Below are 42,420 nucleotides of genomic sequence, written 5' to 3' on the forward strand. Positions count from 1 at the left end.
CGCCCCCGAGGCCGCACCGGAAGGGTCCGGTGCGGCCTCGGGGGCGTGATCGGGTGCCTCAGGCGGTCTCGCCGGTACCGGAGCCGGCTCCCTCCGCCTTCTTGATGCCCTTGGTGATGTCGTCCAGGACCGAGAGTTCGGGAGCCTCGGCGTTGATGTCGAAGCCGGAACGGACAACCACCAGCATGTCCTTGGCGTTGGGGGAGGGGAACGCGAGCGACTCGACGTATCCGTCGTCGCCGTCCTTCGTCACCACCTTCCAGCGCACCAGGTAGCCCTTCTGCCCGGCGACCGTCACCGCCTCGGACTTGAGCTCCTCGTGCGACGTGATGCCGCCGTAGACCTTCTCGCCGTACGACTCCTCGGCGTTCGTCCTGATGTCGGCCTCCGCGGCGGCCCTCGCCGTGGTCGCCTCGATCTCCAGGGCCTGAGCCGGTGCGGAGGACACTCCTGCGCGCACACACTTCTCGGCCTCGTCGCCCGGGCAGGCGTGCTCGCCGGTCGACACCCCGGCGCCGATCGGCCCGGACTGACCGGTCCAGCCGTCGGGTACGGGGATGCTGATCCCGCTGGCCAGGTCGGTGGCGTAGCCCTCCTCCGTCTGCGGCATCTGCTGTTCGGGGCTCCGGCTCCCGCCGCCGTCCTGCCCGCCGCCGTCCGGCGCGCCGGGGAGCCGAGGGCTTTCTGAGGGTGCGGGCGCCGAGGCCGCGGAGTCGGCGCCGTCGCCCGAACTGTCGCCCAGCATGTACGCGCCGCCACCGACGGCAGCGAGTGCGACGACGCCGGCGGCGATGCCCGCGCCGATGCGTACGCGACGGCGCCGGACCGTCGCGGGAGGTATCCGGAGCTGGTCGGTCCAGCGGCTCCCGTCCCACCAGCGTTCCTGGAGGGGGCCGATTCCTGTGTGCCCGGGGTCTGGATGCCAGCCGGGCGGGGTCGTCTGGGTCACAGGAGCACCGTAGGCGCACCGGGTGAGAATCGTATAAACGCACTGCGTGGTCGTAGTCGCGTCCCCGGGAGGCCGTGGCCGCAGCGGTCATTCGCATGTCCTCGGGCGCAACTCCATGCGCTGCCGGACGTGTTCCGTGCCCGCGACTTCCGGCGGCCGGCACGCTCCGTCGCACCGACCTCGCGGCGGGGCGGCGGTCGCGGTCCTCCTACGGCTCGATCAGCCCGGCCCGGATCGCGTAGCGGGTGAGTTCCAAGCGGTCGCGGAGCCCCAGTTTCTGCAGCAGATTGGCCCGGTGACGCTCGACCGTCTTGACGCTGATCACGAGCATGCCCGCGATCTCCTTCGACGAGTGGCCCTCGGCGACCAGCTTGAGGATCTCCTCCTCGCGCTCGGTGATCGCCCGGTCAGGGACGTCGCCGCCGTCCTTCACCCGGTCCAGGTAGTTCCGGATGAGGGCTGTGACGGCGCCCGGGTAGAGGAACGGTTCGTCCCGCATGGCCGCACGGCACGCCTCGACGAGATCCCGGTCGGCGACGGACTTCAGGACGAAGCCCGAGGCGCCGGCCTTCAGCGCCTCGAAGAAGTACTGCTCGTTGTCGTACATGGTGAGCATCAGGATGCGCAGCTCCGGCATGACCCGGGAAAGCTCGCGGGCCGCCTGAAGGCCCGTCAGGCGCGGCATCGCGATGTCGAGGACGGCAAGGTCGGGCCGCTCGGCGCGCGCCATCTCGATGGCCTCGGCGCCGTCGCCCGCCTCGGCGACGACCTGGAGGTCCGGTTCGCCGTCGAGGATCAGCCGTACGCCCCGGCGGACCAGGGCGTGGTCATCGGCGAGCAGGATGCGGGTCTTCCCCGGTGCGTAGGGCGAGTGAGGCATGGTCAGGAGCTTCCGTTCCGTACGGGCACGTCGAGGCGTACGTCGGTGCCGCCCGTCGCACCGCTACCGAGAGTGAGCGTGGCGCCGATGAGGAGGGCGCGTTCACGCATGCCGCGCAGACCCGCGCCCTCGGTGGCGTCCCCGAGGCCCCGGCCGTCGTCACGGATACGCAGCTCCACCCCGTCGGGGCTGCCGCGCAGGGAGAGTTCGAGCAGGGTGGCCCGGGCGTGGCGGACGGTGTTCGTGACCGCTTCCTGGGCGATGCGGTAGACGACGAGCTCGGCCTCCTCGCCGAGCGGCGGCAGGTCCTTCTCCATCCGGCGTCTGATCGTCAGCCCCTTCGGTGTCGGTGTCTCGGTGGTCAGCGCGGTCAGGGCGCTGACCAGCCCCAGCTCCTCCAGCACCCCGGGACGCAGCCGGCGCGCGATGCGGCGGATCTCGTCGAGACTGCCGCGGGTGATCTCCTGGACCTGGGCGAGCTCCTCGCGCAGGGGCTCCGGGGCGTGACCGGTGACCCGCTTCAGCTCCAGCAGGACCGCGGTCAGGGTCTGGCCCACCTCGTCGTGCAACTCCTGTGCCACCCTGCGCCGTTCGGCCTCCTGGGCACCGAGAGCCCGGGCGCTGCTGGTCGCGCGTTCGGCCTCCAGCCGGTCGAGCATGCTGTTGAACGTCTCGATCAGGGCCGCGACCTCCCCCTCACCGGAGACCTCCAGGCGCGGCCGCGGACTCAGCAGGTCTGTGGTCGTCATCGCGCGGGTGACCCGTTGCAGCGGTGCGAGGCCCAGGCGCAGGAGCAGCGCGTTCGCACCGAGCATCAGGGCCATGCCGCCGGCCAGGATCAGGGCCTCGGTCAGTACCACCGGGGCGGACACGGTGATCGGGCCGAGCAGGAGCAGGGCCCCGGCGGCGACCAGCACCGCGGCGTTGAGCAGGAAGATGCGCCAGAACAGGGACAAGACCGCACGGCCTCCTTGGGACGGGTACGACTGTCTCCACTATCGCCGGTCAGGGCACCGCGCGTCGTCGCTCCCGGTCCGCGGCCCCGTCTGCATGGCGGACCCCCTGGAAAATGGGTGTCAGCCCCGATGTCCGGCGACCCCCGCCCCCGCCGACCATGGAGTCGGACCGAAAGAGTTCCGATTCGGGAGGGAGCCACCATGCCCCACTACGACGAGCGGCTGCGCGGCATCGAGGACCGGCTCGGCGATGACCGCTCCGAACGCGCCGACGACCCGGACCGGGGCGCTCCGCGTGAACACCGCCCCGGCCCGGCATGGCTGTGTCTCACCGTCGGAGTGGTCGGCCTGGTGACCGGCATCGTCATCGGTCACGGTCTCCTCATCGCCGCCGGGCTGGTCGTGGCCGGGATGGCGGGACAGCTCCTCGACCCGCAGCGGAGCAGGCGACGGGGCGGCGTGCCGCGTCCCCGCTGAGCCACCCCGGGCTTTGGTCCGACCACATGTCCTGTGTGACATAGTCGGGTCATGTGTATCGCCCGGAACAGGGAGTAGCGGATGCCCGTCGAGTGGCAACCCGTACGGCAGTCCCGCACCCACGAGCTCGTGCTCCAGACCATCGAGGAGCGGGTCTTCGCCGGAGAGCTCAAGGCAGGCGACCGCCTGCCGCCCGAGCGGGAGCTCGCACCGGTGCTCGGCGTCAGCCGGTCGGCCCTGCGCGAGGCGCTGAGGGTGCTGGAGACCATCGGTGTCCTGGTCGCCCAGCCAGGCAGGGGCCCTGATTCCGGGGCGCGCATCGTGCGCAACCCGGACGACGCGCTCGGGCGTCTGCTGCGCCTGCACTTCGCGCTCGGCAGTTACAGCCTGCACGACGTGCTCGAGGCGCGTGTCGTCCTGGAGAGGTCCAGCTGGGAGGCCGCCGCGCGGCATGCCCGGGCCGAGGACCTCGACGCGGCGGGGGAGCTCGTCCGGCGCATGGGGGAGCCGGATGTGGGTGTTGCCGAATTCAACGACCTCGACACACGCTTCCACGTCCTGATCGCCGGAAGCTCGGGCAACGCGCTGACCTCGACGCTCACGTCAGCGGTACGCGAATCCGTCCGCCCGCTCATCCTGCGCGCACTGGAAGAGACCGACGACTGGCCGGCGACGGCGGGCGCGCTCAACGCCCAGCACGCGCGGCTGCTGGAGCTGGTGCGCGAGGGGCGGGGCGGCGAGGCGGCGGACCTGGTCGAGGAACACATCCGTGGTCTGCACGGCACGCTGGTCGACGGGAACGACGCCCCGTAGGGGCGGAACGCCTGCCGCGGAACGGGAAGCGGACGGACAGGGACGAAGACGGAACGGCAGCGGGGGCGGTGCACGTGCACCGCCCCCGCTGCCGTTCCGTCTTCGTCCACCGGGCGTGGCGTGCCCGGAGGCTTCCCCACTCGGACTGAGGCTAGTATGGTCGGACCATAAATTTCCCGAGGAGGCCCCATGCGTATCGGACTCTTCGCCACCTGTCTGGGAGACACACTCTTCCCGGAGGTGGTGAAATCCACCGCGGTGCTGCTCGCCCGCCTCGGCCACGACGTGGTCTTCCCGCCGGACCAGACCTGCTGCGGCCAGATGCACGTCAACACCGGCTACCAGCGTGAACCAGTCCCGCTGGTGCGTAACTTCGCCGAACAGTTCGGGGACTCCTCGATCGACGCGGTCGTCATGCCGTCCGGATCGTGCGTCGGCTCGGTCCGCCATCAGCACGAGATCGTCGCCGAGCGCTACGGCGACGCCGCGCTGCGCGCCGGGGTCGCCACCGTCAAGGCCAAGACGTACGAGCTCTCCGAGCTCCTCGTGGACGTCCTCGGCGTCACCCGGGTCGGCGCGTACTTCCCGCACCGTGTCACCTACCACCCCACCTGCCACTCCCTCCGCATGCTCCGGGTCGGCGACAAGCCGCTGAAGCTCCTGCGCGCCGTCGAGGACATCGACCTGGTCGAGCTGCCCGAGGCCGACTCCTGCTGCGGCTTCGGCGGGACCTTCGCCGTCAAGAACGCCGAGACCTCCACCGCGATGCTCCAGGACAAGATGCGCAACATCTCCGGGACGAAGGCCGACGTGTGCTCCGCCGGGGACTCCTCCTGCCTGATGCACATCGGCGGCGGACTCTCCCGCATCAGGTCCGGCACGCGCACCCTGCACCTCGCCCAGATCCTCGGATCCACCCGCACCGCGCCGTACGCCCTGATGGAGGCCGCCCGATGAGCACGTTCCTCGGCATGCCCGCCGCCCCGCCCCGCTCCCCGTTCGGAACGGGAAACCTGCGAGGCGACCGGACGTTCCCCGAGGCGGCCCACGGCGAACTCCGCAACGACCAACTGCGCCACAACCTCGGCAGGGCCACGCGCACCATCCGGACCAAGCGCCTGAACGTCACCGGCGAACTCCCCGACTGGGAACGGCTGCGCGACGCCGGATCGGCCGTCAAGACCGACACCATGAACCGGCTGCCCGAACTGCTGGAACAGCTGGAGCAAAAGGTCACCGAGCGCGGAGGCACCGTCCACTGGGCGCGCGACGGCGTCGAGGCCAACGAGATCGTCACCCGGCTGATCAGGGCGACCGGCAGCAGCGATGTCATCAAGGTCAAGTCGATGGCCACCCAGGAGATCGGCCTCAACGAGCACCTCGAAGCGGCCGGCATCACCCCGTACGAGACCGACCTGGCCGAGCTCATCGTGCAGCTCGCCGACGACAAGCCCTCGCACATCCTGGTGCCTGCGATCCACCGCAACCGCGACGAGATCCGGCAGATCTTCCTCGACGAGATCCCCGGCGTCGACCCGGATCTCGACAATGTGCCCGCCCACCTCGCCGCAGCGGCCCGCGCCTATCTGCGCGAGAAGTTCATGACGGCCAGGGTGGCCGTCTCCGGGGCCAACTTCGGCATCGCCGAGACCGGCACCCTCGCCGTGGTCGAGTCGGAGGGCAACGGCAGGATGTGCCTGACCCTGCCCGACACGCTCATCACCGTGATGGGCATCGAGAAGGTCCTGCCGCGCTACCAGGACCTTGAAGTCTTCCTCCAGTTGCTGCCACGCTCCTCGACCGGCGAGCGGATGAACCCGTACACCTCGATGTGGACCGGTGTGACCCCCGGCGACGGACCGCAGGACTTCCATCTCATCCTGCTCGACAACGGCCGTACCGCCGCGCTCGCCGACACGATCGGCCGCGAGGCCCTCAACTGCATCCGCTGCTCGGCCTGCCTCAACGTCTGCCCGGTGTACGAACGCGCCGGCGGCCACGCGTACGGATCGACGTACCCCGGCCCGATCGGTGCGGTCCTCACCCCGCAGCTCGCCGGGATGCACGCGGCGAAGAACGATCCCAACAGCTCGCTGCCCTACGCCTCCAGCCTCTGCGGCGCCTGCTTCGACGCCTGCCCGGTGAAGATCGACATCCCCTCGATGCTCGTGGAACTGCGCCATCAGCACACCGAACAGTCCGGCACCACGGTGGAGAAGCTCGCCATGAAGGCCGCGGCCGGAGTGATGGGCAAGCCGAAGCTCTTCACCGCGGCGCAGAAGGCGGCGTCCCTCGGCAGGGTCGTCGGGGGACGAGACGGCACGATCTCGCGTCTGCCCGCCCCGCTCAGCGGCTGGAGCGACAGCCGCGACACCGCAGCCCCGCCCAAGCAGTCCTTCCGCTCCTGGCTGGCCTCGGCCGAAGGGGCGGAGACGATGCGGGCAGCGGCCGACGAGGGCGCCCGGCTCACGGCCGAGACCCCCGAGGAGGACCAGTGACCACCTCTCCCACCGCGCGCGACACGGTGCTCGGCCGGATCAGGGACGCCCTGGCCCTCGCACCCACCCCCGAGGTCACGGTCCCCCGCGCCTACCGCACCGGCCGCACCCTCCCGGACGGCGAACGCCTCGCGCTTCTGACCGACCGGCTCGTCGACTACAAGGCACAGGTCCACCCCTGCACCGGGGACGACACGGCCGAGGTGATCGCCGAGGTCCTGCGCGAGCGCGGAGCCCGGCGCATCGGCGTCCCGGACGGGCTGGACGAACAGTGGCTCACCGCCTACGACGGCGAGGTCCAGCGGGACTCGGCGGACATCCCCGCACCGAGCCTCGACGCGCTGGACGGCGTGGTGACGGCCTCCGCCGTCAGCTGTGCCGAGACCGGCACGATCTTCCTGGACGGATCACCGGACCAGGGCCGGCGCGCCCTGTCCCTCGTCCCCGACCTGCACGTCTGCGTCGTCGACCTGTCCTCGGTGGTGGCAGGTGTCCCGGAGGCGGTTGCCCGGCTGGTGCCCGAGAGGCCGACGACCCTGATCAGCGGACCGTCGGCCACGTCCGACATCGAACTGGAGCGGGTGGAAGGCGTCCACGGGCCCCGCGACCTCGTCGTGGTGATCCGGACCGATGCCTAGCCAGGACCTCGCGTTCGGATCATGCTGGGCTCGCGGGGCCTGCCCCCGCTCCCTGATCCAGCCTGATCCGAACGAAAGACCCTGGACGGGTGCCCGACCCTGGTGCCCGTGCCCCCCTCGCGGGCACCAGGGGCCGGCCGTGCGTCAGGCGCCGATGTCGTAGAGGGTGAACTCTTCCCAGGAACCGGTGATCTCGGTCGAACGGGCGCGCAGCGCGTACTGGAGCGATCCGCTATAGCCGTTCTCCATGGCGACGAAGAGCCCGTTCAGGGTGGACTGGAGCGCCCAGCGGTCGAGCTGCTCGTTGTAGTACAGGACGAACCGCTCCCAGCCGCCCGCACTCGTGGAACGGGCGCGCAGCACGTTCTGCGCCGTGCCCGTGTAGTTCTTCTCCACCGCCACGTAACGGTTGTTCGCCAGTGACTTCAAGGCGTACGTCTCGGAAGCCTCGTCCCACTCGAAGGCAAAGCCCTCCCAGGCGCCGCCCACTTCGGCGGAACGGGCCCGCAGGACACCGGTGTTCGGGGCGGCGTAGTTCACCTCGGTCGCGGTGAACCGGCCGTTGCGGGCCGACTGCAGGGCCAGGAGCTCGGGTTCCACGGCCGCGGTGGAGGCCTCGTCACCGGTGGCCGACGGAGCCTGACGGGCGCCCGCCTCCCCGGTGATGCGGGTCAGGCCGGTGCCGTCCACCGCCTCCCATCCGCTGGGTACGGCGGCCGGCCTGTCGGCCGCCGGTGCGGCCCCGGCCGCGGGCGAGGCCACCGCGGAAGCCGCAAGAACGGCACTCAGGGAAAGAAAAACTGACGTAATACGTCGCACAGGTATTCCTCACTCGTCGTCAAAAGAATTCCGGGGCCTGGGAAACGGGTCCACGACGGCTTTCGGTCGCCTCGTCAGGAGAATCGCCGAATGAACGGCGGGTCCCGACGGGTGACGTCTGCTGTCAACCGGTTCCCGCGCATGGCTAGGCCGTCTCCGAATTCTTCACACCCCCGAAGGCTGCGTTCCACGCCCCTCCCCGGGCGTTTCGGCAGTCGCTGCGCCAATGGGCGAAGCGGCCTCAGCGTATCTGTGTGAGCTGGGTTCCGGAAATGAATTGAGGAGATTCTGCGGGGTATTGGAAACGGTCTCACTGCATTACCGGTTCCGCAGTTCTCCGTTCATGCGGGTGACGCTCTCTGTTTCCGTGGCGAGCAGGCGTCCACCTTCCCGGCGCCTCGCGGTCCCTCGCACGAAAGCAGTCGGCGGCACCCTCGAAAGGCTGCCGCCGACTGCCGTCGAGCCGGGCTCAGGTCATCGGTGCCCGTGGGTGACCTCCAGAGGGGCGAATCCGATGCGGGTCGTCGAACCGTCGTCGGCCCAGGCGACCTCGATCGTGTCCCCGTCCACCTCCACCCCGCTCACGACCGTGGAGAGCGGTGCAGGGTCCGGCTCGGCCGTGAGTGACGCCAGCGCCACGAGCATTTCCGTGCCCTCCACCTCGGCACCCAGCCGGGGGAGCACCGCCCACCGGGTGAACGCCGTGCCCTGCGGGGCCCGCACGTCCTCCGGCTGGGCCCAGCCGTGCAGCCCGTGCAGCGCGGAACGCACCGCGCCTCCGGGGTCCGTCGCCCAGCCCGTCTGCTCGGCCAGTGTCCCGGCGGGGGCGCCCAGGATCCGGTGCACCCGTAGTTCGTACCGGCCCAGGACGACGGTGACGCTCTCCACCCGCAGGCCCGGCCAGGTCGGCGGGCCGTCCGGGAACACCGGGCAGTGCCAGGACGCGGCCCAGCCCCAGCCGTCGCCGTGGCCCGCGCCCAGCGGCTGGATCCGGACACGGCTGCTGCGGGAGCCCCCGACCCGCAGTGACAGATGGTTGTCCGCGGTGTTGGCGGACGACGTGGGCCCGGTGGCCGTCGAATACGCCAGGCGCGCGTAGAGCGGGTCCGACACGTCAGCCGTCTCGCCCTCGTGCGGACGGACGTGGTCGCTGCCGTGGTTGTGCAGCCGCACGATGCCGTCCGCCCGCGTCGACTGCACGAGCAGCCCCGGTGACGGCAGCGACAGCACCCGGTCAGGGCCCTCGCTCGGGGCGGGCTCCTCCTCCGCCGTCCACAGCGGGTGCTCCGCCGGGGCGAGCAGCGCGACGAAGGCCTTCGACGCCCAGTACGGCGACGACGGACCGGAGTAGACCTGGAGCGAAGCGTCGTGCGGGCCGTGCCAGCCCAGACTCAGCAGGCCGTCGTCCCCGGCCGATCCGCGCTCCAGGAAGTACCGCAGTGAGCCGCTCACCAGCCGGCGCGATACGCCCGGCGACAGGGGGGTGTGGCCGGACACCGCACCCATCCCGACCGCCGCGCCCGCCGCGAAGCGGTAGGTGAGGGAGCGGCCGAAGTGAACAGGGGCGCCGTCCGAGCCGAACATCAGCGAGAAGCTCTCCAGATGCTCGCTCAGACGTGCGCCGTAGTGCGCGGACAGCTCCGCGTCGCCCGACAGGTACGCGTCCAGCACCGGATACAGGTGCAGGGCCCAGCCGTTGTAGTGGTCGAAGGCGCGCCCGTCCCCGTCGGAGTACCAGCCCTCGCCGCGATACCAGACCTCCAGCAGGTCGAGCGCCCGCTGCCTGGCCCGGGCCGTCTCCGCGTCGCCCCGGCCGACCGATTCCAGGAACCCGGCGACGGAGAAGGGGAAGAGATACCAGTTGTTGGGCGCGGGAGTGTGACGCAGGGCGCCGCGCAGCCATTCCTCCGCCCGGTCCTGCGTGGCGGCGTCGAGCCGGTCCCACAGCCAGGGACGGGTCAGCCGCAGTCCGATCGCCACCGACGCCGACTCCACCATCGGCTGGCCGAACACCGTGTGGTCCAGGATCAGCGGCCAGGACTCGGCGTCGTCCCGCCCGGCCGTCCGCGTACCGGCGGTGAGCCCGTCGGCGTACCGCTCCAGCCAGTTGTGCGGGTCCTTGCCCTCCGCGCCGGCGACCCGGAACGCGGCGGTGAGGAACGTACGGGCGTAGCCCTCCAGGCCGTCGGACCTGACCCCGGAGCGGGAGGGGCGGCCCGGCAGGTCGAGGAGGGCCCGGCCAGGGGTCGCCCACTTCCAGACGGCGTCCAGCAGGCCGTCCGCCACCGCTTCCCAGTGGGCACGGGTGCAGCCGGTGTACGGGCTCGTCACACGGTCTTCGGAGGGGAGCCGAAAGGGGAGGGAGGTCATGCGAGGAATGCCAGCCTTTCGCGTTGTACGGGATGGGCGAAGCCGTCGCCGGCGGCCCAGCGGGCGACCTCGCCGACCGCCAGATCGGCCAGCCGACGCAGTTCGTTGCCCTGGGACCCCGCTAGATGGGGGGTGATGAACGCGTTGTCGCAGTCCCACAGCGGATGGCCCGCCGGCAGCGGGTCGGGGTCGGTGACGTCGAGCACCGCCCGGATCCGTTCCGCCCTGAGTACGTCGGTGAGGGCGTCCTGGTCGACGACCGCACCCCGGGAGGTGTTGATGAGAACGGCGTCGGGCCGCATCGAGGCGAGGAGACCGCGGCTGACCAGACCTGTGGTCGCGGGCAGCAGCGGTGTGTGGACACTGACCACGTCGCTCTCCGCGAAGAGCCCGGCCAGGGTCACGGGGCGGACGCCGAGCCCGGCGGCCTCGTCGTCCGACACGTACGGGTCGTGGAGCAGCACCCGCAGGTCGTAGGGGCGCAGCAGCTCGATCATGCGCCGGCCGATCAGCGAGGCCGACAGGATGCCCACCGTGCGGCGGTAGTTGCCCACATCGGGCGGGGTGGCGAGCCAGGCGTCGCGCACACGGGCGGACCGGTGGTCGCGGGCCCGCTCCAGGACCCTCTTGCCGGACAGCAGGATCATCGCGAGGGTGTACTCCGCGACCGGGAGCGCGTTGGCCGCCGCGGCCGACGACACCTCGATGCCCCTGTCCCAGCAGGCGTCGGTGACATGGCCGCGTACCGTGCCCGCCGTGTGCACGACGGCCCGCAGCGACGGCGCGGAGGCCAGGACACCCGCGTGGATCGGCGGACATCCCCATCCGGTGACCAGGACCTCGGTGTCCGCGAGTACGGCCCGGGCCGCCTCGGTCGCGAAGTCGTCGATCGCGGGCCCGGGGGCGAGGGTGCACACCCCGGCCAGCGCCGCCAGGGAGTCGGGGGAGAGGACCGCGGCTGCGGCGTCCGCTCCCATGGCGAGCGCGGCGCGTGGCCGGCGGTGTGCGGGGGGAGTGCTGGGCATGGTTCTCCTGTGCGGTGGTCCGGGCGGGGCGGCACGGCTACTTGACGGCGCCCGCCGTCAGTCCGGACCGCCAGAAACGCTGGAGCAGGGCGAAGGCGAGGATCAGGGGCACCACCGCGAGCAGCGAGCCCATGATGACGACGGGGTAGTACTCGGGCGACACGGACGCGGAGCTGTTCCATGAGTACAGGCCGAGGCTGACCGGATACAGATCCTGGTCGGAGAGCATCACCATGGGCAGGAAGAAGTTGTTCCAGATGGCCGTGAGCTGGAAGAGGAAGATGGTCACCAGCCCCGGTCCCAGCATGCGGAGCGCCACCCGGAAGTAGGCGGCCAGTTCGCCCGCGCCGTCCATCCGCGCGGCCTCCAGCACCTCGTCGGGCACATAGCCCTGGCTGAAGATCCGGCCGAGGTAGACCCCGAACGGATTGAACAGGACGGGGATGAAGACGGCCCAGAAGGTGTTCACGAGACCGGCGGACGAGGCCATCAGGTAGAGCGGGAGGGCGAGCACCGTCTGCGGCACCATGACGGCCGCCAGCACCAGACCGAACAGCTTCTCCTTGTGGGCGAAGCGGTACTTGTCGAAGGCGTAGCCGCACGCGATGCTGATCAGAGCGCCGAGCGCCGCGCCGAGCACCGCGTACAGCAGGCTGTTGCCGTACCAGCGGCCGTACAGTCCGCCGTCCATGGCGAACAGGTCCTTCATGTTCTGCACGAAGGAGAAGTCGGTCAGCGACAGGAAGTCGCTGCTGAACAGGGCGTCCCTGTTTTTGGCGGAGGCGAGCACCAGCCACAGCACCGGCAGCAGGGTGTACAGCACCGAGACGAAGACCACGAGGTTGACGACCGACCGGCCGAGGAGCCGGGGCCGCAGGGGTGAGGCGGGGCGGGACAGGGTCGACGCGCTCATCGGGCACCCTCCTCTGCGGCGTTGGCACGGTTGGTCCAGCGGGTGACGCCGTAGGAGAGGGCGATCGTGCACAGGAGCAGGATGACCGAGGCGGCGGCCGCGAGACCGTAGTTGTTGCGGGTGAAAGCGGCGTCGTAGATGTACATGCTCGGCGAGAAGCGTGAGTTGATCATCGGGGTCGACTGGCTCAGCAGCATCGGTTCGGTGAAGAGCTGGAGCGCGAAGATGAGGGTGAACATCGCGACCATCACGATCGAGGACCGCACCAGCGGGGCCTTGACCTGGAGGGCGGTTCGGACGGGGCCCGCGCCGTCCACGACCGACGCCTCGATCACCTCGCGGGGGACCGCCTGCAGCGCGGCGTAGAACACGACCATGTTGTAGCCGAGGTTGCTCCACAGCGCGATGTTCACGATGGACGGGAGCACCGTGTGCACCCCGAGGAAGTCGATGGTGATGTCGGCCCTGCCGAGCAGTTCGATGACCGGGCTGATGCCGGGCGTGTAGAGGTACAGCCAGATCAGGGCCGCGATGATCCCCGGCACGGCGTGCGGCAGGAACAGCGCGAGCTGGACGGTGCCCCGCAGGCGGACCACGCCCGAGTCCAGCAGCAGCGCCAGCACGAGGGCGCCGGTCACCATCAGCGGGATGTAGACCACGCAGTACAGGGCGACGACACCGAGACCGCCGAGGAAGGTCGGGTCGGCCAGTACGGCGGCGTAGTTGCGGAGCCCGGCGAAGACCGTCCGCTCGGGTCCGAAGCCGAGGCCGGGCTGGTCGTCGCTGAAGAAGCTCAGATGGACGGCGGTGGCGACCGGGATGAGGAAGACGGTCGCCAGAAGAGCGAAGAACGGCGTCATCAGGACGCCGCAGGCGCCGAGTTCACGCCGCCGGGCGGACCCGCTGGCCTTGGGTGCCCGCGGGGCGGCGGCCGGGCTCTGCGGTGACGGACGGGCGGTGGCGTCCGTCGGTACGGACACGGGGGTGGCGCTGGTCATGGGTGTCACCTGCCTCTCTGCTGCTGGGAACGGGATGCGGATCGCCGGTCAGGTGGAGCGCCGGGTGGTGGAGAGACCGAGTGCCTTGAGGTCAGGCATGGTGCCCTCCTGTGCCGCCCGGACCGCCCCGAGGATGGAACCCTGGCCTCCGCTCGCCCGTGCCAGCCCGTCCTTCATGAGCTTGCCGGTGGCTGTCATCCGGGGGCCCCATATCCAGCCCGCGCGGATCTTCCGGGCCTCCTGCTCGAAGAGGGTGTAGATGTCCTGGCCGCCGTAGTAGGCGCGGTCGAAGGCCTCGCGGCCCACGTCGACGAGCCCGGGCGCGGCGGGGTACTGGCTGCTCGCACCGCTGGAGAGCCGGGCACGCAGCGCGTCGGGATGGGACACCTGCCACTCGATGAACTCCATCGCGGCCTCCGGGTGCGCACTGTCCTTGGTGACCGCGAAGGTCGAGCCGCCGTGCGTCCCCACACCCGGGTCGGCCGGGTCCCACTGGGGGAGTGGCGCCAGTGCCCACCGGCCCTTCTGACCCGGGCGGGCCTTCATCTGCGCACCGGCGTCCCACGCGCCGCTGAGCCTGCTGAGCACCAGACCGTTGCCGATCTGGACATCGCTCTGCCGGCTCTCCACCGCGTTCATGAAGACCAGGTCCTGGTCGGTCAGCCTCTGCCAGAAGGCGGACACACGCCGGGTGGGCGCGTCGGCGAGCGAGACGTTCCAGGCGCCGCCCGAGGTGTCGAACCACTGGGCCCCCGCCTGCCACGCGAACGCGGCGAGATGGGTGTCACCGTCCGTCGGGAACAGCGCCATCCGACGGTCACCGCTCCTGCGGCGTACGGTCCTCGCCGCGTCCTCGAAGTCCTCCCAGGTCCGGGGGACGGCGAGGCCGTACCGCTCGAAGAGGTCGGTGCGGTAGTGCAGCACCATGGGTTCTATGTCGAGAGGGACGCTGAACACCCGCTTCTCGAAGGTGGTCAGCCCCAGCGCCTGCGGCAGCAGCTTGGCGCGCAGCCCTTCGCCGACCAGGTCCGTGATGTCGCGGCAGACCCCGTCGATGGCGAAGCCCGGGACCTGGGGGTACTCGATGGTGGCGACGTCCGGGGCGTTGCCGGCCCGGGCCGCGTTGCTGAGCTTGGCGTAACCGCCCTGGGCCCCCGATGGGACCTGCTGGTAGTCGACCTGAATGGTGTCGTGGCCGCGGTTGAAGGCGTCCACGACCTCCTGACTGCCCCGCAGGGCGGACCAGAAGGTGATCCGCGTCTTCCTGCCGGTCCTGCTGCTCACGCTTGTTCCGGTACTGCTCGTACCGCCCGACCGTGTGTCTCCGCCACCACCTCCGCAGGCGCTGAGCGCGCCTGTCAGAGGCAGTGCGGCGATCGTGGCGAGCACGGATCGACGGCTCTGTCGACCAGGCATGTGCGCCTCCCGCGGCTCCTGATTCGAGACACGGGGAATACTGATCGGCTGATCGATAGCGGTCAATAGATCGATCAAAAGAAGCTTGAAGTGTTCAAACGATCAGATTGCCGGGTGAGGCAACTCCTGGGTCGATCCGCGCACTTCGAGGCGGGGGAGCAGCTCCGTCCGGCGCACCGGGCCGGTGGCACCTGCCGGGTCCGCCAGCCGGTGCAGAAGCAGCTCGGCCGCCGCCCGGCCGATCTCGGCCCGCGGCGGCGCGACCGCGGTGAGAGCGGTGCTGCCCAGAGCCGCGACGACATCGTCGTACGCCACCACCGAGCAGTCCCGCGGTACCCGGATGCCGCTCTCCGCCAGCCGCTGCACCAGCATCAGGGCGTCCTCGTCGCCGTGCAGGACGGCACCTGTCACCCCGCGCTCCCGCAGCAGGGCGGTGAGATCCGGGACCGGCTCCCGTGCACCCGGCTCCCCGGGGCCCGCGTTCGGGGAGCTGAGCACCACCGACCAGTCCTCCACCTCGGGCCGGGCCGCGGCGATCTCGGCGAACGCCGCCCGTATGGAGCGCGCGGTCGGGCTGTCGTTCCTCGCGGCCAGCACGAGCCGGCGGTGGCCCAGCGAGACCAGGTGGTCCACGGCCAGGTGGATCCCGTACCAGTGGTCCGAGCAGACCGAGTCCAGGGCGTGCAGCGCGCTGCCGGGCCGGGGCCGCCGCTCCATCAGGACCGTCGGGACCCCCACCCCGGCGAGCCAGCCGTAGTCCGCCTCCTCGCCGGCGGCGCTGCGCCACCGGGGGGCGATCAGCAGCCCGCGCACGCCGGCGGCCAGGGCCCGTTCCACCTGGGGACGTTCGGCCCCGGCCGCCTGCGGGGCGATGTACAGGGTGATCCGGGTCCCGGCCTCCTCCAGGGCGGTCCTGGCACCGTGCAGGGTCTCGTAGAGATACGAATGCCGCTCCGGGACGACGAGGGCGACCGCGCCTTTGTCCGCATCCGGTTCACGGCCTCGGGCGGCAGGCACCGCGGCCGTGTGCCCGGCCTCCCCCACGGGGCGGACCACGCCGTGACCACGCCGCAGCATCCCCGTCCTGGCCAGCTCCTCGACGTCCCGCCGGAGCGTGACCGGCGAGACGTCCAGCTCCTCGGCGAGCGAGCTCACCTTGACCGCGCCGCGCGCGTGCACCACCGCGAGGATGCGCTTCCGCCTCAGCTCGACCGGCTCCCGCATGCTGGCCCCCTTGCCTACCGCCGTGCGGTGTTCGTTTGAACGTTTCCGTGAGCGATCGCAGCATAGCGAGACGCCCTCGCTCCCCGCGGTCACAGGACGGACGTTCATCCGCCGAAAGGAAGTTGTGTCTACCATCTGATCCGGTATGGACACCATCACACTCTGGCAACTGGCCGCGCTCGCGGCGGCATCCACCCTCGTCGGCTTCTCCAAGACGGCGGTCAGCGGTGCCAACACGATCAGCCTCGCGGTCTTCGCTGCCGTCCTCCCGGCCCGCGAATCGACCGGGGTGCTGCTCCCGATCCTGATCGCGGGCGACATCCTCGCCGTGCTCGTCTACCGCCGTCACGCCCACTGGCCGACCCTGCTGCGGCTCTTTCCCGCCGTCGCCGCGGGCGTGGTGGCGGGTACGGTCTTCATGGTGTGGGCCGACGACGCCGCCGTACGCACCTCGATCGGCGCGATCCTGCTCTTCATGGCGGGCGTCACGGTCTGGCGCCGTCGTGCCCGGCCCGAGCCGGCGTCCGAACAACAGGACGAGGACCGTCCGACGCGCGGAGGGCGACTCAAGGCACGCTCGTACGGGGTGCTCGGCGGATTCACCACCATGGTCGCCAACGCGGGCGGCCCCGTGATGTCGCTCTATCTGCTGTCGGCGGGCTTCCGGAAGCTGGGCTTCCTGGGGACGTCGGCGTGGTTCTTCCTGATCGTCAACACCTCGAAGGTGCCCTTCAGCGTGGGACTCGGTCTCATCGACGCGCGGTCGCTGCTGCTGGACGCCGCCCTGGTGCTGTTCGTCATCCCGGGTGCGTACCTCGGCCGGGTCTGCGTCGGCCGGATCGACCAGAGGCTCTTCGACCGGATCGTGATCGGAGCCACCGTCCTGGGCGGCCTCCAGCTGCTGCTGAGCTGAAGACCGTCCGGGGAGGGGCTGTCAGACGATGCCCTCGGCGATCTCCGCCTGCTCACGCGCGTTGCCGTACGCGGCCGGAGTGCTGTACGAACGGCGCGCTACGAACCACCACACCGTGGCCAGGACCAGCACGGCGACCAGGGCGATCGACGCGTAGTTCATCGAGTCGATGGTCACGGGCGAGGACTGAGGCAGCAGGAACAGCACGCTCACCAGGGCGACCCACACCACGGCGATCCAGCCGATCGGCTTCGACCAGCGGCCGAGGTGCCAGGGGCCGCGCTCGAACCGGTCACCGGCTCGCAGCTTCAGGTAGATCGGGATGGCGTAAGCGGGCGTGATTCCGATGACGTTGATCGCGGTGACGGCCCCGTACGCGGTCGCGGAGTACAGCGACGGAACCGCCAGCAGCGCGGCGACACCGACCGACAGCCACACGGCGGGCACCGGGGTCTGGGTGCGTGCGCTCACCTTGCGCCACAGCGCGGAGCCCGGCAGCGCGTTGTCACGGCTGAAGGCGAACACCATCCGGCTGGCGGCGGCGACCTCGGCGTTGCCGCAGAACAGCTGGGCCGCGATCACGATCAGCAGCATGGCGGTGGCGCCCGCCGTGCCCAGCGCGTCGATCAGGATCTGGGCGGGCGGGACCCCGGTGGCGCTGTTCTGGGCGCCCGCGTAGTCCTGGATGGCGAAGGTCAGTCCGGCCAGCAGGACGAAACCGGCGATCCACGAGACCCAGATCGCCCGGACGATGCCCTTGGCCGCCGTCACCGACGCGTTGGACGTCTCCTCGGACAGGTGCGCGGAGGCGTCGTAACCGCAGAAGGTGTACTGCGCCAGGAGCAGACCGATCGCCGCCACGTAGATCGGGTTCTCCCAGCCGGTTCCGTTGACGAACTCCGTGAAGACGAAGGACGGCGACTGGTGGTTGGAGGGCACGATGGCCAGCACCGTCACGATCACGGCCACACCGCCCAGATGCCACCAGACACTGATGGAGTTGAGCACACTGACCAGGCGCACGCCGAAGAGGTTCAGCACCGCGTGCAGCAGGAGGATGCACAGGAAGATCAGCATCGTGGAACCGGGGGTGGGATCGAACCCCCACTGCAGATTCAGCAGGGCGCCCGTGAACAGCGCCGCCCCGTAGTCGATGCCGGCGATCGCGCCCAGCAGACCGAGCAGGTTCAGCCACCCGGTGTACCAGCCCCATTTGCGGCCACCGAGCCGGTCCGCCATGTAGTAGAGGGCCCCCGACGTCGGGTACGCGCTCGTGACCTCGGCCAGGGCCATGCCCACACAGAGCACGAACAGGCCGACACCGGCCCAGCCCCAGAGCATCACGGCCGGGCCACCGGTCGACATGCCGAAGCCGTACAGCGTCATGCAGCCGGAGAGGATCGAGATGACGGAGAAGCTGATCGCGAAGTTCCCGAAGCCGCCCATGCGACGGGCCAGCACCGGCTGGTAGCCGAGTTCGCGCAGCCGCTGCTCTTCGTCCCTCTGCGGTGCGGGCTCCGTGCTCGACGGGGCCGAGGCGGATATGGACATGGGGATGACCTCCGGGTGTGGGATGGGGGGACGGGAAAAGTACGTGGGGCGGGTGCCGGCCGGTCAGCCGTGCGGGGGTTCTCTCCGCGGCTCCTGCTCGGCGGTCAGGCAGCGGCTCCGGGCCCGGAGGAACACGTCCTCGGCACCGGCCGGATCCTGCGGGGTGCGCGTGCGGTGGGCCCAGGGCACCGACGTGTAGTACGGGCCCATGGCCCGGAACACCGGTGCGGCGTCCGCGAACCGGAGCGAACCCCACAGCGCGTGGGCCAGATGGTTGAGATCGAGCAGCGGCCGGGCGGCCGGGTCGGCGGCCGCGAACCAGATCTCCAGGGCGCGCCGGGCATCCCGCTCGCCGTCCTCGGTGACCCAGTGCAGGTCCAGCGCCCGCTCGTTGCCGTTTTCGCGGCGGTAGCGCTCCACCCGGACATAGAGCGGCAGCACATGGAGCGGCGAGCCCTCAGGAGCCGAAGAGGCCGCCCACTGTACGAAGTTGACCGCCTCGGAGAGCGTGCCGTTCGCCTGCCTCGCGTAGACGAACTGCAACATCCGGTGATAGGCCTCGCGATTGAACGGATCACGCTTGTCCGCCTCCGCCAGCAGCCCCCACGGCCCGGGAAACAGCATCGGGCCCGGAGGCAGCAGCCGGTGCTCCTCCAGGCGCTGCCCCTCGTCGAGCTGGGAGAGCGCGAGCAGGCAGACCCAGGGCACCGGGTCGGCGGGCGAGGCGTGCGCGGCGGAGCGGCACCCCTCCCACGCCTCCTGCCACAGCTCCTGCGCTCTCGGATGCTTCTCCCGGTGGGCGCGGACGGCCCGCTCCACGGTCACCCGGGCCAGCATCACCGTCGCCGCCACACTCCGCGGCTCCTCGGCGAGCCAGGTGTGCACCGTGTCGGAGCCCGCAGCCACGGCCGCGAGGACCTGGGTCCGCTGGGTCCACAGCGTCCAGTCCGGTGTGCCCTCCAGCAGATCCCGCATGGCCAGCCAGCGGCCGGTACGCAGATCCTGTAACGCGATCCGCAACGCCTGATCGTGTCCTGCGGGGTGGTAGACCGGCCGGAAATCACCGGTAGCCATGTGTGCGCCCCGACCCTGAACGCGCGGTGGGAGCAGGGCGGCAGGCCGGGCGCGGCGGCACGGCGACGGTTCTTCTGGTCATGAATCCTCATGGAGCGTGGGGGGTTGGGCCGTTCGGTGATGAACTGCCGGTGGTCATCATCCGGTTGTTCACCCGGCGGTGAGTGTAGAGCCCCGCACGCCCGCCTTTCGGCGACTCTGCGGATCTTACTCAAGTCGGCCACATACACCGGACGTTGATCTCTCGCCGAGGCGCCGGACAGGATGTTCCGGCGAGGGTTGACGCAAGGCGTGGTCTGCACGACTGTGGGGCCCAAGGACCAGATGATCACGATTCCGCCCGGGTCCGGGCGGTCCGCACGGCTGGAGCGTCGATTGACAGAGCCGGTACTCGCCATCGACCAGGGGACGTCCGGGACCAAGGCGCTGGTGATCTGTCCCGAGCGTGGGGTGATCGGTTCCGGTTCAGCGCCCGTGCGCCCGAGGTACGGCGCCGGTGGCCTCGTGGAGGCCGATCCCGCCGAGCTGATCGGATCGGTCCTCGACGCCGGCCGCCAGGCGCTCGCGGACGCGGCCGAGCCCGTGGCGGCCGTCGGTCTGGCCAACCAGGGCGAGACGGTGCTGGCCTGGGATCCCGCGACCGGCCGGCCGCTCACCGACGCCGTCGTCTGGCAGGACCGGCGCGCGGAAGGCATCTGCGGCGAGCTCACCGCACACGGGGACGAGCTGAAGCGGCTCACCGGGCTGCCGCTCGATCCGTACTTCGCCGCCCCGAAGATGGCGTGGATACGCCGTGAGCTGACCCGGGAGGGTGTCGTGACCACCAGCGACTCCTGGCTGGTCCACCAGCTGACCGGAGCCTTCGTCACCGATGCCGCCACCGCTGGGCGCACCCAGCTGCTCGGACTCCGCGACGTCGACTGGTCGCCGGCCGCCCTGGAGGTCTTCGGCCTGTCCGACGAGCGGCTCCCCGACGTCGTCGACTGCGCCGGACCGGTGGGCACCACCACCGCGTTCGGCGCTGAGGTCCCCCTGACCGGCCTCCTCGTCGACCAGCAGGCCGCCCTGCTGGCGCAGAACGCCCTGGAACCCGGCCAGGCCAAATGCACGTACGGCACCGGGGCGTTCCTCCTCGCCCAGACCGGCCGCAGGCCCAGCACCGGCTCCAGCGGCCTGGTCAGCTGTGTCGCCTGGCGCCTCGGCGGGCGGACGGACTACTGTCTCGACGGCCAGGTCTACACGGCTGCCTCGGCCGTGCGCTGGCTGACCGACCTCGGTGTCATCTCCGGCGCAGCGGACCTCGATCCGGTGGGCGCCTCGGTCAGCGACACCGGCGGAGTCACCTTCGTCCCCGCGCTCGCCGGCCTCGCCGCACCCTGGTGGCGCAGCGACCTGCGCGGCTCCCTGACCGGCCTCGGCCTCGACACGACCGCCGGCCACCTGGTCAGGGCCCTCTGCGAGGGCATCGCCGCGCAGGTCGTCGCCCTGGCCGACGCCGCCGCGTCCGACCTCGGCTCCCCGCTGACCGCACTGCGGGTCGACGGCGGCCTGACCCGCTCCTCGCTGCTCATGCAGACCCAGGCGGACCTGCTGCAACGTCCGGTCGAGGTCTCGGCGCTGCCCGATGTGACCGCGCTCGGAGCCGGAGTGGTGGCACGGCTCGGGCTGGACCCCCGGCTGCCGCCGAGCAGTGCGACACCCGAGTGGCGGCCCTCCGCCGTGTACGAACCGCGGATCGGGCCCGAGGAGGCGTCGGAGCGCCTCGCGGGATTCCGTGCGGCGGTGGACGGCCTGCGGGAGCGCGCGTGACCGTCACCCTCACCACGTCCGGCCCCCTGCCTCCGGAGAAGGGCGCGGAGCACACGTACGACGTCACCGTCATCGGCGCGGGCGTCGTGGGAGCGGCCATCGCCCGGGAGCTGTCCCGCTACCAACTGCGCACCGCCCTGATCGACGCAGCGGACGACATCGGCAACGGCACGTCGAAGGCCAACACCGCGATCCTGCACACGGGCTTCGACGCCGTACCCGGATCGCTGGAAGCCCGCCTCGTACGCGAAGGGCGGGACCTGCTCGCCGACTACGCCGCGGACACCGGCATCCCGGTCGAGCGGGTCGGCGCCCTCCTCGTGGCCTGGGACGAGGACCAGCTCGCAGCCCTGCCCCTGCTGCGCGACAAGGCCGTACGCAACGGCTACCACGCGTCCCGCATCATCGACGCCGACGAGCTGCGGGCCCGCGAACCGCATCTGGGACCCGGCGCGCTCGGCGCGCTCGACGTACCCGACGAGAGCATCATCTGCCCCTGGACCACCCCGCTCGCCTTCGCGACCCAGGCGGTCCGGGCGGGCGTCCACCTGCACCTGAACTGCCGGCTGCGGGACGTCCGCAGCGACGCCGGGGGCCATACGCTCACCACCTCGCGCGGCCCGCTGCGCACCCGCTACCTGGTCAACGCCGCCGGGCTGTACGCCGACGAGATCGACCGGCTTCTCGGCCACGACGTGTTCACCGTGACCCCGCGCCGCGGGCAGCTCATCGTCTTCGACAAGCTCGCCCGCGACCTCGTCGGCCACATCCTCCTCCCCGTGCCCGGCCCGGCCGGCAAGGGCGTACTGATCGCACCGACCGTGTTCGGCAACGTCCTCCTCGGCCCCACCGCCGAGGAGCTCGACGACAAGACCGCCACCGGGTCCACCGCCGAAGGCCTGCACCTGCTCCGCGAGAAGGGCCGCCGGATCGTGCCCGGGCTCCTCGACGAGGAGGTCACCGCCGTCTACGCGGGCCTGCGCGCCGCCACCGGACAGGAGGACTACCGCATCCAGGAGTACCCCGCCCTCCGGTATGTCGCCGTCGGCGGCATCCGCTCCACCGGCCTCACCGCGTCCATGGCGATCGGCCGCCACGTCATGGAACTCCTCGCGGCGACCGGCCTGGACCACGGCGAGCCCCACCCCCTCCCGCCGCTGACGATGCCCGGCCTCGGAGACGCCTCCCCCCGGCCCTACCTGAGCGCCCGCCTGATCGCCGGGGATCCGGCGTACGGCACGCTCGTCTGCCACTGCGAGCAGGTCACCCTCGGCGAGATCCGGGACGCTCTCGCCTCGACGATCCCGCCGAACTCCCTGGACGGTCTGCGGCGCCGTACCCGTGCCCGGGGCGGCCGGTGCCAGGGTTTCTACTGCGGCGCCGCCGTACGCGCCCTGTTCGAGGAGGCACGGCCATGACCAGGAACGCACGCGAGGTCGACGTCCTGATCGTCGGCGGGGGGCCCGCTGGTCTCGCGGCCGGAGCCGAACTCGCCGCCGCGAGAGCGGGCCGGGTGGAGATCCTGGAACGCGAGCGGGAGGCCGGCGGGATTCCCCGCCACTGCCACCACGGCGGATTCGGCGGACGCCTGGACCGGTCCGCGTACGCCTGGGCATCGGCGGCGGGGTCCGCGTACGCACGGAAGGGGACGAGCGGGCCCGTCTACGCCCGGCGGAGCGTGGCCGCCGCCCTGGACGCGGGAGCGGCCCTGCGCACCGGAGTCACCGTCACCGGCTGGGCGGGACCCCGCACCGTCGAGACCAGCGGGCCGGCCGGACTCGAGAGGATCACCGCCCGCGCCGTCGTCCTCGCGACCGGCGCCCGCGAACGGCCGCGCAGCGCACGGCTGATCCCCGGTACCCGGCCGCCCGGCGTCTACACCACCGGCGAACTCCAGCAGGCCGTTCATCTGTACGGCCAGCGGATCGGAACCAGGGCGGTCGTCGTCGGTGACGAGCCCGTCGGTCACGCCGCCGCGGCCACCCTGCGCGCCGCCGGAGTCGAGATCGTGGCCATGGTCACCGGCCGGCCGTCCCCGCCGTTCCGGCTGCGGAGCCCGCGCACCCCTCTGCTCACCGGGGCCACCGTCACAGGACTCACCGGCAGGACCCGGCTGTCCGGGGTGGAGCTGCGCCACGACGACGGCCGTGCCACCACACTGCGCTGCGACACCGTCGTCCTGACCGGCGACTTCGTCCCCGACCACGAACTGGCAAGGCGCGGCGGGCTCGTTCTCGACCCGGGCACCCGGGGGCCCGCCTACGACGCCGCGTACCGGACCTCGCGGCCCGGTGTCTTCGCCGCCGGGAACCTGCTGCACGCCGTCGAGCGCGCGGGGTTCGCGGCGGGGGAGGGCCGGGCCGTGGCGGTACCCGTACTGCACCGCCTCGCCGGAACCGATCACCCCGCGGGAGGCGGACGGCCTCTGGTCGTCGACGCGCCCCTGCGGTGGATCGCCCCCAACATGACGGGGCCGGACGGGGAACGCCCGCACGGGGGCCGCTTCGTACTGTGCACCGCGTGGCGGCTGCCCCGGCCGCTGCTCCTCGTCTCGCAGGACGGGCGCGAACTCCACCGGGAGCGGCAGCTGCTGACCGCCGGCCCCGGCAGACCGCTGACCCTGGGGGCCGACTGGGTGGACCGGGTCGACCCGGACGGCGCAGCCGTGCGGATCACCGTGCTGTGACGGGCGGGCGGGAGCGGCTCAGGGAATCAGCAGCCAGTCCGCGCCGACGGCCGCCACCAGCCCGGCCCCCAGCAGCCAGCTGCCGAGCCGGGTCCTGCCGTTCCTGCTGAGCTCGATCACCACACCGCAGAGGATGAGCGCGAGCCCGTAGACCCCGACGACCAGGACCGAGGAACGGCTCGCTATCCGCAGGGCCAGGACGACGGCCGTCGCCGCCATTCCCGCCGAGGAGAGGAAGATCCGCAGCCGCCGCGCCTGACGTGGAGTGAGTCTCTGCTCCTGCGCGGCGGCCCCGGAAATCTCCGCAGGGCTCTCGCCCGCCTCGTGGTCCTGCTGCTGGTCCCGGTCCTGGTCAGAAGTGCTCATGACGCCGGATCGTAATGGGCTGCGCACCGGGATGTTCGCGGGACGGGGGATCACGCCCGTGACCGGAGGGGCGGAATCAGGCGATCGACGCCGCCACGATGGCCGAGACTGCCAGGTTGCAGGCAGCCGTCACCCACACCGCCGGGTGCGGCTCCCGCTCCACCAGGGTGGCACCCAGCTTTCCGGGCGTGACCAGGTCCACGACGAGGAAGGCCACGGCCATCATGATCAGGCCGAGCAGCCCGAACGCGGCTGTCGAGGCCAGCCCCTTGCCGAAGTCCTCGTACGTCGTCCAGATCGACGTGAACACGATGCCGCCGATGCCCAGCAGGGCCGAACTCAGGACCAACGCCGCGTTGCGGTTGCGCTCCTCCCATATCTGGCGGCCGAGCTTGCCCGGTGTCAGGGCGTCGATCAGAAATATGCCGAGAACGAGCAGTACGACGCCGAGGGCCCCGTATGCGGTGGCACGGCCGAGGCCGTTGATGATGTCGGTCATCGGGGCGTCCGTCTCCAGAGCGAGTGGTCGAAGAATGGAACATGAATGTGACGGGCGTGATCGACACGCCGTCAAGAGGGAGCAAAACCTATCGCATTCAGCTACTCACTCCGCGTCCCGGTCCCCCTGCCGCAAGCGGGGTGCCTCCGCGGCCGCGTCCACGACCGGAGCGCCCGGGGCCTCGCGTCGCGGGCCCCCGGTGTCATGGGCCGCGTCCCGTCCGTCGTGTGACGGGTCCCCGGTATCCCTCCGCGCGCCCGCGGGGGCCGCGGAGTCCAGGCGGCCGGCCAGCTCCCGCGCCCAGTTGACCAACGCGTCCACACCGATGCCGTGCGGATCCGACGTACGGAATCCCTCGACGACGGCGGAGCCCCGCCGCAACAGCCGTGCCCCGCCTGCCGTGTTGCCCCGGGCAGCGTGCGTGAGCCCCACCGACATCTGCGCGAGGCCCCGCCACAGATCGCGCTCCGCGTCCGGCCCCGACTTCCAGGCGTCCTCGAACACCTCGTGGGCATGGAAGGGCATGCCCGCGTCCAGCAGCCGCTGGGCCTCGCGCACCGTGTCGTCGGGGGAACGGACCACCCCTTCGGGCTGCCGCTCCACCCCCGGAGTCCCGTACGGCAGGGGGCGCCCCAGCCCGTCCCGGGGGCGCGCATTGCGCGCCCGCCCTTCCTCATCGCGGTCCCTGCGAGATTCGTCCACCCGGCGATTGTGCCCCGCACCTGCGAAGAACCACGGGAACCCTGTCCCTGGGCACCCGCGCGCGACTAGGCTCGGTGCTCTCCGCAACCATCCTGGGAAGGGGAGGGCATGAAGCCGTCCCGGCCGTTGTACGAGCGCGAACCGGAACTCGCCGCCGCCGCGAAGGCGTTGGACGCCCTCTGCGGTGGTCAAGCAGTCGGCGGGCTGCTGGTCTTCAGCGGCGAAGCCGGCATCGGCAAGACCGCGCTGCTCGGCGAGATCCAGGCCATGGCCGCCGACCGGTGCACCATCTGGTCCGCACGCGGCGGCGAGACGGTCACCTCGGTGCCCTTCCACGTCGTACGTCAACTGCTCCAGCCCGCGCTCGACCGGTTCCCCGCCGACGAGACCCGCGCCCTGTTCGGCGACTGGTTCGAGATCGCAGCGCCCGCTCTGGGCCTCGCCGATCCCAGCGGCCCGCAGCCCGACCCGCAAGGTGTCAGGGACGGCCTCGACTTCGTCGTGTCCCGGCTCGCTTCCCGCCTCAGCCACCGGCCGCTGCTCCTCATAGTGGACGACGCGCACTGGGCGGACGGTGAGTCCCTGGCCTGGCTCTCAGGCTTCACCGCGCGGCTGTCGGAGCTGCCCGTGCTGGTCCTCCAGGCGCACCGCCCCCAGGAGTTCGCCGACCGGGACGCCGACTGGGCCATCGCCCGCACCCCTCGGAGCGGCGGCACCGAGGGCCACCCGGCACTGACCCGGGTGGCGTTGCGCGCGCTCACCCCCGATGCCACGGCCGACCTGGTCCGCGCCGGCCTGGGGGACCACGCGGACGATCCGTTCTGCCGCGAAGTCTGGGCCGTCACCGGAGGCAATCCGTACGAGGCCGTCGAGCTCGTCGCCAAGGCGCAGGACCGCGAGCTGGCCCCCGTCGAGGAGTCCGCCGGGCTCCTGCGCGAGCTCGGCGCGTCGGCCCGTGGCAGCGGACTCGTCGCCCGCCTCGAACGCCTCGGCACCAACGCGAACCGCTTCGCGTGGGCGGCGGCCGTGCTCGGCACCGAGATCTCCCAGGAACTCGCCGCCACCCTGGCCGGAATGAGCTCGGCCGAGGCCGCGGACTGCACGGCGCGGCTGCGCGACGCCCGTATCGTCAGCGGCTTCGACCCGCTGGAATTCGTCCACCCGCTCATCGCCAGCGCCGTCTACCGCTCCATCCCGCCGGCGACCCGCACCGCCATGCACGGACGGGCCGCCTGGGCGATCACCCAGGCCGGACTCGGTGCCGCGGCGGCCTCCCGCCATCTGCTCGAAGTCCACCCGGACGACGATCAGGAGCTGGTCGCGCAGCTCCGCGAAGCAGCCCGGCAGCACCTCGCGGTCGGCGCCCCCGAGGCAGCCAGACGCTGCCTCGAACGCGCCATGGACGAGCCGCCGCGCCCCGGCGACCGCGCGGCGCTGCTGTACGAGCTCGGCTGTGCCACCCTGCTCTCCTCGCCGGCCACCACGGTGCAGCACCTGCGCGCAGCGCTCGACACGCCCGGGCTCGACGGGGCACTCCGGATCGACGCCACATTCCGGCTCGCCTCCGCCCTGTCCCACAACAACCAGCTGAAGGACGCGGCGCTCTCACTGGCGGCCGAGGCGGCGCGAACCGCTCCGGGCCCCGGCCTGATGCGTCTCCAGGCCGCGCACTTCCTGTGGGAGGGAATGCAGGCCGCCGAGGACGACGGCCCTGGGCGGTCGGCCCGTCTGGCGCGCAACGCGGACCACCTCAGGGGCCGCGACAACGCCGAGCGCGCCCTGCTCACCCTGAGAGCCTTCGACGCCATGCTCCGTGGCGAGAACGCACAACTCGTCGTGGACTTCTGCGAACGCGCGCTCGTCGACGGCAGGCCCGCTCGCGGGCTCGGCTGGACGGACTCCGAATGGGGCTTCGAGCTCCCAGCGATGGTGGGTATCACCTACGCGTTCACCGACCAGCTCGACCGGGCCGAAGCGCTCTTCGGCGAGGCCGTGCGGGCCTTCGAGATCTCCGGCTGGAGCGGCGCGCACCTCGCGTTCGCGCACACCCTCCTGGGTCTCGTGCACCGACGGCGCGGCCGTCTCGCCGAGGCCGAGGGCTTCCTGCGCGAAGGGCTGCGCCTCGCCGACCGGGCCGGCAGCGGACTGCCCGTCCACTGGGACGCCACCTGTCTCCTCGTCGACACCCTGCTCGCCCGCGGCCGGACGGCGGAGGCCCGGCTGGTCGCCGACCGGTACGACTTCGGCCCGCCGTACCCCAGCGCGATGGTCCTGCCGGACGCCCCGTGCGTACGCGGACGACTGCTGCTGGCCGAAGGGCGCACGGAGGAGGCCGTGGCCGAGCTGGAGTCGGCGGGAGCAGCGCTGGAGCCGCGGGGCCGCTTCAACGGGGTCTGGGCTCCCTGGGCCGGGGATCTCGCCCGCGCGCTGGCCGACACCGACCCGGTCCGGTCCGCCCAGCTGGCGACCAGGGCGCGTGTCCATGCGGAACGCTTCGGCACGGACACCGCGATCGGTGAGGCTCTGCGCTGCCTGGCCCTCTTCGTGCCGGCTGAGGAGGCCACGCTCCTGCTGGCCGAGTCCGTACGCCACCTCGAAACGTCCTCGTCCGCGTACGAGCACGCCCTGGCCCGTTTCGAGTACGGCATCGCGATCCGCTCCGAGCGGGAGGTCGCCCGTGCCGAGAAGCTCGCCACCGCATGCGGCGCGGAAGGGCTCGCGACCCGCGCCCAGCAGGTACGCGCGTCGATCCGGTCCTCCGAGTGAGGTAATGTTTGTCCTGCGCAGCCGCCCGGGAGCACCGGGAGGAAACGCATCGGGACGTAGCGCAGCTTGGTAGCGCACTTGACTGGGGGTCAAGGGGTCGCAGGTTCAAATCCTGTCGTCCCGACTCGTAAGAGTCGCAGATCAGGGCCGGTTTCGGAGAAATCCGAAACCGGCCCTTGATCATTTTTGGGGACCAGTTGGGGACCAGCGTCCTTGACCGGGTCAGCGGGTCCTGGCAAGAGGGCTCGGTAGCGAGCGCGGTGCGCGCAGCGCGCTGAAGTGGGCCGAGTCCGGGGTCCGGCCGCAGCCGGGGGCGGCCGTGCCGGCGAATGCGGCAGCCGTGCGGGAGGCCGTGGCCGGGGTGTTGCCGCTCTGGACGTGACGCAGTGCCGTGTCGCTCACGCGCGCGTCCACTTCTGGTTGGCCTGGCCGTTACAGGTCCACAGCACCAGCGGGGTTCCATTGGCGGTGCCGGACCCGCTGGCGTCGAGGGGCATCCAGCCCCGGGCAGTGAGAGGTCAGGCGCTGGCCCGGACGGTCAGGCGGGTGGGGAGAACCAGGGGAGTGGGGTCCTGCCCGTTGACGAGCGCGACGAGCATGCGCGCCATCTCCCGCCCGAGAGCCTCTACAGGCTGATGGACGGTGGTGAGCGGCGGATCGGCGACCTGGGCGACCGCCAGGTCGTCGAAGCCGACCACGGCGACGTCGGCGGGGACCCGTCGGCCGGTCTCCCGCACGATGCGCAGCGCTCCCGCCGCCATGTTGTCGTTGGCGGCGAACACTCCGTCCACGTCGGGGTGTTCCGCCAGCAGCGCGGCCATGGCTGCGGCCCCGCTGCGCTCCGTGAAGTCCCCCTCCGTCGGCGGGAACGGATCGAGACCGGCGCCCAGCATGGCGTCCCGGTAGCCGCGGTACCGGGCGCGCCCGGCCTCGGTGTCCAGACGCCCGCAGATCACGGCCACGCGCCTTCGGCCGAGTGAGACCAGATGCTCGGTCGCCTCACGCGCTCCGCCGACGTTGTCCACGTCCACGTACCACCGGGGAGCCGAACCGACGGGGCGCCCGCCGAACACGACGGGCATCTGCGCCTCGTCGGCCATCCGGGTCAGCGGATCGTCCTCGCGCAGCGCCATCAGCATCACACCGTCCGCGCCCCTGGACCGCAGGAGCTCCTCGACCCGTTTGCGGCCCCGGTCGGACGCGGCCAGGCACAGCATCAGATGCAGGTCCGCCGAGTCCAGGGCGGCCGACGCTCCCACGATCACCCGGGCGAAGAACGGATCGGCGAAGATCGACGGATCCTCCCCCGAGATGACCAGGGCGGCCGCTCCCGTCTGGCGGGTGGCCAGCGCGCGGGCGGTCGAATTGCGTGCGTAACCGAGTTGCCGCACGGCCCGTTCGACGGCCTCGCGTTTTGCGCGGCTCACGTGCGGTGCGTTGTTGAGGGCACGGGAGGCCACTGAGCGGGAAACGCCGGCGTGTTCGGCCACCTCGTCGAGCGTCGGATGCCGACGCGGCGCTGCTTCTGCCATGACTCGTGAGTCTTTCACAGGCGGGGAGGCTCAGGGACGCACATATTGGGACCGCTTCCGGTGCAGTGGCCTACAGGGGGCCTAGTCCCTCGGTGAGAATCGAATGCTGTGCCGAGTATTGACAGCCCAACCGCCCACCCGGACGATTGGGACCGCTTCCAGTGGGAGCGCTCCCAAAGCGCACGTCCTCTGAAATCGAGGTACTGTCTTGAGCCGCAAACTCCGCACCCTGATGGCAGCGCTCTGTGCTCTGCCGCTGGCGTTCGCCGCCGCACCCTCCGCCCACGCCGCCGACCCCACCACCATGACCAACGGGTTCTACGCGGATCCCGAATCGAGCGCGAGCCGGTGGGCGGCCGCCAACCCCGGCGACGGCCGGGCCGCCGCGATCAACGCCTCCATCGCCAACACACCCATGGCCCGCTGGTTCGGCTCCTGGAGCGGCGCCATCGGCACCGCGGCAGGCGCCTACGCCGGAGCGGCGGACGGCCGGGACAAGCTGCCCATCCTCGTCGCCTACAACATCTACAACCGTGACTACTGCGGCGGGCACTCCGCCGGTGGAGCCGCTTCGCCGTCCGCGTACGCCGACTGGATCGCTCGGTTCGCCGGAGGTATCGCGGCCCGCCCGGCCGTCGTCATCCTCGAACCGGACTCTCTCGGAGACTACGGCTGCATGACCCAGGCCCAGATCGACGAACGCGAGGCCATGCTCACCAACGCCCTCGTCGAGTTCAACCGCCAAGCTCCCAACACCTGGGTCTACATGGATGCCGGCAACCCGCGCTGGGCCGACGCGGCGACCATGGCCCGGCGTCTCCACGAAGCCGGCCTCCGACAGGCCCACGGCTTCTCGCTCAACGTCTCCAACTACATAACCACCGCCGAGAACACCGCCTACGGCAACGCCGTCAACAATGAACTGGCCGCTCGCTACGGCTACACCAAGCCGTTCGTCGTGGACACCAGCCGCAACGGCAACGGCTCCAACGGCGAGTGGTGCAACCCCTCCGGCCGCCGCATCGGCACGCCCACCCAGACGGGTGGAGGCGCCGAGATGCTCCTGTGGATCAAGACTCCGGGCGAGTCCGACGGCAATTGCGGTGTCGGATCCGGCTCCACGGCCGGCCAGTTCCTCCCCGAGGTCGCCTACAAGATGATCTACGGCTACTGATCCGGGGAGTCCCGCCGCCCGCACGGGCGACCGCAAACCGCCGGCGGGGCGGGCACTCCCCCGACCATCTCACCGGAGAGGGGCCGACGTGACCCCCTCTTGGAGAGCCTGGCCCCGCGATTTCGTGAAGCGGGCTGTCCGGCAGACGGGCAGGGGAGTAGAAAGCGCCTCTGAGCAGCAAGAATGATGATTGTCGAGGTCTTTGTTCCTGCCACCGTCGGAGGCACCTCCACGGTGATTACCCACTCGGGCGAACTGGCGGCCTGGCACCGGTCTGTGAGGAGCAGTGGTGCAGCAGTCGTTCCTGGCAATGGCAGGACACCGTCTGCGAGCTCAGCGCAAGGCTGCCAGGTCTCATGCCGTGACGGGGCCTGCGAGCAGGCCTCTTGACCCGGCGGCGACCCTTGGGCGTACGTGTCACGGACACGCCCCAGGGGGACCAGTTGGAGTCGCAGATCAGGGCCGGTTTCGGAGAAATCCGAAACCGGCCCTTGATCGTTTCTGGAAGCCGCTGGGGACCAGCTTTCTTGACCGGCGTCAACGGGTCATGACGATCGGGCTCGGCAGGGAGCGCGGAGCGCGCTGAGCTGTGCGGAGAGGACTGCTGGACGAACCCCAGCACCCGGCAGCAGCCGGAACATCATGCTCCCCGCCATTCGGAACCAGCCCGAGCACGTCAGGGAGTGAATGCACGGGAACACCCCGCGTCCTGACGGGGCGGCCGTCCCACGCGCGAAGCTCCTGGTCCACGACACCGTGGGCCAGGAGCTTCGTCATGACGCCCGCCCGAAGCAAGAACGAACCGTACGGCAGGCGCTCAGCCGTCCAGCCGGGAGCGGATCCTCCCCAGCACGTGAGCGGCGTGCGCATCGAGAAAGAAGTGCCCGCCGGAGTACGTGTTCAGCTCGAAGCCGCCGGTGGAGAAGGCGTCCCAGGCCTGCGCACCCGCCGGGGTGACCTGCGGGTCCGCGTCGCCGGTGAACACCACCAGCGGGCAGGCCAGCGGCGGACCCTGGGTGTGGCGGTAGGTCTCCACCGCCCGGTAGTCGTTGCGGATGGCGGGCAGGAGCATGTCCACCACGTCCGGGTCCTCCAGCAGGGTGCCCGCGGTGCCGCCCAGTTCCCGTACCTTGTCGAGCAGCCCCTCGTCGCTGCGCAGGTGGACGCCCTCGTCACGCGAGAGTGAGGGTGCGGAGCGCCCGGAGGCGAAGAGGGCGACCGGCTTGACGCCCTCCTGCTCCAGCCTGCGGGCGACCTCGTAGGCCACCAGCGCACCCATGCTGTGGCCGAACAGGGCCAACGGCCGGTCGGCCCACTGGCGCAGCTCCGCCACCAGTACGTCGGCCAGTTCGGTGACACTGGAGACGAACGGATCCTTGCGCCGCTCCTGCCGGCCCGGGTATTGGACCGCCAGCACGTCGGCCACCGCCGACAGTTGCCGCGAGACCTGGAAGAAGTAGCTGGCGGCGCCGCCCGCATGCGGGAAGCACACGAGGCGGACGCCCGCTTCGGAGGAGTGGAAGCGCCGGATGGAACTGTCGGAGCGTTCCGTCATCTCGGGCATGGTTGTGCTGACTCCCTGGTGATCGGGTAATCGGATCTGCGGAGCGCGCCTGAGCGCCCGGTCATACGACGTCGGATGCCTTCCGGCGGTCGTTCCACCGCTCCACCCAGTCCTCCAGGACGTCGACGGCCGCTTCGGTGCCCTTCTCGGCGCGAACGGCCTCTCCGACACTGGCCGCCCGTCGTGCCATGCCCTGGTCGGTCAGTGCCCTGCCGAGTGCCTCGTCGAGGCGCTCGGCGGTGAACTTGGAGAACGGAATGGGCTGCGGCGACACCCCCATCCGCTGGACCTGAGCCGCCCAGAACGGGCTGTCGCCGAACGTCGGCACGACCACCTGGGGAGTACCCGAACGCAGGGCCTCACCCGTGGTGTTGCAGCCGCCGTGATGGATGACGACCGAGGAGCGGGGGAACAGCCAGGGGTAATGCACGTCGTCGACACGGAACACGTCGTCCGGCACGTTCTCCGGGCCACCGCCCACCAGCACCAGCCGCCGGCCGTGCGAGCGGACCACGCCGAGCACCTTCTCCAGCGTCTTCTCCGGCTGGTGCACCGGCCAGATGCTGCCGAACGACAGCGACACCGGGGCGTCCCCCGACTCCACGAAGTCCACCAGCTCCGCCGACGGGCTCCATTCGCGGTCCCAGAACCAGTATCCGGTGAACCGCGACAGTGCGGGCCAGTCGGACGGCTCGGTGAACATCTCGCGGGTGACCGGGCACAGCAGCGGTACGTCGCGGCCCAGCTCGCGGTAGGGCGCACCGAAGGGCAGCGTCGACATGTCCGCATCCTTGCGGTAGCCCCGGACGGAGATCCAGTCCAGCAGCCCTGCCATCCGGTGCGTCAGCCGGTTGTAGAGCGGACCGAGCCTGGACTGCGGGGCCATCATGGCCGGCCACTGTCCCGTCGGGTTCAGCGGCCACCAAGTCAGCGAAGCCCAGGGTGCCTTGCCGTTGTCCTCGAACAGGATCCGGCTCAGGACGCTGTTGACCACCAGGTCGGCGCCCTTGCACACCTCCTCGATGCGGGAGGCCAGCAGCCGGATGTGCTCCTGCGTGTGACGCGGCACCTTGCGGGCCGCCTTGAAGAGCGAGGCACCCTGCTGCAGTGCCTCGGCGAGCGCCGGATGTGCCAGGAAGTCCTTGGGGCTGCCCGGCAGTTCGGCGAAGTCCAGACCGGACTCCCGCACCAACTTCTCGAAGTCTCCGTGGGTGGCAAGAAGGACCGAGTGCCCCCGGGACATCAGGGTGGTGCCCAGTGCGATGAAGGGCTGGACATCACCCCGTGACCCTGTAACAACGAGTGCAACCTGCATGAGTCCTCCGTACGAAAGGGACGAGTGAGGGGGGGAGCCGCCCGGTTGCTGCGGTGTTTCAGTAGTAGGGGACGTAGCGGTCGAGCATGCGGTCGAGGTAGTCGGCGTCGGTCACGGACTTCATCTCGGGCAGCAGTCCGCAGAGCTTCTCGACCGACACACGGGTCATGGAGAGGGGCCCGTCGACGATCTCGTGCCGTGCCGAGACCCCCAGCCGCTCCTCGATACCGTGGATCACCGCCTGGACCGGCAGCGGCCTGCCGGAGGCGACGTTGACCACCTCGTTGTCGACGCCCTTCTCGAGCAGTGCGTCGACGGCCCGGGTCAGGTCGGCCGCGTCGATCAGGTCGCGGTGCGCTCCCTGGTAAAGCCGCACGCTGCCGCTGCGCACCTGCTGTACGAACGCGGGAAGCAGCTGGTGCGGGCGCTGCCAGCGGCCCATCGCGTGACTCACCCGCAGTACGAGCCAGGGCGCGCCGGATTCGGCGACGATGCGTTCCAGCCGGAGCTTCTGCCTGCCGTACGGCGAGGTCGGCAGCAGCTCGGCGTCCTCGGCCATCGTCGTGTCCCCGGTGCCGTACAGGGCGTGGGACGCGCTGGACAGGAACACCACGAGGCGGCCGTCGGCGCGGCACCTGCGGGTGACCTCGTCCACCAGGGCGGCCTCGCGGGCGAACTCGGCCTCGGCGAGGACGCTGGTGCTGGAGACACCGGCGGCCAGCACCGTGGCGTGTGGATGGCGTTCACCGACGGTGGCCAGATTTCGGGCGATGAAGCCGTTACCGACGATCTCCATCAGATGTCCTCCGTGGCGGTGACGCGGATCGCCGACTTCGCTATGCCGTCGATCAGTTCGGCGGTTCGTACGGTCGTGGCGGCCCAGCTGTCGTGGTCCCGGTCGGCTCCCACGGCGACGGTCTGCCGCACGGCGGCGGCGAACGCGGCCACCGAGTTGGCGAACTGGTGCTCGGCAGGCAGGACGATCTCCTCGGCGTGGTTCTGCCCCTCGATGCGCAGCAGGGGCACCGCGGTCGGCGGCGGAGTGAAGGCACGGTCCACGGAAAGCCGCGCGTCGCTGCCCCACAGGGTGTAGCGGGAGCCGTAGGTGTGGAGGAAGCCGAAGCTGAGCGTGGCGATCTGCCCGGTGGTCGACGCGAGTACCGCGCTGCCTGCGACATCGACGTCCGACGCCGGGTCGTGGCGCAGTACGGCCCCGGCGACGGTGAGGTCGTCGCCGAGGAAGTACTGGGCGAGGCGCACCGGGTAGATGCCCGCGTCCAGCAGGGCGCCGCCGCCGAGCTCGGGCCGGTAGCGGACGTCCTGCGTGGGCAACGGCGGGAAGCAGAACGCCGCGTCGACGTGCCGCAGTTGACCGATCCGCCCCTTCGCGACCAGGTCGGCCACGCTCCGGTGGAACCCGTGGTGGACGAAGGCGAGGTTCTCGCGCAGCACCAGGCCGCGCTCCCGTGCGAGCCGGGTCAGCGCGGTGGTGTCCGCCGCGCAGGTAGTCAGGGGCTTCTCGGCCAGGACGTGCTTGCCCGCTTCGAGCGCGGATCGTACCCAGGAGGAGTGCAGGGCGTTGGGGACGGACACGTAGACCGCGTCGATGTCGTCCCGTTCGAGCAGCCGCTCGTAGCCGTGCACGGCCTCGCAGTCGAACCGGGATGCGAAGGACTCGGCCTTCGCCTGCTCCCGGCTGGCGATGGCGGTGATGACGGTGTCCGGTGTCTCGCGCAGCGCGGGCAGGGTGCGCCGCGCCGCGATCGAGGACGCGCCGAGCACGCCGACCCGCACGGGGCCGGGTGAGGGGGAAGTACTCAAGTGCATTCTCCTCCGGCTGGGCCCAGCAGGCTGTGCAGGCACGCGAGCAGGGTCCTGGCCTGGATGTTCAGGTAGTTGCTGTGCTGCACGAGGTCCGACAGCTGGTGAACGGTCAGCCAACGGAAGTCGTCCGGCTCCACCAGCTCGCGCTCCGCGCGGAGTTCGACGATCAGATAGCGGCTGCGCGTGTGGAAGAACCGACCGCCCTCCTCGGACAGCACGGTGTCGAAGTGGACGGCGTCGGCGGGGGCGTGCAGCACCTCGTCCAGGAACGGGGGAGCGGCCTCGGACGGAAGAACAGCGTAGTTCTCCGGAGTGCACTGCACGGTGGGCGCCAGTTCGACAGCGTCCATGAACCCGGGTTCGGAGCCGACCCGGACCAGGACGTGCAGTACGCCGCCGATCCGCTGCACGAGGAAGGCTGCGACGCCCTGACCGCGCGCCTCGATCATCGGCTGGGTCCAGCTGGCGACCTCGCGGCTGCCGGTCCGGACGTCCACTGCCATCACGTCGAAGAACACTCCACGGTCGTGCGAGATGCGGTCCTCGGAGCGCTGCCAGTTGCGGACGCTGCCGAGATCCACCAGGTGCGCTTCGCCCGTGAAGCCGCCCCGCGCCCCTGTGAACCAGTTGCGGACGGAGCCAGGGGAGTGCAGTGCGCCGTATCCGGGATCCAGTGATCTGGCCAGTGCGGAGCCGATGCTTGCGTCCTCCACCGGCCAGGGCGCGGCCGGTGCACCGTCGAAGGCCCACGGGCCGGAGGGCGAAGGGGAGGTGAGCGGGAAGCAGGCCATGACCGAGCGCGAGTCCATGTTCACCAGGTCGTCCACCGACAGCAGGGCGTGCAGCTGTCCTACGGACAGCCAGTAGAAGCCGTCCAGTAACTCCACGTCATCGGATGTAGCGACAATGATGTTTCGATTCCGTTTCCGGTAGAACCAGGATCCTTGCTCCGACTGGAGAACATCGGCCAGCACCTGGTGCCGGGATGCGTTCCGGAAGAAGTCGAGATAGGGAACCGGCCGGCCGCCGTGCACCCGGGTGTAGTTACTCCGGGTCGCCTGCACCGTGGGCGATATCTGTACCTTGTTGTGATTGCCCGGCTCCATCTTTGCCTGCATCAGGCAATGCGGTATGCCGTCGAATTCCTTGACCAGGATGCCCAGTACGCCGACTTCGGGTTGATTGATGATCGGCTGGTCCCATTCGGGCACCGCCCCGGAGGCGTTCCGAAACCGTAGACCCTGGACCGAAAAGAATTTCCCGCTCTCGTGGACGAGGTTTCCGTGCGGCTCCTCGAAACGCCAGCCTTTCAGCTTGTTGAACGGGATGCGGCGTATCTCTGAACTTTCTCTTTCGACGTACGCGGCGAACCATGCGTGAAATTCCCGCAGGCTGGAGACAGCCCGGTCGGCTTCTCGTATGGAGCGGGCTATTCCGGCTGCTGAGCGGGTCTCCGGCTTGGTTAAGGCATCGGCGCTGCCCGGCAGGGCGTGCGTCATCAGTAGTCGCTCCTTGTTCCCTGGCTGTCCCCTGGCGCGGATTGTAACCAGTGTGTAACTAGCGGAGGAAGGCATTCAGTAGGGACGGCTGCGGCGCGGCGCCCCTTCAGGTACTGCCAACTCCTGCTATCGCCCGGATCGTGTCTGGGCATACACTTCCTGAGCCCTGCTAGTCCTACGTCTCCGGTGCTCAGCTGTCAACACTTTCCAGGGCGCGCTGCGGGCGAAAAAAGCGCAAATTTTGCGGGTGTTTCCATGCCCCGAACAGCCGTCCCCGTGCTGACAGGGACCGCACCTGGAAGACTAGTTGAACAGCTTGACGTGATCCACGTCACATTGCCTCTGTTTGATGGCCTATGGCAGTATTGATGTTGCGCTTCTCCGCTGCTCTATAGCTGTGATTGGCTGGGGTTCACTTTGTCCAGGAGTTCTCGTTCGCTGCGGCGCGATAATGAGGCCGATCAGATTGCTGTGATCGGTCTTTCCTGCCGTCTGCCGCGGGCCGACTCATCGGCGCGATTATGGGAACTCCTGCGCGACGGGGTCGACGCCATTACCCCGCTGCCCTCGGGGCGGTGGCAACAGCGCTCCTCCGAAGAAGTGGAGGTGGTCTGCGAACGAGGCGGATTCCTCGACCGGGTCGATCAGTTCGACGCCGACTTCTTCGGCATCTCGCCGCGCGAGGCAGCGGCCATGGATCCTCAGCAGCGCCTCGCGCTCGAACTCGGCTGGGAACTGCTGGAGAACGGCGGCATCACCTCCGAGCGCATGGCCGCCCTGCGCGCCGGCGTCTTCGTCGGCGCGATGAACGACGATTACGCGACCCTCACCCGGCAGCGCAGTTCGCAAGCGGTCTCGCACCACACTCTCGCCGGTCTGCAGCGAAGCATGATCGCCAACCGGCTCTCCTACCTCCTCGGTGTGAACGGCCCCAGCCTCACCATCGATTCGGGCCAGTCGTCCTCCCTGGTCGCCGTCCACATGGCATGCCAGAGCCTCCGCGCGGGAGAGTGCGAGATCGCCCTCGCCGGCGGGGTGAACCTCAACCTCAGCTTCGACGGCACCCTGAGCGTCTCCCGGTTCGGCGGGCTCTCCCCCGACGGCCGCTGCTACACCTTCGACGCCCGCGCCAACGGCTACGTACGGGGCGAGGGCGGCGGCTTCGTCCTCCTCAAGCCCCTGGCGCAGGCGCTGCGGGATGGCGACCACATCCACGGCGTGTTGCGCGGCAGCGCCGTCAACAACGGCGGCGGTGACAGCCTCACCACCCCCAGCCAGCAGGCCCAGGAGGATGTACTCCGCCGGGCGTACACCGCGGCGGGAGTACGCCCCGAGGACATCCAGTACGTCGAACTCCACGGCACCGGCACAGCTGTCGGCGACCCCATCGAGGCCGCGGCGCTCGCCACCGTGCTCGGCTCCGTCCGCCCGGCGGACGCACCCTTGCAGGTCGGCTCGGCCAAGACGAACGTCGGCCACCTGGAGGGCGCCGCTGGCATCGTCGGCCTGCTCAAGGTCCTGCTCTCCCTGGAGGCGGGGGAGCTCCCCGCCAGCCTCAACTTCGAAACACCCAACCCGGCCATCCCGCTGTCTGACTGGCACCTCCAGGTCCAGACCGAGCGCTCGCCCTGGCCGCGTCCGGACATATCGCTGGTGGCCGGTGTGTCGTCGTTCGGCCTGGGCGGGACGAACGCGCACGTGGTGGTGGAGCAGGCTCCCGTGGTGAAGCGGGCCCCGGTGGTGGAGCAGGAACAGATTCACGTGGCGGAGCCTGCGGGGGGTGTGGTGCCGTGGGTGATTTCGGGCCGGTCGGCTGCGGGGTTGCGTGGGCAGGCGGCGCGGTTGCGGGAGTTCGTGACGTCGTCGGACGTCTCGCTTGCGGATGTCGGCCATTCGCTGGTGTCGTCGCGGGCGGGGATGGAGCACCGGGCGGTGGTGCTGGGGTCGGATCGTGAGGAGTTGGTGGCCGCTCTGGAGGCGGTGGCGGCGGGTGAGCCGGCTGAGGGTGTGGTCTCCGGAGTGCGGCGCGAGGGTGCGTCGGGCGTGGTGTTCGTGTTCCCGGGGCAGGGTGCGCAGTGGGCGGGCATGGCTGTCGGGCTGCTGGTCTCCTCGCCGGTTTTCGCGGGGCGGTTCGGTGAGTGCGTGACCGCGTTGGAGCCATACATCGACTGGGTGCCGGAGGATGTGCTGGCAGGGCGGGAGGGTGCACCGTCCCTTGAACGGGTGGATGTGGTCCAGCCGTTGCTGTGGGCGGTGATGGTGTCTCTCGCGCAGGTGTGGCGTGCTCACGGGGTGCAGCCTGCTGCTGTGGTGGGGCATTCGCAGGGTGAGTTGGCGGCTGCGGTGGTGGCGGGGGTGCTGTCGCTGGAGGATGCGGCGCGTGTTGTGGCGTTGCGGAGTCAGTTGATCGGGCGGGAGTTGGCCGGTCGGGGTGGCATGGTGTCGTTGCCGTTGGCGGAGGATGCCGCGTCGGAGCTGATCGGTCCGTGGTCGGGTCGGGTCAGTGTGGCGACGGTGAACGGGCCGCGTTCGACGGTGGTGGCCGGTGAGGCGGTGGCGCTGGATGAGCTGATGGCGGTGTGCGAGCGTGATGAGGTGCGTGCGCGCCGGATTCCGGTGGATTACGGGTCGCACAGTCCGCAGGTCGAGCTGCTGAGGGACGCACTGTTGGAGCTGGCTGCTCCGGTGGTGCCGCGTTCGGGTGACGTGCCGATGTATTCGTCGGTGACTGCGGAGTTGCTGGCGGAGGGTGTGGCGGACGGGGATTACTGGTATCGCAATCTGCGTCAGCCGGTGCGTTTCGAGGAGACGGTTCGCGGGCTCATTGCTGACGGTCACACCATGTTCGTGGAGGTGAGCGCGCATCCGGTGCTGACGTCTCCGGTGGAGGAGACCGGTGAGGCGATGGGCATCGAGGTGTACGCGGGCGGCACCCTGCGCCGTGATCAGGGTGACCGCCGTCGGTTCCTGTCCTCGCTGGGCGAGTTATGGGCCAACGGCGGCACGCCCGACTGGTCGGCGGTCTTCGCCGGCATCGATGTCCGCCGGGTCGCGCTGCCGACCTACGCCTTCCAGACCAAGCACTACTGGCTCGACAGCGCGGTCGCGTACCCCGAGGCCGGGGGCGCCACGTCGGCGGCAGTCGGCACGTACGACAGCAGTGACACCAGCGGTGCGGACGACGTGGCGCCGAACGTCTCGCACGCGGTGCGGGCCCACACGGCAGCCGTGCTGGGGCACGGCGCTGCGGAGGAGGTCGACGTACGGCGCTCGTTCAAGGACCTGGGCTTCGACTCGATCATGCTCGGTGATCTGCGCAGTCGGCTGAACACCGTGCTGGACCAGCGGCTGACCACGGCCGCCCTCTTCTCGCACCCCACCCCGGCCCGGCTGGCAGGACACCTGGAGTCCGTACGCGGCAGTGCCGGAGACCGGCGGCCTGCCGCCGTCACGGTGCGTGAGCCTGACCGCGACCGTGCGGCGGACTGCGCGGAAGATCCGATCGCCATCGTGGCAATGAGCTGCCGCTTTCCCGGCGGGGTGAGTTCTCCCGAGGACCTGTGGCGGCTCCTTTCCACGGGCCAGGACGCGATCTCGAGCTACCCCGACGACCGCGGCTGGGACCTGGAACGGTTGCTGAGCCCGGACGGCCGGGGCCGCGTCTCCACCGGAGTCGGCGGCTTCGTCGACGGCGCCACGGACTTCGACCCGCGCTTCTTCGGGATATCCCCGCGCGAAGCGCTGGCCATGGACCCGCAGCAGCGGCTGCTGCTGGAAACCTCGTGGGAGCTGCTGGAGCGCGCCGGCATCGATCCGGAGCTTCTGCGCGGCAGCAGGACCGGCGTGTTCGTCGGCACGATGGACCAGGAGTACGGCCCCCGGCTGCACGAGGCCCCGGAGACGCTCGACGGCCTGATGCTCACCGGCAAGACGACCAGCGTCGCCTCGGGCCGCATCGCATACGTGCTCGGACTGACCGGGCCCGCGCTCACCGTCGACACCGCCTGCTCGTCCTCACTGGTGGCGCTCCACCTGGCCGTGGCGTCTCTGCGGCGCGGCGAGTGCTCGCTGGCCCTCGCAGGCGGCGCCACCGTGCTGTCGACACCGGGCATCTTCACCGAGATGACCAGCCAGCAGGGGCTGGCGCTCGACGGCCGCTGCAAGGCCTTCGCCGGCGCCGCCGACGGGACCGGCTTCTCGGAAGGTGCCGGGATGCTGCTGGTCGAGCGGCTCTCCGACGCACGCCGCAACGGCCACCGTGTGCTCGCGGTCGTACGTGGCTCCGCGATCAACCAGGACGGCGCGTCCAACGGCCTCACCGCGCCCAACGGGCTCTCCCAGCAGCAGGTCGTAAGGGACGCCTGGGCCAGCGCCGGGCTCGGCTCCGCCGACGTGGACATGCTGGAGGCCCACGGCACCGGAACCGCACTTGGCGACCCCATCGAGGCGGATGCGCTGCTGGCGACGTACGGTCAGGACAGGGCCGAAGACCGGCCGCTGCTGCTCGGCTCGCTCAAGTCCAACATCGGCCACACGCAGGCCGCAGCGGGTGTCGCGGGCGTCATCAAGTCGGTACTGGCCATCCGGCACGGCCTCGTGCCGGCCACGCTCCACGTCGACGAACCGACGCCCGAGGTGGACTGGTCCACCGGAGCGGTGCGCCTGGCCACGGAGAGCACCCCCTGGCCCGAGGCCAGCCCGGTCCGGCGGGCCGGTGTCTCCTCGTTCGGCATCAGCGGGACCAACGCCCACGTCATCGTCGAGCAGGCACCCGTCGACGCTGCGGCCTCCGCGGCGGCACCCGTGCCCGGCGCGCGGCTGCGCGAGGACGGCCCGCTTCCCTGGATCGTCTCGGGCCGCACAGCGGCAGGACTGCGCGCACAGGCCGCACGGCTGCGGCGGTTCGCCGCCGACAGCGGGGCGACGGACGAGGAGCTGGGACGCGCCCTGGCCATCACCAGGTCTGCGCTGGAACACCGCGCCGTCGTGGTGGCGGAGGACCGCGAGACGCTCCTGGCCGGACTCGGCGCGCTGGAGACGGGCGAATCCGCTGCCCATGTGTTCAGCGGCCAGGTGTCCGGCGAGCCGGGCGCCGTGGTGTTCGTGTTCCCGGGTCAGGGTTCGCAGTGGGTGGGTATGGCGGTGGGGCTGTTGGATTCGTCTGGGGTGT

At 70.7% G+C, this 42,420-nt stretch carries 34 protein-coding genes, 1 tRNA gene and 1 pseudogene; 13 read left to right on the forward strand and 23 right to left on the reverse strand.

Features of this window, described 5'->3' with window-relative positions; translation table 11 throughout:
- Window positions 1–58: 58 nt before the first annotated feature.
- The 3 genes from BFF76_RS01965 to BFF76_RS01975 all read right to left on the reverse strand — a co-directional run bounded on the left by BFF76_RS01965 (window position 59) and on the right by BFF76_RS01975 (window position 2,785).
- A complete protein-coding gene (locus tag BFF76_RS01965; protein WP_079122288.1) occupies window positions 59–949 on the reverse strand; it encodes a DUF2510 domain-containing protein in 891 nt (296 codons plus the stop codon).
- Window positions 950–1,157: 208 nt separating this feature from the next.
- Window positions 1,158–1,829 (reverse strand): response regulator, encoded by a 672-nt coding sequence (locus BFF76_RS01970; RefSeq protein ID WP_065846883.1) that lies wholly within the window; start codon window positions 1,827–1,829, stop codon window positions 1,158–1,160.
- A 2-nt stretch (window positions 1,830–1,831) separates the two neighbouring features.
- Window positions 1,832–2,785 (reverse strand): HAMP domain-containing sensor histidine kinase, encoded by a 954-nt coding sequence (locus BFF76_RS01975; RefSeq protein WP_065846885.1) that lies wholly within the window; start codon window positions 2,783–2,785, stop codon window positions 1,832–1,834.
- Between the two features lie 201 nt (window positions 2,786–2,986).
- On the opposite strand from BFF76_RS01975, the gene BFF76_RS01980 reads away from it, so the two are divergent.
- The 5 genes from BFF76_RS01980 to BFF76_RS02000 all read left to right on the forward strand — a co-directional run bounded on the left by BFF76_RS01980 (window position 2,987) and on the right by BFF76_RS02000 (window position 7,211).
- Window positions 2,987–3,262 carry a hypothetical protein gene (locus BFF76_RS01980; protein ID WP_065846887.1) on the forward strand — a complete coding sequence of 92 codons (276 nt, stop codon included), beginning with the start codon at window positions 2,987–2,989 and terminating at the stop codon, window positions 3,260–3,262.
- Window positions 3,263–3,343: 81 nt separating this feature from the next.
- Complete coding sequence (locus tag BFF76_RS01985; protein ID WP_065846889.1) at window positions 3,344–4,075, forward strand: FadR/GntR family transcriptional regulator; 732 nt, start codon at window positions 3,344–3,346, stop codon at window positions 4,073–4,075.
- A 189-nt stretch (window positions 4,076–4,264) separates the two neighbouring features.
- On the forward strand, window positions 4,265–5,032 hold the full coding sequence (locus tag BFF76_RS01990) for a (Fe-S)-binding protein (RefSeq protein WP_065846891.1): 768 nt from the start codon (window positions 4,265–4,267) through the stop codon (window positions 5,030–5,032).
- Window positions 5,029–6,573, forward strand: coding sequence for a lactate utilization protein B (locus BFF76_RS01995; RefSeq protein WP_065846893.1), 1,545 nt, complete (start codon window positions 5,029–5,031; stop codon window positions 6,571–6,573). Before BFF76_RS01990 ends, BFF76_RS01995 begins: the two co-directional genes overlap by 4 nt.
- Complete coding sequence (locus BFF76_RS02000) at window positions 6,570–7,211, forward strand: LutC/YkgG family protein (protein WP_065846894.1); 642 nt, start codon at window positions 6,570–6,572, stop codon at window positions 7,209–7,211. The genes BFF76_RS01995 and BFF76_RS02000 overlap by 4 nt, the downstream gene beginning before the upstream one ends.
- A gap of 144 nt (window positions 7,212–7,355) precedes the next feature.
- On the opposite strand, the gene BFF76_RS02005 is transcribed toward BFF76_RS02000, so the two are convergent.
- From BFF76_RS02005 to BFF76_RS02035, 7 genes are all read right to left on the reverse strand, one after another.
- Entirely contained in the window at window positions 7,356–8,021 is a 666-nt protein-coding gene (locus BFF76_RS02005) for a fascin domain-containing protein (RefSeq protein WP_065846925.1), read from the reverse strand.
- A gap of 483 nt (window positions 8,022–8,504) precedes the next feature.
- The gene (locus BFF76_RS02010; protein WP_065846895.1) at window positions 8,505–10,400 is read right to left on the reverse strand and encodes a DUF2264 domain-containing protein; all 1,896 of its coding nucleotides are present in this window, start codon (window positions 10,398–10,400) and stop codon (window positions 8,505–8,507) included.
- Window positions 10,397–11,425 (reverse strand): hydroxyacid dehydrogenase, encoded by a 1,029-nt coding sequence (locus tag BFF76_RS02015; protein ID WP_065846896.1) that lies wholly within the window; start codon window positions 11,423–11,425, stop codon window positions 10,397–10,399. Before BFF76_RS02015 ends, BFF76_RS02010 begins: the two co-directional genes overlap by 4 nt.
- A 37-nt stretch (window positions 11,426–11,462) precedes the next feature.
- Window positions 11,463–12,338: a carbohydrate ABC transporter permease gene (locus BFF76_RS02020; protein ID WP_065846898.1), complete on the reverse strand. Its 876-nt coding sequence runs from the start codon at window positions 12,336–12,338 to the stop codon at window positions 11,463–11,465.
- Complete coding sequence (locus BFF76_RS02025) at window positions 12,335–13,336, reverse strand: carbohydrate ABC transporter permease (RefSeq protein ID WP_065846900.1); 1,002 nt, start codon at window positions 13,334–13,336, stop codon at window positions 12,335–12,337. The genes BFF76_RS02020 and BFF76_RS02025 overlap by 4 nt, the downstream gene beginning before the upstream one ends.
- Before the next feature lie 48 nt (window positions 13,337–13,384).
- Window positions 13,385–14,752, reverse strand: coding sequence for an ABC transporter substrate-binding protein (locus BFF76_RS02030; protein ID WP_065846902.1), 1,368 nt, complete (start codon window positions 14,750–14,752; stop codon window positions 13,385–13,387).
- 102 nt (window positions 14,753–14,854) lie between these two features.
- The gene (locus tag BFF76_RS02035; protein ID WP_065846904.1) at window positions 14,855–15,976 is read right to left on the reverse strand and encodes a substrate-binding domain-containing protein; all 1,122 of its coding nucleotides are present in this window, start codon (window positions 15,974–15,976) and stop codon (window positions 14,855–14,857) included.
- A gap of 145 nt (window positions 15,977–16,121) precedes the next feature.
- Between BFF76_RS02035 and BFF76_RS02040 the strand changes: the two genes are divergently transcribed.
- Window positions 16,122–16,889, forward strand: a complete 768-nt coding sequence (locus BFF76_RS02040; RefSeq protein ID WP_031100849.1) for a sulfite exporter TauE/SafE family protein — start codon at window positions 16,122–16,124, stop codon at window positions 16,887–16,889.
- A 21-nt stretch (window positions 16,890–16,910) separates the two neighbouring features.
- Here BFF76_RS02040 and BFF76_RS02045 read toward each other — a convergent pair whose 3' ends face one another.
- Together BFF76_RS02045 and BFF76_RS02050 are read right to left on the reverse strand one after the other, a co-directional pair.
- Window positions 16,911–18,440 (reverse strand): amino acid permease, encoded by a 1,530-nt coding sequence (locus BFF76_RS02045; protein ID WP_053929228.1) that lies wholly within the window; start codon window positions 18,438–18,440, stop codon window positions 16,911–16,913.
- 63 nt (window positions 18,441–18,503) lie between these two features.
- Entirely contained in the window at window positions 18,504–19,514 is a 1,011-nt protein-coding gene (locus BFF76_RS02050) for a hypothetical protein (protein WP_065846906.1), read from the reverse strand.
- A 375-nt stretch (window positions 19,515–19,889) separates the two neighbouring features.
- Between BFF76_RS02050 and BFF76_RS02055 the strand changes: the two genes are divergently transcribed.
- From BFF76_RS02055 to BFF76_RS02065, 3 genes are read left to right on the forward strand one after another with little or no spacing between them, the layout of a single operon-like run.
- Entirely contained in the window at window positions 19,890–21,323 is a 1,434-nt protein-coding gene (locus tag BFF76_RS02055) for an FGGY family carbohydrate kinase (protein WP_065846907.1), read from the forward strand.
- A complete protein-coding gene (locus BFF76_RS02060) occupies window positions 21,320–22,741 on the forward strand; it encodes an FAD-dependent oxidoreductase (RefSeq protein WP_065846909.1) in 1,422 nt (473 codons plus the stop codon). The genes BFF76_RS02055 and BFF76_RS02060 overlap by 4 nt, the downstream gene beginning before the upstream one ends.
- Window positions 22,738–24,009, forward strand: a complete 1,272-nt coding sequence (locus BFF76_RS02065; protein WP_065846911.1) for an FAD-dependent oxidoreductase — start codon at window positions 22,738–22,740, stop codon at window positions 24,007–24,009. Before BFF76_RS02060 ends, BFF76_RS02065 begins: the two co-directional genes overlap by 4 nt.
- A gap of 18 nt (window positions 24,010–24,027) precedes the next feature.
- On the opposite strand, the gene BFF76_RS02070 is transcribed toward BFF76_RS02065, so the two are convergent.
- From BFF76_RS02070 to BFF76_RS02080, 3 genes are all read right to left on the reverse strand, one after another.
- Window positions 24,028–24,408: a hypothetical protein gene (locus tag BFF76_RS02070; protein ID WP_381824685.1), complete on the reverse strand. Its 381-nt coding sequence runs from the start codon at window positions 24,406–24,408 to the stop codon at window positions 24,028–24,030.
- Window positions 24,409–24,451: 43 nt separating this feature from the next.
- Entirely contained in the window at window positions 24,452–24,874 is a 423-nt protein-coding gene (locus BFF76_RS02075) for a DUF350 domain-containing protein (protein ID WP_065846915.1), read from the reverse strand.
- Between the two features lie 105 nt (window positions 24,875–24,979).
- Window positions 24,980–25,576 carry a DUF309 domain-containing protein gene (locus BFF76_RS02080; protein ID WP_079122289.1) on the reverse strand — a complete coding sequence of 199 codons (597 nt, stop codon included), beginning with the start codon at window positions 25,574–25,576 and terminating at the stop codon, window positions 24,980–24,982.
- Between the two features lie 108 nt (window positions 25,577–25,684).
- Here BFF76_RS02080 and BFF76_RS02085 point away from each other — a divergent pair, with 108 nt between their 5' ends.
- Together BFF76_RS02085 and BFF76_RS02090 are read left to right on the forward strand one after the other, a co-directional pair.
- Window positions 25,685–28,342, forward strand: coding sequence for an ATP-binding protein (locus BFF76_RS02085; protein ID WP_065846917.1), 2,658 nt, complete (start codon window positions 25,685–25,687; stop codon window positions 28,340–28,342).
- Window positions 28,343–28,392: 50 nt separating this feature from the next.
- Window positions 28,393–28,466 (forward strand) — tRNA-Pro (locus BFF76_RS02090).
- A gap of 98 nt (window positions 28,467–28,564) precedes the next feature.
- Here the strand turns inward: BFF76_RS02090 and BFF76_RS32620 are convergent.
- The 3 genes and pseudogenes from BFF76_RS32620 to BFF76_RS02095 form a co-directional block, all read right to left on the reverse strand.
- Window positions 28,565–28,744 (reverse strand): hypothetical protein, encoded by a 180-nt coding sequence (locus BFF76_RS32620; RefSeq protein ID WP_141695558.1) that lies wholly within the window; start codon window positions 28,742–28,744, stop codon window positions 28,565–28,567.
- Window positions 28,741–28,833, reverse strand: a pseudogene (locus BFF76_RS32050) (RICIN domain-containing protein); the annotation flags it as partial. The gene BFF76_RS32620 and the pseudogene BFF76_RS32050, both read right to left, overlap by 4 nt.
- A gap of 27 nt (window positions 28,834–28,860) precedes the next feature.
- The gene (locus BFF76_RS02095) at window positions 28,861–29,874 is read right to left on the reverse strand and encodes a LacI family DNA-binding transcriptional regulator (RefSeq protein ID WP_031100766.1); all 1,014 of its coding nucleotides are present in this window, start codon (window positions 29,872–29,874) and stop codon (window positions 28,861–28,863) included.
- A 232-nt stretch (window positions 29,875–30,106) separates the two neighbouring features.
- On the opposite strand from BFF76_RS02095, the gene BFF76_RS02100 reads away from it, so the two are divergent.
- Window positions 30,107–31,048, forward strand: coding sequence for a glycoside hydrolase family 6 protein (locus BFF76_RS02100; RefSeq protein ID WP_381824682.1), 942 nt, complete (start codon window positions 30,107–30,109; stop codon window positions 31,046–31,048).
- A gap of 817 nt (window positions 31,049–31,865) precedes the next feature.
- Here BFF76_RS02100 and BFF76_RS02105 read toward each other — a convergent pair.
- The 5 genes from BFF76_RS02105 to BFF76_RS02125 all read right to left on the reverse strand — a co-directional run bounded on the left by BFF76_RS02105 (window position 31,866) and on the right by BFF76_RS02125 (window position 37,250).
- Entirely contained in the window at window positions 31,866–32,603 is a 738-nt protein-coding gene (locus BFF76_RS02105; RefSeq protein ID WP_031100761.1) for a thioesterase II family protein, read from the reverse strand.
- Between the two features lie 70 nt (window positions 32,604–32,673).
- The gene (locus tag BFF76_RS02110; RefSeq protein WP_051834794.1) at window positions 32,674–33,927 is read right to left on the reverse strand and encodes a glycosyltransferase; all 1,254 of its coding nucleotides are present in this window, start codon (window positions 33,925–33,927) and stop codon (window positions 32,674–32,676) included.
- Between the two features lie 58 nt (window positions 33,928–33,985).
- Complete coding sequence (locus BFF76_RS02115; protein ID WP_065846919.1) at window positions 33,986–34,723, reverse strand: NAD-dependent epimerase/dehydratase family protein; 738 nt, start codon at window positions 34,721–34,723, stop codon at window positions 33,986–33,988.
- On the reverse strand, window positions 34,723–35,748 hold the full coding sequence (locus BFF76_RS02120) for a Gfo/Idh/MocA family protein (RefSeq protein WP_065846921.1): 1,026 nt from the start codon (window positions 35,746–35,748) through the stop codon (window positions 34,723–34,725). The genes BFF76_RS02115 and BFF76_RS02120 overlap by 1 nt, the downstream gene beginning before the upstream one ends.
- Window positions 35,745–37,250 (reverse strand): NDP-hexose 2,3-dehydratase family protein, encoded by a 1,506-nt coding sequence (locus tag BFF76_RS02125; protein WP_079122290.1) that lies wholly within the window; start codon window positions 37,248–37,250, stop codon window positions 35,745–35,747. Before BFF76_RS02125 ends, BFF76_RS02120 begins: the two co-directional genes overlap by 4 nt.
- A 471-nt stretch (window positions 37,251–37,721) precedes the next feature.
- Here BFF76_RS02125 and BFF76_RS02130 point away from each other — a divergent pair.
- A partial coding sequence (locus BFF76_RS02130) for a type I polyketide synthase (RefSeq protein WP_141695559.1) occupies window positions 37,722–42,420 on the forward strand: 4,699 nt, incomplete at its 3' end.

The sequence above is a fragment of the Streptomyces mutomycini genome, from assembly GCF_001700505.1.
GTDB classification, from domain to species: domain Bacteria; phylum Actinomycetota; class Actinomycetes; order Streptomycetales; family Streptomycetaceae; genus Streptomyces; species Streptomyces mutomycini.

Bases quoted from the DNA above. Each gene is read 5' to 3' on its own strand.
- BFF76_RS02075 (WP_065846915.1), bottom strand. From the start codon at position 24,874: ATGACCGACATCATCAACGGCCTCGGCCGTGCCACCGCATACGGGGCC.
- BFF76_RS01970 (WP_065846883.1), bottom strand. From the start codon at position 1,829: ATGCCTCACTCGCCCTACGCACCGGGGAAGACCCGCATCCTGCTCGCC.
- BFF76_RS02010 (WP_065846895.1), bottom strand. From the start codon at position 10,400: ATGACCTCCCTCCCCTTTCGGCTCCCCTCCGAAGACCGTGTGACGAGC.
- BFF76_RS02085 (WP_065846917.1), top strand. From the start codon at position 25,685: ATGAAGCCGTCCCGGCCGTTGTACGAGCGCGAACCGGAACTCGCCGCC.
- BFF76_RS01980 (WP_065846887.1), top strand. From the start codon at position 2,987: ATGCCCCACTACGACGAGCGGCTGCGCGGCATCGAGGACCGGCTCGGC.
- BFF76_RS02100 (WP_381824682.1), top strand. From the start codon at position 30,107: ATGGCAGCGCTCTGTGCTCTGCCGCTGGCGTTCGCCGCCGCACCCTCC.
- BFF76_RS02115 (WP_065846919.1), bottom strand. From the start codon at position 34,723: ATGGAGATCGTCGGTAACGGCTTCATCGCCCGAAATCTGGCCACCGTC.
- BFF76_RS02040 (WP_031100849.1), top strand. From the start codon at position 16,122: ATGGACACCATCACACTCTGGCAACTGGCCGCGCTCGCGGCGGCATCC.
- BFF76_RS01985 (WP_065846889.1), top strand. From the start codon at position 3,344: ATGCCCGTCGAGTGGCAACCCGTACGGCAGTCCCGCACCCACGAGCTC.
- BFF76_RS02095 (WP_031100766.1), bottom strand. From the start codon at position 29,874: ATGGCAGAAGCAGCGCCGCGTCGGCATCCGACGCTCGACGAGGTGGCC.
- BFF76_RS02065 (WP_065846911.1), top strand. From the start codon at position 22,738: ATGACCAGGAACGCACGCGAGGTCGACGTCCTGATCGTCGGCGGGGGG.
- BFF76_RS02110 (WP_051834794.1), bottom strand. From the start codon at position 33,927: ATGCAGGTTGCACTCGTTGTTACAGGGTCACGGGGTGATGTCCAGCCC.
- BFF76_RS01995 (WP_065846893.1), top strand. From the start codon at position 5,029: ATGAGCACGTTCCTCGGCATGCCCGCCGCCCCGCCCCGCTCCCCGTTC.
- BFF76_RS02125 (WP_079122290.1), bottom strand. From the start codon at position 37,250: ATGACGCACGCCCTGCCGGGCAGCGCCGATGCCTTAACCAAGCCGGAG.
- BFF76_RS02030 (WP_065846902.1), bottom strand. From the start codon at position 14,752: ATGCCTGGTCGACAGAGCCGTCGATCCGTGCTCGCCACGATCGCCGCA.
- BFF76_RS02050 (WP_065846906.1), bottom strand. From the start codon at position 19,514: ATGGCTACCGGTGATTTCCGGCCGGTCTACCACCCCGCAGGACACGAT.
- BFF76_RS02020 (WP_065846898.1), bottom strand. From the start codon at position 12,338: ATGAGCGCGTCGACCCTGTCCCGCCCCGCCTCACCCCTGCGGCCCCGG.
- BFF76_RS02035 (WP_065846904.1), bottom strand. From the start codon at position 15,976: ATGCGGGAGCCGGTCGAGCTGAGGCGGAAGCGCATCCTCGCGGTGGTG.
- BFF76_RS02105 (WP_031100761.1), bottom strand. From the start codon at position 32,603: ATGACGGAACGCTCCGACAGTTCCATCCGGCGCTTCCACTCCTCCGAA.
- BFF76_RS02025 (WP_065846900.1), bottom strand. From the start codon at position 13,336: ATGACCAGCGCCACCCCCGTGTCCGTACCGACGGACGCCACCGCCCGT.
- BFF76_RS02015 (WP_065846896.1), bottom strand. From the start codon at position 11,425: ATGCCCAGCACTCCCCCCGCACACCGCCGGCCACGCGCCGCGCTCGCC.
- BFF76_RS01990 (WP_065846891.1), top strand. From the start codon at position 4,265: ATGCGTATCGGACTCTTCGCCACCTGTCTGGGAGACACACTCTTCCCG.
- BFF76_RS02045 (WP_053929228.1), bottom strand. From the start codon at position 18,440: ATGTCCATATCCGCCTCGGCCCCGTCGAGCACGGAGCCCGCACCGCAG.